The sequence below is a fragment of the Lapidilactobacillus mulanensis genome (genome assembly GCF_003946215.1).
Taxonomy (GTDB): domain Bacteria; phylum Bacillota; class Bacilli; order Lactobacillales; family Lactobacillaceae; genus Lapidilactobacillus; species Lapidilactobacillus mulanensis.
On record NZ_RHOW01000014.1, the window covers coordinates 1 to 56,895 of the forward strand.

Sequence of the window (56,895 nt, forward strand, 5' to 3'; positions counted from 1 at the left end):
TTTTCGTCTTGGTGTCTTTTTTTTACCATTTTGGCTGGGTGGCTAACTTAATTATAAAACGCGCGAAAAAAAGCCATTGATGAATTTCTTGATCAATATTCAAATATTCCAAAAAGCACTTACAGTTCCATTGTGGTGACTGTGTTGAATTATATTGAAAACAATCTAGATGAACAGGTCACACTCACAGAGATCAGTGCTTTACTGTCGCGCGATCCTAAATATGTCGGTAAATTATTTCGCGCTGAGGTTGGCATGTCTTTCAAGGAATATTGTTTGCAAAAGAAGATTGATAACGCTAAACATCTACTACTGTTCTCCGACAAAACAATTAATGAAATTTCAGTTGAGCTAGCCTATAGCTCACAGAGTCATTTTTCAATGGTTTTTAAAAAGTCAACTGGAATTACACCCTATGATTATCGGTGCAAGAGAGTATACTACACCTACTAAGTGTTGTCATACCACAAAAAAATCACAAGAACGAAGACTCTATCGTCTTTATTCTTGCGATTTTTTATGCCTACATTAAAGCGACGAACTAGCTGTCCTGCTGTAGTCCGCGTCTGTCGCCCGTCAATTTAGCGATGTCATCGGCTGAATCGTCACCCATGTTTGCATCTTGCTCTTTCGCGTGACGTTCTTCTTGGCTCAGTTCACTATTCAGGCTATCTGCTTGCGTTGATTCCTCTGATCCTGCGGCAGCCTGATGCGCATCGTCCTTTGCTCGCTGCGCGATTTTTGCGTTGTCGCGATCTGGTTTGTCGGTGTCACCGAAGCGGCCGGAATCGTGTAGATTAGAATTTTGATCGCCGGTTTGTTTCAGATCATTGCCGGGATTATTTTCGGTGTGGGACAAGTTCTGTTCGTGTTCTCGTTGTCCTAATGTTTGATCTTGGTCGTCGTGATGATTCGTCATATGCATGTCCTCCTCTGAATAGTCGCTTTCTGCTACAATTCCATCGTAGCAAGCTCACTCAAGCGAAAACAATGAATATGCCTAACGCACACACTTGAAAATTGTCCGGATTTTTAATTCATCATGCTGATTCCAGTGCATGTTGGCCGGTTTTTTCGGTGCCAAACGCGTGGCAAACATGTTATGCTAGGTTTATGAACACAACTCTTACCCAAAAAAGGATAACCGTTATGGAAATAATTATTGCCAACGCTGCTAAGCGAGATCTGCGGCCGGATATCAGTCGTATTTTTGTCGAGGGCTTTTATGATTGGCTGAAATTTTTCTCAAAAGACAAAACTAAATTAGCGCGAACTTTCGCTCACATTTTCAATCCTGATGTTTTTTACGTTGCCATAGAAAATGACACGGCCTTGGGTTTTGCCGCCTGCACAAACGGCCGTGTGCCTTCTATTCAATTAAAGCAGCGTGAATTTCGGCGCCACTTAGGTTTTATCATGGGTACAATTGCTTATTACGTTTTGAAGCGCGAGTTCGAAGACAAGCCCTATCCTTTCGAGATTCAGCCGACAATGGGCACCATCGAATTCGTCGCCACGGATCGTCATTCCCGTGGGCGAGGTGTGGCGACGCAGATCATCCAGCACATTCACGAACACACGCCCTACCACAGCTATGCCCTCGAAGTCGCCGATACGAATACGAAGGCCGTTCATCTCTATGAAAAATTAGGTTACCAAACTTTTAAAAAAGTTCCCGAAAAACACGCGAAGCGCAGCGGTTTTGATTTTTACTTGTACATGAAGTACACGAAGCCTCGCTGATAGCGGACACAAATAAGCATCTTCCAGTTAACGGAAGATGCTTATTTTATTTCCAAACGATTTTAGTTAAACCTTGGCAAAAACGGCACGGCTAAGGCCGCCACAAATCCTAAAATCAATAAGAAACTAGTCCAGCTTAATTTTCCGGTTGCGAAGTCAGTTTGAATTTGTGCTGCCACGCGCGCAAGTTGCAATTTAAATTGATCTAACCAATTTTTGTGGTTGATTGGTGTGGCGGTAATTCCTAGCGACTTGTGTGTTTTGATCGTTTTGCGATTTAACAGTTGCGTCTTCACTAATTTTCCCTGAACAACGCGGCGATTCACCGTTCCTAATCTGCCCTCGCAGCGAAGCAACGTGATGATCGGCCGTTCTGATTTAGGATCAATATATTGAACTTCTTTTTTATTGACCACGCGATTGAGCGCGACTTTATACGTGTAAATATGAGTGGCATCACTGACATAAATAAGCTCGCCCAAAGTTAGCCGCGCGATTCCTTTCAACAACACATTGGCACCGATAAAGTTGTGCGCGGCCAAGATATAATTATCCTTGCCTGCCTGCTCATCAGCCCAATAAGTTGCCGCGCCCGTTGAAAGTGTCTGATCGTTTCTGCCGACTAAAATAGGCAAACTGATGTCAACGGCAGGAATGCTCAACCGCCCGACGCCAGTTTTGGCGATCACCTGGTCATTATTCTGTTTGCCACTCAATAATTCGCGCGCATCCACGTTAGTCAGCTCATCCGTGTAATAAGCCTTTTTCTCCTTATCAGCCGCAACAACTTGTTTGGCATAAGATAATGAGGTGGTCGTTTTTGTTTGTGTCCGCAAATAATTATCGCCAATTTTGACCAGCGATAACACAAGCACCGCATACATAATCGGCACGAGAAATAAAAGCGCGCGATGAAGCAGTCGTTTATTTTTGATCATGTGATTCTCCTTTTTGCTTGCGTTTCTTCGCATGATGACGACGCACGATCAAGAAAATGATGATCAACAAAATCAGTAACGCTGTGATCGCCAACGCAATATTCTGATAAGTGAAGACATCGCGTTTCTCGACAACTTTCTTCTCGGCGCGTTTCAGCGGAATTCGTTTACCGGTAACCAACATCCGGTGCGTATTGAAATAAACCGGCGTACACGTCAGCAACGTGACCGAATCTTCCCCAGATTTAATATCGGTTTTGTGGATCTGATCAGGCAACACAACTTCTTTTTTATAAACTTGATAAGCGTATTTCTTGCCAAAAGTGGTGAGGTAAAAAACATCGCCTAACTTCAAATGACCAATATTATCAAAATAGATTTGATTCTCAATGCCGCTGTGTCCGGTAATTACGGCGTGCGTATTTTTCCCGCCAACAGGTAAACTGCCTTGCGCAAATACGCCCAGTCCTTTATTCAGGGTCTGATCAGACGTGCCAAAATAAAAGGGCATCTTCTTAATACTGATCGCGGGCACATCAATCGATCCCATCGCTACCTGCTCATTATCGGGAAAAATTTGGTCGATGGTCACTTTGGGTGCATAGCGACTATTTTGGTGAGCATAAATATATTTATTGTAATCCGCCATCAAGGTTTTCTTTTTCTTATATTCAGCGCGGCGTTTGGCGAAATAGTCTTTCGTTTCGTCGACCACTTGATAGCGATGCGCCGACGCTAACTGATTGGCGACAACGGGATACAACAGCACGCCAATACCCACAAGGATCAGCAATAAGCTCAGTATTAATGGTAGCCGCTGCTTAAATTTCTTCATTGACACTCACCCTTTATTGATTTGAATAGCAAACAATTTTTTCACTCAACCTTTGGCAAAAAAGGACTATCCGCAGATAGTCCAAAAAATTATCAAGTTAATTTTTATTTCGCACTATTTTTTGAAACGGTTCAGATCACGCACGATGTTTGCGCATATTCTTGAAGAAATGGACCGCAAAACTAATTATTCCCATCATCAAAATGGCGATTGCACTTGCCAATAGTTTCAGTTGACCTGAACCACCGGCGTTCGGATAAGTGGCCGTCATTTGCTTGGTGCTAATAAAAGTTAGCGTCTTTTCCTTAGCAGTCAGCGTTAGCGTTGTGCTTTGTAAATGACCGGTAACATCCCAGCCACTAGGTACAGACATTTCCGTCACAGTATATGCTTGATCAAGAAGCATGTTGGGCAATACGATCTGTCCATTTGCATCCGTCGTCAAAGCTGGCAGGGGGTTGCCAGAAGCATCCGTCGTGACTGCATTGCCTTTGGCGTCCACAATTTTGAAAGTGGCATTCTCAAACAGTGAACCATCGTCACCTTTAGCAATTAATGTCAGTTTCCCAACTTGTTGAACCATCGGAACATAGACAATACCATTATTGATCTGGGGGATGGTCCCTATAAAGCCATCCTTGATTAAATAGTTCGGGTACTGAACTCTGTTAATATCTGTCTGGGAAATCACCGTTCCGGGTTTACCAGATAGGCCAGTAATCGGCTGACCTAACTGATTAGCCACATTGGTCGGATCAGTCCCGTCCTTATATCCTTGCAGCTTGTACTGAACGTTATTAAGGGAGTATTTCAAATAAACAATGTTCTGGCCATCGCCAGCCTTGTTGATCGTATAATCAAATGGTGTCACCGTTTGCTGTGTATATCCAGAAATTGCATCTCCGGTAATCGACACGATATGATCCATCAATCCACTAACAGTGCGATCTAGAACGGGTTTAAGACTAATATCCGTTGTGATCGGTGTTAGTTTAGAATCATCCGGTTGGTTAGGGTCTGCAATCACATGCTTAACCGTGACGTTCTGCATTGTTGGAATATACGGCACGTATACAACTCCACCGGCGTCCTGTGGGACAACGAGCTTCTGATAAGGATTCTTACCATTAAAATCTGCAACAGTTGGCCGGGTGTAACCCGGCGGCGCTGCAGGTAACTGTTCGCCTGCAGTAACCGTCGAACTCAACAAATAGTCTAAATCATAGAAATAATTTAAGAGATCTCCTGAACCACCTAATATATTGGTTCCATTGTATTTCGTAACCGCAGTTCCAATGTATTTATCTGTGGTAACAGTAGGGCTAGGAGGATCCGTTGGTGTCGTTGTGGGGCTCTTGTAGGCTTGGATCGAATAAGGAACCGCGGCATTGTAATGCATCCCTACGTTAGCTGCCCACTCTGCAGCCCAATCTGTGTTCTGAGTTGTGTTCCCATTGTTAGTGGTCCCAACACCAACATCCATTTTAGACGTTGGTTTAATCATGGTAATCATTTGTTTTGGATTTGTGGTCGATCCACTCGCACCGCTCATCGCCAACGAAATGGTATCTAGATGGAATGTCTTGGCATAGTAATTACGGACATTCTGAATCTTGATGACTGAAGGATCAGCAGTTTTCCACGTCTTGAAATACGTGACTGTGATCTGTCCGTTCGACTTCGTTGTATTAGTTGCAACATCAGTATAAGTTGGATCATACTGGATCTGAATAGGATGCCAGCGGGCGTTGTTAAGATCAATAACATCGCTATCGCCCATCGTCCCTGTGAAAAACGGAATGATATTGGGATCCTGATTAGCTCCAACGACCTGATTCACATAGTTAATGAATTTAACGGACGCATTAGTAACCGAACCAGGTGCAGAATTACTACCACTGGCCTTGAAGGCAACAAGTGCATCGTTCGGTACCGCACTGTTGTCAGTAATACCAACTTTTTTATCACGATATACCGGTTGTCCGGAAGAATTTGTCAGCATGAATGACTGAAACCCATACTTGGTATCCACGTTGTCACCGGCACCATCTTCTTTTTCATTAATGGTATCCACAAACTGTGACCCAGTTGTATTGGTTTTCGTATCCAATTTCCAAGTAATCGCATTTGGCAATCCTATTGTGCCAATTTGCTGAAGGAAACCCGGTGTCGACGTTTGCAGTAAGCTGGCAGGATTGGTGTCACCAGTATGGAGTGAGACAGCGATCCCATTCTCATCGTTAAGATTACCCACATTAACAAAGAACTTCATAAAGAATGGATGTGCCAAACTAAACTTCTCATTCAAGAAATAGTAGCCAGCTTTGTTAATCGTATTTTGTGTTAAGTCTACAACCCCGTTAGCCTGAGGCACATCAGTCTCTGTTTTATACGTTGATAAATAGGTTGAAAATTTTGCCGCTACGCTTGGTGCAAACTCATTGGGTTGAATGACTGTTGCTGTATTGGCGCTTACTTTCTCTGGGGGAGTCGTTAATAAGCCAAGTACACCAGACCCAATCGTGCCAATTACAACTAGTACTAACATCAATGACGCTTTTAGTCTCTTCATCATTTGTCGCCGCCCCCTTTTCTATCCGTCATGAGTCCACGACGATAGTAAAGTGCGCCGCTAGCAATGATTAAAAAAACCGACATGATCATAATACTCGCATAGTTAATTTGTTTTATTTCCCCACTCATCTGAGCAATCTGCGCTGGTGGCTGAGTTGCAGGTGTTGTCGGCTTAGGGCTTGGTGTTGTCACCACACCCGATTTAGGATCGATCGTCACCGACGAATAAACTTTTCCCTCAACCGTATATGGCAGCGTGACTACCAGTGGCTTCATCGGTTTTGGTACATTCAATTCTTTGATCAAATAACTGCCTGCTACTAACCCAATCGATGCATCCGCCACAGCGTCACCATCTGCATTCGTGGTGATTATCTGTTGAAAATAATCAGCCCCCGATGCCGGCGTGTACGTTGAAGGATCAAGGGGATCGATAGACTGTGATTCAGTTGCAACCACACGCGTTAAGTCATATTGAACGCCTGCGACTGGATGAACTGATTGACTATCACCCACATGATTAGGATCGCTAGCAACTTTGTGGATCGTAATTTTAACCGCATCATTGCTAGCCGCTTGAACCGAATTTGGAGCGCTCAATGAACCGATAAAGAGGAAAATAGCACTAGCTAATAGACGTAAAAGAAGCTGACGTTTGTGCATTTTTTATCCTCCTTTTAATCTAGTGTTCGCTGATTAAGCCTCTTTTTTCTTGTTCTTTGAGTAGTAGACACCGGCACCACCGATGATGATCAATGCAGAAGCTGTAATCATGATCGTAATTAAGCCTTTACCACCAGTCAATGGATAGTCTGATGAGGTTGACTTAGGATCGACAACAGTCAAATCAAACTTGTTATCAGTTGTTGCTTTAACCAAATGGATAACGCCATCAACTTCATAGCCTTCTGGTGCTTTCGTTTCAACAACGTAATATTCTGCGGGGCCAGCTGCTTGTTCGGTCTCGCTGATCTTACCATCGTTATTTGTGTCAGTGAAAGCCACTAAGTTATCGAATACAACACGACCATCGGTGTCAGATGTTGCGGTACCAATTGCTGCGTCGCCTGCTTGAGCTGCTTCTTTCGTTGTGTAAATTGCGAATTCTGCACCAGCAAGTGGCTTGTTGTCATCATTGTTTTTCTCGTCGCCAGTAGTTGATTTCTCTTCTTCAGAAACCTTCAGTAAGTCCACACGACCGATATAATCAGTTGGTGTGTTCCCACCAGGATTTTCTGGATTAGTAGGAACTGTTGGCGTGTTAGGATCCTTTGGTGAACCTGGAACTTCTGTACCTGGTGGTGTTGTTGTTTCGTGTCCAGGATTACCATCAGAAGGCGTGTAATAGACATCAAAGGTATTTCCGATCAATTGACCATCGTAATCCTTGTTAACGGTTGTATTCATCATGAATTCAACCTTATCTGCACCAGCTTCTACTAATTTCTTCTTACCTGCATCAGTGATATCGATTTGAACGATTTGGTATCCTTCAACACTAGTACCAGTTGCGCCTGCGTTGGCAGTGACGTTATAGTCTGTTCCTTCAACCAAGTCAGTAACCTTCTGACCAGCTTCATCAACGCCAATAGCGCCATCAACACTATCAAATGTCAGTGCCTTTGAATACAAAGGATCGACTAACATGAATTCGGTTGCGTAAACAGTTTCGCCTTCATCATCGAAATCGCTATCGTTGTTGAGATCCTGTTGGCTATATGCACTTGTTGGGACGTTTGCTGATAATTTCCAGCTTAAATCGTCACCTTTAACTGCGCTTTCAACTTTGTCATCATCAGAAAAGGTTTTATTCAGATCTAGCTCAATGTCTGAAAGATCATTCTTAGGGTAAAGATTAACATCATATAAAAAACCCGATGCACCTACGCCAACTTTTGCCTGTGGTACTTTAACGATAACATCCTTCATTGGTGTTTCAATCGCTGAAGATGGATGTTCTTGCAATAAGTAGTAACCATCAGCGGCTGTGCCTGTGCCAAGTACGAACTGATGAACACCAGCTGCGTCAGTTTTACCTGTTTGCGTTACAGCACCATCAACGACAACATAATTATCCACGCTGATTGGTTTAGTTTTATCTTTAGCTGTCACTTTAACAACACTAAATGGCACGTTTGCTAACGGTGGATGAGCTTTTGTGTCAACTTCCATCTCTTCCCCAGTTGCCTGTTCACCAGCTGGAGTTGTGTTCTCATATTTGTGAACCGTAATTGAACGTACAGATGTATTATCGATCTCCACATTTGCAGCTTGGACAACATGAGTTGCAAAGCCGTTTTGAATTGCTGGTGTGGCAAATGCTCCCAAAGCACTTAATGCCAATCCGCTGACTGTCACAATAGACAGTACCTTCTTTTTATTTATCATTTTAGTTCCCCCATAATAATTTTGAAGTACAATTCAAGTTCACCGTTAATCAAGTATGATTGATTTATGCAGGTGAAACTCCCTCCCCATTTCTACCGTATTTCTCTACGCTTTACTATTGTATAGAGTTAAACATATTAAAAGAGTAAAAACTTCAAATATGTTTTGGTCAATTATATTTTACCAGATATTGTTTGCTTTGCAACAATTTATTCTTGTTTTTTTGATTCAATTGCGTTTAAACCAATGATTAATTCACAATAATACGATTTATTAGTAAAAATAGTCAAATAATCGGCTATTTTCTATACGCTATTTATCAATTATACTTTACTAATTTTAGGATAAATAAAAAGCATTTCCGCAATTATTGCAGGAAATGCTTTCGAAAAATACTATTCTACTATAAATTGTTGGTACTGTTGAAATAATTTATTTGCCATTTCGCGATTGCCAAAATCATAAATCATGTTGATCACACTTTTAGCTGCTTCTTTACCTTTAGGATCACCTTGCAGATAATCTATGATCCCCTTGAAATATTTCATCTTCATGAGAATGTTTATATCATCTTGGTTCAAATAAATGGCCGCTTTGTCCAGGAACTCACGGCATTTATCAACCTCGCCTAAAGTCAACAGACGATCAATAATTGCAAATAATAATTCTTCAGCACAGTTACCAGTCAGATGACTGACTCTATCCTCCACATGCCTGGCGTCAAACGCCTCATTGCTCAATAGCAGGATTTGCGAAGCACTGAATAGATCAATTGTGTCACGAAACAAATCATACTCATAATTTCCCCAAAGCTCAACCCGAATGAGATAGTCATGGATCGTTTCAACTTCCTCATCCGTCACAGCTTCAGCGTATGGATCGATCTGCACCGCAAATATTTTAGTCAAAATTCTTAAGTGCTGATAGAAATATTGGTCCTCGTTTTCATCAGCCAGCTCACATGCACGCTCATAAATCCGCTTGATCTGTAGAAGATCTTGTTTCCGTTGAGCATGATGGATTTCGGCCAAAATCCACTCGCGATTATCTTCGCCTTGAACCAAAGTAATGAATTCTTCAAACGAAGCATTGATATTGCCAAGAATATCGACAAAATGGTCAAGTGAAATCATCGAGCGATCATTTTCGAACAGTGACAGTGCTTGCTTGGTGATCGATGACCCAGTTGCTTCTTCTTGTGTAAATCCCTTGCTACTTCTCAAGAGGCGATAGGCTTTTCCATAAGTATTTCCCAAAGATTTCACCACTTTCACTTGTACTTCAATTAACATAAATATAACAGAAAAAAAGCCTTTTCAAATAAACGTCAATGATAATTGACCCGTGATATGTAAAACGACGCACATAAATATCAATCCATTCATCAAACTTCAAATTGATTTATTTTAGATTGCAACCGATTATGAATTCAGAAAATCCGTTATATTAGAACATCACCTATTAATTATATGTAATAAAATTGTACTTTTTTGTTATAATTTGTGACTTTTATCAAGTTGTTTGAACTAAATTTAACGATTGAAATATCTGACACTCGTTTTCGCAATTAAAGTTTGCTTGACTTCATCATAAAATCATTAAAAAAACATATTTTGCTGTTCGCTAGAAGTCAAAAAATAAAACAGCAAAATCCAAGACGGATTCTGCTGCTTTATTTTTAATCATTATTTTAATCGTCGGTAAACTTTAACACCAAACGGTTCGATGTTTGACTTCCCTTCTTGCTCTTGATTCGACAACAATTCAATCATTGGGTCATTAACCAAGATTTCATGTTGCTTCGAGTCAAAATTCAAAACAAATAAATACTCATTTGTCTTATCTTCACGAATTTGAATCGAAACGCTCGAGCTATCTTTAATTATTGATTGCTGCTTGTTCAAACCAATATCCGCAACAATCTTCTGATAAAAATCAGCCAGAAAATCCGTATCTGTTCGGCAAGCAATAAAGTATGCACTTCCTTGTCCAACTGGATGATTAGTTGCAGCAGCTGTGCCTGCATAAAAATCCTGTGTATAGCTCGCTAGAACCTCCGCCGTATCAACTTCAAGTATTTCGCAATAATCTGTTGCTCGATAACCATGATCACCAGCCTTGATTTCATTGGCCTGCTGAGGATAAAGTGTATCAGTTTCTTTAACCGTCAAACCATATAATTGTTGTAATTGCGTTGGCCAGCCACCAATGTAAGCAAGATCACGTTCGTCGACAACGCCAGAAATATATGTTCCTACAACAGTTCCACCATTGCTGGCAAACTTAGCCAATTTATCCATGAACTTCTCTGCCATTAAGAAATGCATCGGATCAATCACCAAACGATATTTTGCTAGATCCGTTTCTGGAGAAATAATATCAACAGGAATATCGTGTTGCCAGAAATATTGATAATGTTGTTGCAACGTTTGCCAATATTTCTTAGTCGCCATCGAATAATTCTGACTATCGTTTAGCGCCCACATATTGCTCTGATCAAATACAATTGCAACTTCTGCACATTGATATGGGACATCCTTAATTTCCGATAATTTAGTCAGATCCATACCCACTTGTTTGACATCTTTAAACACGCGAGTTTGATTACTTCCATTTTGTGTAATCACTGCGCCATGAAACATTTCCGAGGCACCGCGAGACTGCCGCCACTGAAAATATAAATTACTATCTGAGCCATGAGCAATATGTTGTAGACTTGCAAGTTGGTGTACTCCCGGTCGTTTAGCGTGATTAACCGGATGCCAATTCACTTGTGATGGCGTTGATTCCATAATCAGGAAATCTTGTTGTTTAAGGCTACGAAAATAATCATCGATCATTGCAACTTTCATACCTGTTTGCGCAGGCGTTTCGAAATCGTTGTTCCAAGCAGGATAACAATCCCAACTGACCACATCAAGATGCTTAGCAAATTTATAGTAGTCTAACCCGTGAAAGGGAACCATGTCAAAAGTGTCTGACATAAAGTTGGTTGTAATCGGCACGTCTGGTGTAATCAACCGTAATGGTTTGATTTCATTCTCATAAAAATTAATCGTTTGATCGCTAACAAATCGTCGCCAGTCTAAATTTAACCCCTGTAGGCTAGTATCACCTAAAGGCGAGGGCAAATGAATTTGTGACCAATCTGTATAACAGTGACTCCAAAACGTTGTCCACCAAGCATCATTCAAAGCCTCAAGTGTGCCATATTTGTTTTTTAACCAATTTCTAAAAGCGGCTTGGCAAAGATCACAGTGACATTCACCACCATACTCATTAGAAATATGCCACATCAGCAGACCTTTGCGCTGACCATATCTTTTAGCTAATAACGTATTAAATTCACGCACTTTTTCACGGTAGATCGGCGCAGTGAAACAATGATTATGACGTTCACCAAAAAGTAACTTCTCACCTTTTTCATTCGTACGTAAAACCTCAGGATATTTCTGTGCCAACCAGGCCGGTCGTGCACCACTAGGAGTAGCAAGAATAACCTTGCCACCAATTTTTTCCATCCGGTCAAACACATCATCTAACCACTCGAAATGATAAACACCTTCTTCTGGTTCAATGGCTGACCAAGAAAACATTCCAACTGTTACTGTGTTAGCATGAGCTTCTTGCATCATTTTAAAATCTTGGTCTAGAATGGCTGGATATTTCTGCCATTGCTCAGGATTGTAATCTCCACCATGAAGGAGAAAAGTTGAATTAAGACGATTCATTATCCTTTAGTTCCCCCTTCAGTTAATCCACTTACAAAGTTCTTCTGCAACAAGATAAAGACAATTGCAACCGGAATACTAATTAGAATTGCGCCGGCTGCAAACAGGGTATAACTGGCACCCATCTTATCATTGATTAAATTATAAAGACCGATCGGTAACGTATAAGACTTAGGATCACGTAAGATAACTGACGACAATGCGAAGTCTCCTAATGGCCCGGTGAAACCGTTCATGGCGACAACAGCAATCATTGGCTTGGCGAGCGGAACAATAATCTGTAAGAAGATTCTCGTATAACCCGCACCATCCAGCAACGCACTCTCATCCAGTGAGACCGGAATGGAATCAATATAACCCTTCATTAAATACGTATTCATCGGAATTTGACCACCGACATAAATCAAAATCAACAGAAAGTGACTATTAACCAAGTGGAGCATCTGAGCCATGACAAATAACGCGATCAAGGCTGAAAACTGCGGAATCATCTGTAATAGCAAGAATAAAACTAGCCCATTTTTACGGCCTTTAAATCTGAAACGTGAAAATGCATAAGCGGTAACTGAAACCAAGGCGACAGATAATACCATCGTCACAACACTAATTTTCAACGAGTTTAAGAACCATTGGAAGTAATAGAAACTACCGCTTGTTTTCGTCAGCTCCACATAGTGTGCTAGAGTTGGGCTTTTAGGAATTAAAGTAGTACTAACTAAACTATTACCTTTATTGAAACTAGCCCCGATAGTCCAAGCAAGCGGATAAAAAATGAGAATCGACATCACGACTAACAGAACATAAGAAGATCCTAGTCGAATATTTTTATTTTTCTTAATACTGTGCATCTTTATCCCTCCTTGAACGAATTCGTTCTCTTAAATTGCCATAATGCAATTCCAATAACGAAGACTGATAGCAAAATCGTCAACGCTGCCGCTAATGCATATTGATTGGATTGCATCGTTAATTTGTAGATCCAAGAGACTAGAATGTCAGTTCCACCCGCTGTCGAGTTTGGAACCGCCGGACCACCATTATTGAATAGGTAAATAATATTGAAATTATTAAAATTGAAAGTATATTGCGTAATAATAATAGGTGCCATTTGTGCCAAAATGAACGGTAGGGTAATTTTACTGAATTTCTGCCATGCTGTGGCACCATCCATGATTGCAGCTTCATACAGATCTTCTGGAATAGATTGCAACACACCGGTAGTCACAACAAAAATGTATGGAAATCCTAACCAACTCTGAACAAATAGTAACGCAACTTTCGTCCAGGCCGCATTGGTCATCCACGAAACTGGGTGAATACCTAACGCATGCAAGATAACCGTGTTAACCGCACCAAAGCTGTCATTAAACATACCCGCAAAAATCAAAATTGTTACAAATCCGGGCACTGCCCAAGGAAGTACTAGCACTGTTCGCCAAAGTTTTTTGAGTCTCAAATCTTTTTGATGAACAACAATTGCCATGAAAATTCCAATAGTTACAGAAAGTGTTGAGGCAACCAACGTCCAAATAACTGTCCAGCCTAGAACATCAAAAAAAGTTGAACGCCAGATATCCACTGTAAATATTTGTTTGAAGGTATTAAATCCAACCCAGTCGGCTAAATGCGCAGGTGCCGTATGATACAGATCATAATTGGTAAACGCCAGCGCGAAACTGAATAAAATTGGAAAAATAACTGTAAAAATCAATAATAGTAAACCTGGGCTGATCAACAAATAAGGATAATTTGTATTGAACAGTGATTTTATACTGCCAACAAACTTCTCCGGGTGCTGTCCCATATCTATTTTTTCACCGTTCTGATATGCATCCCGAAAATTCATGTAATAGAATAATAAACCAATACCCAAAATCAGAACTGCAATTAGACCTTCAGCAAGCAAGAAAATCGAATTATCACGTGGTACCTCAGTTCCCAAGGTAAAGAGCCCCCAGAATCCCATGTTGAACAGACTCCAGAATCCAGTCACGTACAAAATGGCAATGATCAAAAAGCCAATGCCCTTAATCAGCTGTTTATTGTATAGTTGTCCCAATCCCGGAATGATTGAAAGCAACGCAGCTGTTTTGGCGTGCGATTTAGATTGTTTTGCAGCTTTATCCATTGATAAAACTTCCTTTCTCATTTATAAAAGGGCCCAAAAGCGAGCCCTTTAAGTCAATCAATATGATAATCAATTAATTATTTTTTCCCATTTGCTTTAATTGCACTATTGATTTGACTAACAGCACTATCCAAAGCACTCTTAGGAGTTGCTTTATCCGTCGCAATTACTTGTAATGCATTGTTGATCGGTGTCCAAACTTGATCCATTTCAGTAATATTCGGTGTCAATTCGGCACTCTGTGATTGTTTAGCCACTGCTTCTGCATTTGCGTCGTTCTTAACTGCGCTACTATCTACTAGCGACTTGATAGCTGGTACTTCACCAGTAATTTCATAGCGTTTCTTGGAATTCTTCTTATCTGCAAGAAACTTAACAAATTTTTCAGCAACGGTAGCGTTCTTAGAATATGTGCTGACGTTATAACTCTTAACCCCAATGAATGAACTCATTTGTTTCCCATTAGCCAACTTAGGGAGTTGCGTAACTCCATAATCAATACCGGCTTTCTTGTATGGCTCAAAATTCCATGGACCAGAAATAACTGCGGCCGCCTTACCTTCAGTAAACAGAGAATCCAAAACATTAATTCCCTTGTCACCTAAAATACCTTTAGGAAATAGACCATCTTTGTAAAACTTACTAATATAAGTTGCAGCCTCAACAGCGCCCTTATTATTCAAACCAATATCTGTTGCGTCATAGGCGCCATTAGATTTCTGACCAAAGATATAGCCGCCATAACCGCTAAAGACACCCTGTGCATAATAGATTTGATCCCAAAGTGCTAACAAACCATACTTACCCTTGGCACGTTGTTCTTTAGAGAAGGTATACCATTCTTCAGTTGTCTGTGGTAAATCTTTCTCAGAAACAATTTTTTTGTTATAGAACAGAACTGTCGATTCCACTGCTTTAGGTAAACCATATACTTTACCATCTACAGTTTGCGATTCCATTGCTGAATCCGTATAAATCGATTGAGTTGCTTTAGAAACTTTTAATTCCTTTAACAATCCTTCAGTAACGGCGGTTCCAATTTGATCGCCAGGGATTGTAATAACATCAGGACCTGTTCCTGCTGGGCCATCCAAACGCAATTGTTTCAGTTGATCCGCGTATGTTTTCTCAACGATTTTAATTTTAACGTTATTTTCTTTTTCAAACTCTTTAACCGCCGCTTTAATCCCATCAGACTTATCTTTATCTTCCCAAACAAGTAAAGAGCCACCCGACTTACTATCGCTCTTCGAACTTGAACTAGATCCGGAGCTAGATGGTCCACATCCAGCCAAACCAACTAACATCAATGCAGATGCTGCAATTAATTTTACCCAACCCTTTTTCATTAGAACTCCACCTTCCAAGATATGTAATCGGTTACAGTTACATAATAACGTATTTATTTAAAAAAGTAAATACGTTATTATAATTATGTCCTAAACATTAGTAAACAAACGTTATTTTTGTTTACTGTTTATTTATAAAGTGATATATTATTTGAGTAGCTATTTTTATTCAAGGGGGAACAATATTGGTAACTATTAGAGAGATTGCAAAAAAATCCGGTTATTCAGCCGCAACTGTTTCTCGATTATTAAATAATGATCCAACTTTCTCAATTGCTGATGAGACGAAAAATAAAATTTTGAAAGTTGCCACTGACTTGGGTTATGTTGGTCGTGAAAATCAATTACCCGTACGTAATATCGCCATTTTCTTTGCGATCACTCCGAAAGAAGAATTAGAGGATGTTTATTTTAATGGCATACGCAAGAGTTTAAAAATTGCGGCTGATAAAATGAATATGAACGCCATCTTTTATAATAATGTTTCCGATGTGGCCCCAACAACCTCACAAATTGATGGCTACATTGCAGTGGGTAGTTTCAAAGACAAAATATTGGTTGAGTTAAAAAAAATTTCTGATAATGGCATTTTCATTGATACCAATCCTGATCCGACTTCATTCAGTTCCGTACAACCTGACATTGAGAATATCACCACGCGAGCGATCAAGCAGTTCCGTGCAAATGGATTCAAAAATATTGGCTTTATCGGTGGCTGCAACTTCAATCCAGACACGGGTAAAGTTTCACTCGATGAACGAGAGCGGATATTTCGTAATTACCTGCGAGAACTTGGACTGTTACAAGATAAATATATTTTTTCTGCCGGGCATTTTTCCGTTAATACTGGTTATGAACTCGGGCTTAAAGTTGTTTCAACTCTCAAGGACGATTTACCGGATGGTTTCTTTATCGCCTCTGACCCGATTGCAATCGGTGTTTTACAAGCATTTAATGAACATGGAATTACCGTTCCAAAAGATACTTCGATCATCAGTGTGAATGACATTGATGTTGCAAAATACGTCTCGCCACCCTTAACAACATTTAATATTGATCTTAACGAAATGAGTCGAATCGCAATTAATATTCTAAACGACAATATTATTTCTAAAAATAGTATCCGACGACGTATTTTAATCAACTCGGAATTAGTTGTTCGCAAGAGCTTCATTCCAAGTAACACAAGTCAATTTTGAGTTTATTAGACCGTAGATATTTTTAATTAACAAATTAAATTTCAACACAAAAATAAACACGCTGGAGGTAATTTCACCCTTAACGTGTTTTTTTGTATTGAAGATGATTCAATTGCTGCTGTAGCTCAATCATCACCAAATATCCGACATGTTATCAATAATCAGCATCTGTTCAACACCTAATTCGGTTCCCATTTTTATAGCTGCCTTAGCGCGTTTACCGTCAGATTGGCTGAGTTCACCTGCAACTTCCATGAACTTGGCAAATTTTTTGATCGAAGTCGCGTTGGACTTGATCTCATTTGGCGAATAGGCAACCTTCCGAGGAAACCAATCTGACAAGTAATCCGCCACATCATCGGCCATTTTCAAAGGTGTTTTGATTGTGTAATAAAGCATGAATTGGTTGATAAACAAATCAACATTATTGGCATGTTTGTTGACAACTTTCTTCGACAACCCCGCCGAATTGGCTAAGTAATTCTTAAACTCGGTCAGTATCTGCGCATTATTTGCCTGCACTTCTTTCATGATACGTTCATAACGCTGACCATCATCCGCAAACAATGAACGATCCCCTTCATATTTATCCCATTGATGATAATCTGTCCAAGTTTTATTAACGTGATACACCGGTGTCTGCGTTTCGGCCACATGACTCTCAACAATTGATAATCCACTAGCAAATGCTTTTAACACAGCTTTAGTGGCGAAAGTATATTCTTTCTGACGAAATGGAATCCGCATCAAATATTTCATTAAGTCACTTTGAATCATTTTTCTCGGATCGATAAGTCTGCCTCCACTGCTCAGCGTGATCATGTTAGTCACGGCTCCGGTCACATGTCGATCAAAGCCAGCACCGATTTCAATTGTTCCTGCCAACTCCAAATAAGCGTCAATGCGCTCATTTTTAACCCCGACGCTTAGAAACGCTTCGCGCATACCGGCAATGATATACTGATCGAGATTTGATTTATTTTTAGCACTAATATCATACAGCACAACGGCTGCATAGGTTAAGTCGTTGACCAATAGAACAACCTTTTTGCGGTTCACTAAAAAGTAATTTGCATGCCAAGAAAACAACGGATTAGCTATCGAAAATTGTTTTGCCTTAGTAACATCTGCTGTCTTTATGAGCTTATTAAAAATCGGTAGCGATTTTTTCGTTGGATTAATAATCATGTTGTCGCTCCTTTATAATTCGCAAACATCAGCCGCTTCTTTATTTATGATAGGGGCTGCCCTCATTGATCATAAATGCCCGGTAAATTTGTTCGCTAAGCACCACACGCATGAGTTGGTGGGGCAATGTTAATTTGCCAAAGCTCAAAGTATCGTCACCGCGTTTCATTACCGCCGGGCTCAGTCCCAACGAGCCACCAATGACGAAGGTGATGTCGCTGTGGCCATATGTCGTCAAGTCTGATAACTCCTTAGCGAAATCTTCAGAAGCTCTCTGGCGGCCATTGATAGCCAATACGATGACATACTCTTTATCTTTTATTTTACCGAGGATCCGTTCGCCTTCAACTGCCATCACTTGATCCATTTGTGCCTGGCTCAATTTTTCTGGTGCTTTTTCATCCGCGACTTCGACTAATGCGAATTTCGTGAAGCGACTCAATCTTTTTGCGTATTCTGCAATCGCCGCCTTGAAATATTTCTCTTTTAATTTACCAACTGCAATTATTTTAATCGTCAACTTGATCCACTTCCATTCTGAATGCTAGTTTCATTTTACTATGAAAAGAGGCTTATTACTCACTTTTATTGAAACAGACTTGCATATCGTGTCATATTTGGTCTATATTAGTAAACGGATCTAAGAATCCACTGCAGCACTTTTGATTCCGCAAGGTTTCTCCTTTGGCTGCAGTTAATGAGTGAGAAGTTCTGATCACCCGACAATTTAACGCCGGTAAAATCCGTTCGCTCTCATAAAGGAGTGTTTTAATATGACAAAAGAACAGAATCACCTGCGCGATATTGTTGTCGCCGCAATTATTGCCGCATTATATGTAGCTCTAACTTATTTAAGCCAGATGTTTGGCCTGGGCTATGGTGCCGTTCAGTTACGGCTTTCGGAAATGTTGAACTGCCTGGTTATTTTCAATAAACGCTATATTTGGGGCGTTACTCTAGGCTGTATTCTCGCTAATCTTTCGAGCACACTGGGTGTTGTCGACATTCTCTGGGGCTCGGCGGAAACATTGATCGCCTTGACCGTAATTTATTTCGTAGCCAAGAAGTTGCCGAACCTGAAGGCAAAATTAGTGGCTAGCGTCGTGATCGGAACCTTCTTCATGTTTCTGATTGCCTTAGAATTGACTGTTTTGCTCCAACTTCCATTCTGGATGACCTATTTAACCACTGCTCTTGGTGAATTCGTATCTATGGCCATTGGGGCGATCCTGATTTACTTCATCAGTCAACGCGTCGATTTAGCGTCCTAGTCTCCTTATTTCATTTTGAATCCATAACCAGTCGGGCTTAGCCTGCTGGTTTTTTTGTAGCTTGTTATCGTTTACTGTGGAGAATTTAGTTTAACGTCGCAATCGTTTTGTATAATTAGTGCTGTGAGCTGAAAGACCCGGGGATTTCTAGTGAGTGGCGGATGTATCAGCGACCACTTTTGTGCTGTCATGCATATTTCTTGTTTGTCCTGACAACAGTTCGTTAAGATTGAGTTAGAGGACTTTAATTCAATCAAAGGAGTGATCAGTATGAAGCAGGATAATTTCAAGCACACACCACGTCAAGACGAAAATGAACTCGTCGATCAACAAATGCATGAGCACGAAGCAACTGCGGATGATCTTAACGAAATGGATCAAGTTGATGGTGGATTGGATTCAACTGACAATAGTTTGGATGAAACTGGGCGGAGGTTAGCGGAACAGCAAGAACAGCATGATGACCATTTGCTTCAACCGGAAACCGATCCAGAAGCTGACCCGAATTCAAATTCAGATCATGATCCGGATGCCGTAGATCCCAAACCGGTTAAGCCTGATCAACAACCAGATGAGCCTCAACAACGGCCGTTGAAACATCCAGATGAACAACCCGACGTCCAACCACCCGTGCAACCAGATATTAATCCACAGCATCGCCCACCTGTTGTTCCGCCAATTTCACCACTAGAGCATCCTGGCGAGCAACCAACTCCTGAACCACCCACAACTTTTCCATAAAATTATCTCGCAACAACACCTAACCCCTGGTGTTGTTTTTTTGTGGCTTGTGCGTTTTTGTAGACTAGAACTGGAGTTTACGGCTCATTCGTTTTGTGGCGTTAGGGCTGGGTGCTGAAAGATTCTGGGGTTGTGGTTAAAAGGATAGTGGATCCTGGATTCGAATCGACGACGCTTCTTCTAGTTTTGTGGACTCATAAAATCTTTCGTCATGAAAAAGTTACTCGATATTTTAAAAAAAGTGGGTTGTGGAAAAATTTTCGGGCTGTTTTGGTGTATTTACTAACAGGAGGACTTTATAACTGTGAATATCCCCAAGTTATCCACAAAGTTATCCACTTGTACACATGTTCGCCCCGAAGTCTTGTGTCAAAAAAATCGCTTGATACAAAATATTCCATTATTGGATGTCAAGGATATTATTTTATTTTTTAGTTATCCCCTACTTTTCCCCAGGATCAGTTGGGAATTATTTGCGTGAAACACCTATTGTTACCGTGTTTTACGCAACTGGTTTTTATTTTAAGAAACTTATCCACAGTTGTTAACAATTGTGTGGATAAGTTTTAAAGCCGCTTCAAATCCTCTTATAACTAGATATGCACAGTTCTATCAACAGCCTGTGGATAATTTTATAACACCCTATTTTCTCTTGACAAATATTCAAACTCTGCTTGGCAATTGTTAAGAAAACATTAAGCAGTTGTTTGCGCTAATTTACGAATATTGCTGTGAAACACTTTCTACCGTATTTTAATGAAAAATACAAACCAAAATAAATCAGTTTGAGCTTTAACCGGTAATTATCCGGAAAATATTGAGTATTTATATTCTCATAATCCATTATCGACTTTTTCGGCATGTTTTGACAACCGATTAAAAACGAACAATTAGAAAAATATCGATCTTTTTGTTATTAAACTGGAAAATGTTCCATTGTTCCTTTATCTATCTCAGAATTTTCCACACCCCGAACTAATTCTATAATTAAATGAGCTGGCCACCTTACCAACTACAAAAAAATCTCTCTGATCCGATGAGGGATTCAGAGAGATCTCCGTAAACTTATCTATTAATTGGAACTGCTGCTCGAGCTAGATGTGCTGCTTGACGCTTCCTTATTCAGGGTCACACTAGCCTCTTTAAGCTTGCCGTCACGATAATACTTCACTTTGACGGTATCACCAATTGCATGGCTATAAAGAACTGTGTGGATCGTTGCAATGCTGTCGATCTTCTTGCCGTCAATTTCAACAATGGTATCATATTTCTTCAAGCCGGCTGTTTTAGCAGGTGAATCTGAGTCGACTGAAGCCAGGACAACACCACTAGTGACTGTTGTTGGTAATTTCAGGGTTGATTTTTGTTGATCAGCAGAAATATTCGTTAAGTCAACCACCGAAACACCTAATGCTGGCCGTGAAACTTTACCATTCGTTACTAACTGGTTGGCGATTTGGACAACTTCGTCACTCGGAATGGCAAAGCCCATACCTTCGACAGAAGTGCCATCAGAACTCGATGCTAACTTGCTTGAGTTGATCCCAATAACTTGACCAGAACTATTGACCAGAGGACCGCCAGAGTTACCTGGATTGATCGCAGCATCCGTTTGAATAACGGTTGCTTGTCCGGTTACTTGATTCGTATCCTCATCGGTTACATCGATCGTCCGCGACTTAGCGGAAATGATCCCTTGCGTTACTGAAGTGGCATAATCACTGCCCAATGGTGAACCAATGGCAATGACAGGTTCGCCAGCAGTAACCGTCGAAGAATTACCAAACGTGGCAACTGCAGTTACTTTTGCACTATCGATCGATAAAACGGCTAAGTCGGTCGTTTCATCAGTACCCACAGTTTTAGCCGTTAGCTTAGTTCCGTCGGCTAAAATAACTTCAATCTTGTCGGATCCAGAAACAACGTGATTATTAGTGACAATATAAGCTTTACCGTCCGCCTTCTTGTAGATCAAGCCAGATCCTTCACTAACCGTTTCTAGATCTGATGAACTTGACGAAGAACTGCTCGAACTATCATCACTACTATCGCCAAACATGCCTGAGAAAATATCATCATCGCTGCTGCTTTGACGTTGCTGGTTAATGACTGAAACAACCGCACCTTCAACTTTGCTAAACGCTTTGGTCATTGAGCTACTTGTTTTCACCGAAACATTACTTACCTTAGTTGTTCCTGAAGAGCTTGAAGTATCCGCTGAGCTCGCACTGTTAGTCGTGTTATTGTTCAACATCGTAAAACCGGCGTAGGCAATTCCCCCACCGATCAGAGCCGAAATAACCGCAACAATGGCGATTTGCCACAATGAAATACCCTTTGTACTTTTACGCTTATCCAATATCCACATCTCCTAAATCACAGTATATTTGCTGATCATTCACCAATAATACTACTGTCTAAATATGAAAAAACTATGAAGTAACCTCTGATAAATCGTAAACTAATCATGCTTTTTTTGGTACTTAAATGCTCAAAGACGTCATAATTACATCACATTTGAATGATCAGCCTATCCACTGAATGAATCTGGTCAAATAATTGTCAACGGATCGGCGATTGCTGGATCCGTATCCATAATTTTAAAATCATGGCCGACGCCTAAATCGTGATCCTTTAAAAAACCGGTCACGGTTGCGTGGGCCAGGTCTTTAAAATTATTCTCTTGACTCAGATGACCTAGAAAAATCTGCTTCGTGTGATTGCCCAAAACATCCATCAATGTTTCAGCACCATCTTCGTTCGATAAATGTCCACGATCACTTAGGATCCGTTGCTTCAACGACCATGGATAAGCACCATTGCGCAACAGATTCAGATCATGATTACACTCCATCAAATAACCGTCGGCATTTTTGATCGTCCCGGCAACACGATCAGAAACGTAACCCGTGTCTGTCAGTATTGCAAAAGCCTTGTCGTCATGATGGATCTGATAAAATTGTGGTTCAGCAGCATCATGAGACACACCAAAACTTTCAATATCCATATCGCCTAAGGTGACGATACCGCCGGTTTTGAGAATATGTTGTTGATCGACACTAACTTTGCCGATCTTTGGTGCCATCGCTTGCCAAGTCCCTTCGTTGGCGTAAACGTCGAGATGATATTTGCGTGCCAAAACACCGACACCACGAATATGGTCGGAATGTTCGTGGGTCACAAATAATGCGTTCACATCATCTAGACTGCGACCAATACTTGCCATTAATGCGGCAATTTTTTTACCTGAAAGCCCGGCGTCGATCAAAATCTTCTGATGTGGCGTTTCGATATAAGTCACGTTACCCGAACTACTGCTCGCGAGTACGCTGACTGCCATTCCCTGACTTTGATCCAAAGTCATGCTCTAAAGCTCCCCTTCAACAAATGAATTTACTTCTATTCTACCTTAATTCTCATTGAACACTACTATTTGAACTGTCGGCGCTACTCGTCACAACTGAGCTGGAACTGCTCGTGGTACTTGAAGAAGTTGTGCTCGTAGACGTGGTTTGATTCTTGATCACCGTACTTGAAAAGGCGTTAACCTTTTTAAGCGACTCATTTTTCGTATCTTTATGTTCAATCATAATATTCCACACCGGAACATAAATAACACTACCACGCACGTCGATCAATTCAGAATAACCGAGTTTATACCAAACAATTTTCGAATTCTGCGGAATTTCGCTAGAAATATATAATAATTGCACCGCTTCGAAAGCACTGATCGCCGTTTGTTTCTCACGCAACACGGTCAAGTCAGAAATATAAGTTTGCGTATAGCCCGTCACATTATTACCTGAAATTTTGAAAATCAATTCGGCTTGCGTATCCAGAATCACGCCGTGCGTCGATTTTTGCACGAATACAATATCTTTCTTAGGATCCGACAGTGCGGCTTCATAAGTGTATTCCTTGCCAAAAATCACATTGTTTTCATCTTTGACGAACGACTTTAATTCAGCGACCATTTTTTCCTGATCGTAACTCAACACCGTGGTAAATTTACTAGTCAACGTGTGCGTCATGGCATTATATGAATAGGTCTGACCAACTAAACGATCAAGATGCGTTCGCAATTCATCCTCGTTCTGTGTTGACAGGTAATAACCTTCGCCTTGTTTAGTTGAAAGACTACCTACCGTAATATTGTCATCACGCATATCTTGCAGAATTGTATCACTGGTCGAAGTCCCAGGATCTTCGGTGATCACGATATTATTATTGTTTTGTGAATAAGACACTGCCAGAAAAATATCCAGCGCGATGAAAACAACGAGAAAAATCCATTCGATTCGACGAAAATCCACTTATTTCACCTCCGACTTATCCGCAAGCCAATCTTGATAATCCCGCCACTTACCACCAATTTGAACGTAATAAGTTGGTTTGAGATCGATAATATCTGTTGACTCTGTATCTGGGACCCACCGATAACCAACAATGATATCTTGAATCTTATCCGTGGCGTAACCGGCGTTTTTCAGAGTGTCGAGCACCGACTGTGTTGATGGCAAAGCTACACGACTAGTCGTCGCTGGAATTGGGACTTGCAGAATTCGACTAGAAAAATCAACTTGACTGCCTGTATTCGTGTAACTGACCTTGAACGCACCGAAGTCACTCTGTTGAAAAATTGGAAATCCTTCGACATAACTTCGGAATGACACGGTGTTATTATCAGTATCTGCGTCAAAAAAACGCACATCAGTTAAGGGGTTATCAACTTCACTGATCGCTTTGAAACTTTGCTCCAACAAAGCTTGCAAACTTGCAGGCACATCACTCTGCGTGTTATCCGTATATTTCAACTGATCGGTTGAGTGGTCGACGAGCAATTGGTAATCGTTATAATTACCCGCATAATACGTTGTCTCGTTGCCGGACTCACGCGTATCGACCGTCGAGTTGGCGCTATCGCTTAACAACGCCGAAATATAAGTATTCTCATTGCGGCGCGTGATCAAGTAACTATATGGCCGCAACGACAGACCCTCAGGATAAAAAGTGCGCACCTGACCTTGGACGCTCCGCAAAGCGACCTTGGCCGAATAATCAGCCGCTCTTAACAGACTTAATATCTTGCTGACTTTAGCATCGGTCACTCGGCTTTGCCATATTTTTTTGGTCTGATCATTTACGAAAAAGACTTTATCAATATCGCCCTCAGTTGAGAAAATAACTCGCGTGAATGAACGATCACGAATTGCATTCTTCAGCGCCTTCTGCGCTTCGACTTTACCAAATAATTGAAGTGAAATTTGATCTGGATTAACAAGCTGAACCGTGTTTGATTGAGAGATCAGCTCATCATACTTGCTCGTGCTGGCATGCGCGGTCCAAATTTTCCACGTTTTCATGGTATCGCGTAATTCTGAAACGAGACTTTCTTTATGGTTGTAGATCAAATGATGTTGCGACTTGCTATCAACCGAAATAATCTCTGTGGGCAGATAAACCTGTGCCAAATTTTGCTCATTGGTATCACTACTCGTGACGTCGCGCTTAGTCGTTGTCTGTGTGTCCGTACGTTTCTCATAACGCTGATTATTCGTCCAAATCAAATAACTTAACACCAAACTGATGAGGACCACAATAATCAAACTAATCCGCACCAATATATTAGTTTTCCTCATTCCATTCGCCTCCGTCTTCATAAGGTTGATATGGCAGAGAAATATAAAATGTAGAACCGCGACCCTCGGCACTGTCGACCCAAATTCGGCCATGATGAGCTGCAACGACTTCTTTCGAAATCGCCAAGCCTAATCCAGTACCGCCTTGCTTGCGAGAACGCGCCTTATCCACACGATAAAAACGATCGAAGACTTTGGAGATATCTTTACGCGGAATACCCAAACCTTGATCACTGATACTAACGACTAAATTATTATGACTTTCCATTAATCTCGTCGTTATAACGCCACCATCTGGTGAATACTTGATCGCATTATTCATTATGTTATCGATAACCTGCATCATTTTATCCGTATCGATTTCAACCCAGAGATCACGTTTGGTAAATTCGCGTTTAATTCGATATTTTTTCTTCTTAGGATCTGACTGTTCCGTTTTGATCATCATATCAAATCGATTTAAGATGTAGCTGAAGAATTCATTGAAGTTGACATACTCCAATTCCATCTTGGCCGTTCCTTGATCCAACCGCGATAATGACAGTAGCTCATTGATCATCCGGATCATCCGATCGGTTTCTTCTTGAGTCACGTTTAGAAATTGTGGTGCCAACTTTTCATCTTTCCAAGCCCCATCGGTCAGCGCTTCAATGTAGCTACGAACACTCGTCAATGGCGTTCTCAATTCATGCGAAACATTCGAAACAAACTCACGCCGTTCACGTTCATTCTTCTCTTGTTCAGTCACATCGTGTAAGACGCAAACGATCCCGCTAATAAATCCAGTTTCACGTTGGATAAGAGAAAAATCGACGTGCAAAATCAGATGACGTGCGTGTTCTGAACTGACCGGATCGTCATCTTCATTTTGTGCATCCGGCTCGATCACCATGTCATGTTTATTTTCCAATAGATCACGCAATGAGTATTCTTTTTCAATGCCTAAAACGGTCAAAATTGATTCGCCGATCGTCTCGTCGCTGGTTGCATCCAAGAAAGTCTGCGCCGCTTCATTGACAATTGTGACATTGCCTCGCCGATCTGTCGCTATAACGCCGTCGGTCATGTGACTCAAAACCGAATCCAAGCGCCGACGTTCGGCATCAGAAACTTCTTGAGCCTCTTCAACACGGATCGATAAGTTATTAACGGCAAAAGCAAGCTGGCCTAATTCATCGTGTCCATAAATTCGAACCTGCCCAGAATAATCACCATCAGCAATCCGGATCGCTTGCTTTTTCATTTCGTCGATCGGTTGGGTGATCGCACGCGCAATAAAAATAGCGATAATCATTCCTAATAACCCGGCCACCAAAGAGGCAGTCAAGAAAATCACCGTGACTTGATTAATGTTTCGATAAACCGAATCCATGCTCGCGCGGACGTAAATAGCACCGACTACTTGATTAGCATCGGTGCTCTGATTAGTTAAAGGCGTGATTGAGGTATAAAAACTACCATCACTCGTTGAAGTGATCTCCGTTTTTTTGCGATTAGCATAAATCACGTTTTTAATATCTGATTTAGGTGTACGCTGGCCGATACTAGCCTGATCGTTAGCATTACTCGTGCCACGAACAACGCCCTTGTTGTCGACAACCAGCACTTCGGAAATCGATGAATTGTCGATATCGGCAACAATATTTTTAACATTCCGATTAGCAGTTTCGGTATCTTCATCCGAAAGTTCAGTCGACAACTGCGTCGAAATATACGGCTGGATCGTCACCAAATTTTCGAAATTAGTAATATTCTGTTGCTCCAACTGCTTCACAAAATAAGCCCCAATAATTTCAATGGTGACTAATAAAAGCAGCACGAAAACAATCGCAATTTTAAAATGTATGGATTGAAATGGTTTGATTTTACCGTTCATTCAGGATGCCACGCCAAAAACAGCGCACATTCACTTCCTTCGGATAAGTTGTGAGAAGGGACGGTTGAAATCAGTGGCTAAGTCGCGAATAACTAAAATCTTGGTCTTAAGATTTAAGTTATTTGCACTTAGACACTGATTTCAGTCCCTTCGAACACGATTATGTTGTGAGTAAGCCATGGGTTTAAACTTGTGAGCCCCCATAATTAAAAAAAGAGACTAAAACGGTCACGAGACAATTGGCAAAATAAACGCATTCTCCAAATACGCCACCTGTCCAGATTACCCTCAGCTTGCCCGTTTTAGCCCCATTATTATGAGCTAATCATTTTTAATTACACGATACTTATTGATCACTTTAGTCATTATCGGGGTTCTTCAAAAAGTAACCAACACCACGACGTGTGACGATCCATTTAGGATAGCTTGGATCGTCCTCGATTTTTTCACGTAAACGTCTGACGGTCACGTCAACCGTACGCACATCGCCAAAATAATCATAGCCCCAAACTGTCTGCAATAAATGTTCGCGGGTCATAACTTGACCGAGATGTTTCGCCAAATAATGCAGCAATTCAAATTCACGATGAGTCAGATCAATTTTTTCGCCACGCTTAGCAACATCGTAAGCCTCAGGATAAATTGTCAAATCACCCACGTCAATTTCATGATGTGAGCTTTCATCTGCATCCGCAACCGCCGTCGCTTGTCGACGCAAGTTTGCCTTGACCCGCGCAACTAATTCACGGTTCGAAAATGGCTTGGTAACATAATCATCTGCGCCTAATTCCAAACCGATCACTTTATCGATCTCGGAATCCTTCGCAGTTACCATAATAATTGGCATATCGTGGGTCTTACGTACTTCGCGTGCAACTTCTAAACCATCGATTTTAGGCAACATTAAATCTAAAATAATTAAATCAGGTTCGACTTCTTCAACTTTTTTGAGAGCCTCTTCGCCATCAAACGCTACAGAAACATCATAGCCTTCTTTTTCCAGCGAAAATTTTACAATGTCGGAAATAGGTTTCTCGTCATCAACAACTAAGATCTTCTTCGCCATCTACATGGTTCCTCCTTAGAAACGCTACCTCTATTATACTAACTTTCTGACCAAAGCACAAAGTTTCACCGTAACTCCCGAAATTCCCGCCCGTTTTAACCAACATTTAATACGAAATAATACTGTAATTACTGTCCTCTGCGTAAATACTAAACGTCTGATCCGTCGTTGGGTTATCGAAAACAAAGCCCTGATTAGTCACGTTCAATTCATTTTGACGCGTCTCTTCATTGTCCAAGGTTTCCTGATCGAGACTTAATTCTGAACGTAGCTTATCCGAAACACGTTGCAGTTCACTTGTAGATGCGATTTGATATGATGAGTTGTCGATCGTCGCAGAAACGCCTTGGATATAGTCGCTCTTGATCGATTTACCAGCCGCACGATAATTTTGGAAAATGGTGATCATATCGTTGAACGTCAAATTCGTCTTCATGTTGCTAGAAACAGAATCCAAAACTTCTTTGAAATTGGTCAACGTTCCTGTCGACATCGCCGATTTGATCACCGCCGTAATAATTTGGCGCTGACGCATTTGGCGACCATAATCATTATTCGGATCATCATGCCGCATCCGCGCGTAGGACAAGGCCTCAGTGCCGTTCAAATGCTGCTGCCCTTTCGTGAAATTCGAACCACTATAACTAAAATCAAATGGCACATCGACATCGACGCCACCAATAGCATCAACAACTTTTTGCAAACCACCCATATTGATCGTCAAATAATAATCGATCGGTACGTTCAATAAACTACCGACAGTATCCAAAGCCATTTTAGAACCGCCATGCATATAAGCGGCGTTGATTTTTTCAACGGTAAATTCTTTCATGCCTTTGATTTGAGCCATCGTATCCCGCGGCACACTGGTCAGAACGACTTTTTTCGTCGTCGGATTGACCGTGACCACGATCATCGTATCAGAATTCCCCTGGTAAGTCCGGCCAAGTGCACCGGTATCAACGCCCAATAGCAGAATAGAAAATGGTTCCTTGTTTTTGAAAACCGCCGCTGACTGAATCGAACCCGCCGATTGATAAGTCGAATCCAACGCTGACTTAGTTTGTCCATAAAGACGTAGCGCATAAGCACCCACAACAAAGAGCACCGCAAATAACCCAATCAAAAAAATCCGGCCGGCTGAATGGCGCGGTTCCTTTTCGATGGTGACTGCCATTAATTCATTACGTCTGAGCTTACGTTGTTTTTGCCGTTCCATTATATCGACTCCATTCGGTTCTAACTATAATTACACAATCGACCGCTTATTTCTTTAATTTAATGAAAATAGTAATCGGCTCTAGTAACTTTCAGCCTAATACACTTTTAGCGTGTCGTCATATTTCTCGCCTCAACTTATAAATCTTTTAAGCAAATTTGCGCGCGTAAGTTCCCGTCTACTACTGGTGTTATTCAAGATAAAGCGATAATATTAAAGCATATCATATAGAATAAGGAGCCCAATAATGACTGACGTTAAAACATTACCAACTCGCACTGAGGTCCCTGAAAAACTCACGTGGAATCTGGAACTGATCTATCCCACAGAGCAAGATTGGGAGACCGACTTCCAACAAGTTAAGCAACTCGCAACCCAAATCCAAACTTTCAAAAATAAAATTGGCGACTCAGCTGCACAACTGCTGCAAGCCTTAGATCAAGCTCACGCGATTTTTCGTAAATTAGAGAAAACCTATGTTTACGCCTCGATGAAGAGCGACCAAGATACTAATAATAATCATTTCCAAGGCTTGAATTCACGCGTTAGTTCTTTAGTGGCGAATGTTTCGGCTGACCTTGCTTTCGTCGAACCAGAAGTAATTGCCATCAGCGATGAAAAACTAGCTCAATTCACTGCCGCTGAGCCTAAACTTCAGGACTATTCCCATTATTTAGAAAGTCTGCGTTTAACTAAAGATCACGTTTTAAGCGCTGAATCCGAAGCATTGCTCAATGGTGCCGAAGAAGTTTTCGAATCATCTAGCTTAACCTTCGGCGTTTTGACTAACTCCGATTTAGAATTCCCTTACGTTGAAGATGAAAATGGCCAAACCGTACAATTATCAAATGGTCTTTACGGCGCTCTGATCGAATCAACTGACCGCGACGTTCGTGAAGATGCTTTTAAGGCATTATATAGTGTTTACGATCAATTCCAAAACACTTTGGCTCAAACTTTATCCGGTGAAACCAAACGCCACAACTTTTTAGCTAAGGTTCATCATTATCCTAGTGCCCGCGCCGCTGCAATGGCCAAAGATAATATTCCCGAACAAGTTTATGATACCTTGACGAAGCAAGTCGACCAGCATCTACCGTTATTACACCGTTATGTCAATTTGCGTAAGAAGATCTTAGGTGTTGACGAGTTACACATGTACGACATGTATGTGCCACTAACCGGCGAACCACCTTTGAATTTCACCTTTGATGAAGCCAAAGCCGAGGCTAAAAAAGCACTGGCAATTCTGGGCGACGATTATTTAAGCCACGTCGAAGAAATTTTTGACAACCGTTATATCGACGTTGTAGAGAACAAAGGCAAACGTAGCGGCGCTTATTCTGGTGGTGCCTACGACACGGCTCCTTACGAATTACTCAACTGGCAAGATAGCGTCAATAGTTTATACACCTTGGTTCACGAAACCGGCCACAGCGTTCACAGTTGGTATACGCGCCACAACCAACCTTACCAATATGGTGAATATCCAATTTTCTTAGCCGAGATTGCTTCAACAACTAATGAGAACTTATTAACAGAATATTTGTTAAAAACACAGACTGATCCGAAAGTCCGCGCTTATATCTTGAACTATTATTTAGACGGCTTCAAAGGCACCGTTTATCGTCAGACTCAGTTTTCCGAATTCGAACACTTTATTCATACTGCAGATGCTGAAGGGCAACCTTTAACCGCCGAATCTTTAAGTGATCACTATGGTCGCCTGAACGCACGTTATTACGGCCCAGCCGTTGCGGAAGATCCAGAAATTGCGCTAGAATGGTCACGAATTCCCCACTTCTATTACAATTACTATGTTTATCAGTACGCAACTGGTTTTGCGGCAGCTTCATCCTTATCACAATTGATTACCACAGATCAACCTAACGCGATCGAACATTATTTAGACTACTTGAAATCAGGAAGCTCCGATTACGCCATTGAGATCATGAAGAAGGCCGGTGTCGACATGACCCAGCCTAATTACCTAGAGGCAGCTTTCAACGTCTTTGAGACACGTTTAAATGAGCTAGAGAGCCTGCTAAAATAAAAGCTGCGAAGAAAGATGCTTTGAAATCAGTGGCTAAATCGACAATAGCTCAAATCTTGGTTTTAAGATTTAAGTTATTGTCATTTAGACATTGATTTTAATCTTTTGTAGCGCGATTAAGCTGCGAGTCAACATGGTTTGATATCAGCAGCCAAGACATTATAGCAAAAGAGGTCCGTTCATAATGAACGGACCTCTTTGTGTGCTCATGCTTTTTTTCTGAATAATAAGGCGCCTAGATAAAAGACAACTTCAATCAACGCAATGAAAAATGTTGCCGGCCAATTGGTGATATATGCCAACCAGAGCCCCAGCCAGACACCGATCAAGGCGGTACCCACTGAAATCGTTAGGAGTTGGCGAATATTATGTCCCAGCGTCTTTGCTGTTGCCGCGGGAATTGTCATTAAGATAAAGACTAACATTGACCCCACGATTTGGGCACCGACGCTCACACTGACTGCCAATAAAATCAAAAAAACTAAACTCACGATGTTGGCGGAAACCCCATTTGCACGAGCACCGACCGGATCAAACGAATCGAATAACAGTGGCCGAAAAATCAACCAGACTGTCACTAAAACAACGAGTGAGAGAATCACTAACTGCCACACACCATTTAAACTGATCCCAACAATGCTACCAAATAAAATTTGAGTGGCATAACTCGAGCTTTGATTCGCCAAAGCTAGAAATAAAATCCCCGAACCGATAAATAACGAAGACACCGCACTGATCGTTGATTCACGACGTGCTTTTTCAACTGAGAGTCCACTGATCAGTCCGCTACTCGCTAACGTAAACAATAGCATCCCGATCAGCGGCGAAATCCCCATGAAGGCACCAAAAGCAGCACCAGCAAAGCCAATTTCAGATAACATATGAGTCAGAAAGGAAAGTTGCCGAGCAACGACAAATACCCCAATAATTCCACAAGTTAAAGCAATAAACGTACTCGCGATAAACGCGTGACGCATGAAGTCAAAGGCAAACATTTACTCAGCTCCTTTCAAACTATCTGGATTAATTTGATCACTTGTACCCGTAGAAACTTTTTTATCCTGCAATAATAAATAACGATCGGTATATTTAATCGTCAATTCCAGATCATGACTGACAAAAAGCAATGCCATTTTCTTCTCGGTGACAATTCGATCGACCAATGCCATGATCACCTGTTTAGCATCAACGTCCATACTAGCCGTGGATTCATCCATGATCAATAAATCTGGATCACCTAGTAAAGCTTGCGCTAAATACGCGCGTTGACGTTCACCACCGGATGCTAATGCCAAAGGCCGATGTTTGATCGCCATTAAATTTGTCTGCTCTAAAACATCATTCACGCGTTTTTTCTCAGCATTATTCAGCCAGGGATGCCAATTTTTACCAATATTTAACGCGACAAAACTATTGATCGACAGCGGTGCGTCGGCGTCGATATTCCGAAACTGCGGTACATAACCGACTTTGAGCGGGTGACCGTCAACATCTTGTAATGTGATCTGACCGGAAGTCGGCGAAAGTAAGCCAATGATCAACTTCACTAACGTCGACTTGCCGACCCCGTTATGACCGATCAGACTTACTTTCTCCCCCGCCTGAATTTCAAAATTTAAACGATCAAAAACATCTTTATTCCCAAAATGCATCGATAAATCTTTTACTGTAACAATTGTGGCCATGATCATCACTCCTTTGTGGCAATATTTGCCAGCTGCTCTAGCTGTGACTTCATCCATTTGATATAGGTTTGATTTTCAGGCATAGTTTCTGTAACGGTCACGATCGGAACGCCAGATTTTTTTGCAGCCGCCGTTAATTCCGTGATCAGTGAACTCTCTACTTGCTTATTCACCACTAGGAAAGCCACCTGCCTATTTTTTAATTGGTCCTTCATTTTTTGAAGGTCCGCGGGTTTTGGATCCGCACCTTCTTCAATGTCCTGTGCAAAATCCGGATTGACAATTTTCATATCCAGTTTTACCAACACATCGTTGAAAACAGGCTCGGTCACCATCACCTTATCGCCGGCAAACTGCTCCTTCAATTGTGTTTCTTGCTGCTGTAATTGTTTTAATTGTGCTAAAAATTTTTCGCCATTTTTTTGGAAGGTGGTGCGTTCTTGCGGGCGTAATTCGCTAAACTGTTTCACCAAATAGCGATTCACTTTGATCATCGTGGCAAAATCATACCACAAATGTTCGTTTTCGCCATCAGGTAAATGCCGAACATCTGCAGCAACATCGATCAATTTTGTTGAGTGATCACTACTATCAACTAGTTTTTCAAGCCAAGCATCGTATCCAGCACCGTTCATCACCGCAACATCGGATTTTGCAACTGCCTTGGCATCATTAGTTGTGGGCGTATAATCGTGAGGATCTACGCCACTAGAATTAATGATGCTGGTAACCTGACCTTGATCACCCAGAATATGCTCCGCAATTTCCGCATAAAAATCCAGCGAGCTGACCACTTTGATTTTACCCGTCGGTGATTGCGTTTGTGCTGGCTTGGCATTCGTTCCACATGCAGTTAATATCGTTATTCCAAACACTAATAATAAACCGGCAATAATTTTTCTGTGCATGATGGCAACCTCCTCGAAATAGTAACATTGACTAGTCTACCCAATTAAAAAAATATCGTCAAATGCGCATAGGTACATGTATAACTATCTTCCTTCGCTGAAAATCCTAACGTCAAAAAAAGTTGCGACATTATTTCAACATGTCACAACTCTATTTGTTTTCTTGAGCCTAATTAATTTGTTCGTCTTTTAATTTTTCTGCCACATTGCGAGCAACGACCATATCCGTCGGCCACGGCGTATCGACACCGCGAACTTTCTGATAAGGATCCGTTCCCTTACCCACGAGGACAACCACATCGTCAGGTTTGCTTTCACGAATCGCAGCTTCAATTGCCTTGGAGCGATCAAGCTCAACCGTAACTTCAACTTGGTCCCGATTGATCCCTTCGATAATTTGATCCGCAATTTCTTGTGGGTCTTCAAATCCAGGATCGTCGTTGGTAATATAAACGCGCGGAACTAATTGATTAATTGCCTTGGCAAAACCTTCACGCCGAGAAATTCCCTTATCACCTGGGCTACCAACAACAACGATCAAGCGCGGATCTTCATATTCTTTTTTCAAGAATGATAGAAGTGCCATCATACTCGTATAATTGTGGGCATAGTCAACATAAACACGACCATGTCCAGGAATATCTAATTTTTCCATACGCCCAGGAATCTTCACGTGTGCGATGCCCAAGGCTGTATCTGGATATACTGCTCCAGCAAGTCCAGCACCAATAATCGCCGCAGTCGCGTTGCTCAAATTATAATCGCCAATCAAATCCAGCGCATATTCACCGGAAATCTTTAACTGCTCCGCTTTCAAAGTATGCGTCGTTAACTTGAAGCGACTCTTAGAAAGGTCGGCTTCTTCTTGATGATAACGGAAGTCAATTTCGATTCCCTCTGGCGCTTCAAATTGATCATCCGCAAATAAAAAGATACTGTCTGGATCTGTTGTAATTGTAGCAGCCGCATAAACGTCCGCAAAATAATCAGTCTGTGCGTTAATAACTGTCTTGCGCGAATTAACGAGTAATTGTAGCTTACAGTGTAAATAATCGGCAAAATTAGGATGTTCATTGGGTCCAATATGATCTGGTGAAATGTTCAAAAAGAAGCCAACATCATAAGTTAATCCAAATACTCGGAACTGCTTATAGGCTTGCGAAGAAACCTCCATCACCAAGTCGGTATTGCCATTATCCACGGCTAATCGCATATTACGGAAAAGATCCAGCGATTCAGCAGTCGTCAACTCGGATTTGAAATGATCTTCTGGCTTAGAACCTAGCACCGTATCCACGGTTGAAAACATCGCCGTTTTACCAGCTGTGACGCGGTCTAAAATACCATGCGTAAAATAAGTCGAAGTTGTTTTACCCTTGGTACCCGTGTATGCGATCACAAATAATTCATCTTGTGGATAACCATAAAAAGCCTGTGCTAATAATGCCATCGCCTTGCGAATATTCCGAACGATCAGCGCATGCATGCCATTTCCTTCAGCATACGGCTGCTCAGCAACATAGGCAATTGCGCCATTATCCTTAGCATCTTGTAAATAAATCGGTCTAAATTCATCACTCTTGCAAAAAAACAAAGTCTTAGGTAAAACCTCTTGTACATTATATGCTGCATTTTCAAATCGTTGGGTTAAATTATCCTGAATTGCGCTACTTTTTAAAATATGATGTTCTTTTAAAATTAAAATACATGCTTCTAAAGTTATTGCCATCTTTAAGCCCCTTTTTAAAGTTCAGATCACAATAATCCGTAATGACCATCTGAACTACACCACAAAGCGCAGTTACGTTACCGATCAGCGCTCAACTTGATCTTTTTGATCTACCCTATCTAAAACAAGCCGGTAATTTTACGCCAAGCTTTCTGCCACCAAGATAATTCCTGGACGGCTGTCTTGGCTAAGATCGGTATTGAATCATTTTGTTCTTCGGTTAAGTAACCAGTCCCAATATTTGGTAACTGAATGCTACCTAAATTCGCACCCTTCTTGATTGGGGCGTTTCGCTTAACATCCTCATTATTTAGCTTAAAGGCCAATTGCGACTTCTTAACTGACTTAGGCAATAACATCGTGACCGTTCGTCCGGACACAACGGAAACTTTAGTCTGTTTGCTATTCGAAACTTTAACCGTTGGCAATTGTTTGTTGGCTTGGTTGCGTTGCAAAATTGTAACCTGATGCCAATTCTGATAGATGCCCTCCATCAATGTCTTCGCTGCAGTAAAGCGTTTCTGCTGATCGGCAGCTTGACCATCTGCATTCAAAATCACGGTGATGATCCGGAACCCATTTTTCTTAACGGTGCCGACGAAACAATCACCGGCTAAATCTGAAGTCCCAGTTTTTAAACCATCAACTGCAAAATCGGTACTAGCTGCAGATTCGCCTTTAAGCATCAAATTCCAAGTTGGATACGCCGTTCCGTGAAAATCAATCTTAGTCTGACTTGTAACGTCTAAAATCTCTGGATAATCTTTCAACAAATGTTGCGCAACGGTCGCAATATCACGCGCGCTCATTTCATTTTCATCCGTGGCAGTTGTCCCTGGATAACGTGCATCTCCGAGGAAAGAATTGCTCATTCCACTCGCATTAACGATCTTAGCGTCTTTGATACCCCACTTCAGCAATTGTGCCTTCATGGCGTCGACAAATTTATCTTGGCTACCACTAACTGTATCGGCTAAAGCCATAACGGCTGCATTAGCAGAATAGATCAGACTAGCCTCGTATAATTCTTTAACTGTGTATGATTTAGCTGTTTCAAAAGGAATATTAGATAGTTCCATATTGCGGCTTAATGTCACCACATCAGCAGTTGGCGTAACTTGTTGATTCCACGTTAATTTTCCCTGCTTAACAGCTTGCAAAACTAAATAAATCGATAATAATTTCGTGAGTGAGGCAATTGGCATCGCAGTCTCGCTATTTTTATTAGCTAAAACTTGTCCTGTTTCTACATCCACAGCCATCCCAGCCTTAGCAGCAATAGTTGCTTGTGGCACTTCGATCTTCGTTGCGGCCTGCACCTGTTCAGTTGCGGCAAAACTTGAATAATTCAAAACACTGACTACTAGGATAATAGCTAGAAATAAACGTTGTAACTTTGTTTTCACGATCGTTCCTCCATTAATTCTCTTCTTGATCTGTATTCAGTGGCAAAATAATATTAAAGGCTGTTTCATTTTCCTCGGAAGTGGCATAAATTTCACCATTGTGTAATTTAACAATGCTTCGCGCAATGGCTAGTCCCAAGCCGGAACCGCCTGTTTCAGCGGAACGCGAACCTTCCACCCGATAAAAACGTTCGAAAATATTTTCAAGATCTTTTTGAGGAATTCGGCGACCATCATTGGCGACACTGATCACGACGTCTGTTTTCTCTTGATGGGCACTCAATGTGATCTTAGTTGCCTCGTTACCATACTTAAAAGCATTCACGATCAAATTACTAAACACCCGCACTAACTTGCCAGAATCCGCAGTCATCATAATCGGCCGCTGTACAACATCGACTTCGATCAAGATCTGGTGTTTTTGAGCCTCCAATTCGAAATCGGCAGTCAATTGTTCCAACATTGAAACTAAATCGAAGGTTGTGACCTGTAACTTGGCGTGGGTCTGCTGAACTTTAGTGAATTCGAATAAATCTTCAACGAGCGATTTCATCTGCTTAGTTTTTTCAAAGGCAATATGATTGTATCGTAGAATTTCATCTTGATTCTCATACTGACCATTCTCGATCAGCCCTAAATAACCCATGATCGACGTTAACGGGGTGCGAATATCATGGCTGACATTGGTGATCAGTTCATCTTTACTGGCTTCGATCTTACGTTCTTCAACCATTGAATTAACGGTACTGTCAACCAATGCATTAATACTATCGATCACTTGATTAAGATAACCACTGACTTTCAAGTTCACGCGATGGTCTAAGTGACCACTAGCAATGAAATGAAGTTCATCAATAATATGGCGCATCTGCATTTGGTGGTAACGGCGAATCAAACGCCAATAAACGACAATAATATCAAATATAGCCAAGGCAATGAAAAATATTCTTTGCCAACTCCACAAATGCCAGGGACCGATCGTAACCGCCTGTTTGATCTGATAAATACCATCGATCAAACCTTGATTAGAATTAATGGCCTGATCGATCAGAATAATCACTGCAAAATTGAGCAGCAATAATAGACCGATCGTCACGAGGCCCTCTAAGATCAGTTCCCACTTCTCTCGAGTCTTTAAAACGACGGACTGTGGTTCATTTTTCATTACGCTTCCACCTTATAACCAACGCCCCAAACCGTTTCGATCACTTTTTCGCCGCCAGTTGCTTCTTCGATCTTATCGCGCAAATGGCTGACGTGGACCATAACTGTTTTCGCAGAAACAATGCTCTCTTGTTGCCATACCCGTTCGAAAATCTCGTCGGCGGAAAAGACGCGGTTAGGATGACTCGCCAATAAATAAAGGATCCCAAATTCTAGCGCCGTCAGCTGAATACTAATGTTCGTCAAAGTTGTGACTTCGTGTGAATCCTTATCGATGATCAAAGGACCAACTTCTAAGCGATCTGGTTCATTAGAGGTCATTTGTGCGCTCGCACGCCGCAATAATGATTTCACCCGCGCCATGACTTCAAGCGGATTGAATGGTTTAGACACATAATCGTCGGCACCTGTGATCAGGCCTTGGATCTTGTCCATATCCGTCGTCTTCGCAGAGACCACAATAATCGGAATGTCCGACTCTTTACGAACTTCCTTGATCACGTCAATACCAGACATATTCGGCATCATAATATCCAAGATCATTAAAGCAATCTCAGGACTCGTTGCTAATTTCGTCAACGCCTCTCGCCCAGTCAACGCCGTGATTGGTTCGTAGCCTTCATTTTTAGCATAGATACTCAGTAATTCAACAATTTCTTTATCATCATCAACAATAAGTATTTTCATATCAATCACCTTCTGATAGTTTGCTGCACAAATCGATCAACAATATCGATTGGATATTCATGAATTATCAACTCAGTTTCCAACAGCACGATAAATGCATCTAGTCCAAAAATACCACTCAATCATAAAACTGTCTATACTGGTTAATTGTAACAAATACAAACTTAAATTTCTTTAATAATTCCACATTGATGTGCCGTAATTGACGAAATTTTATAATTTTTAAATTAATAAGACCTCATTTCGACCGAAATTACGTACAAGTCACGAGAAAAATGGCGAACTGCGCTGGTCGCTTGACCTTATTAGGACATAAAAAAACGAACGTTGATCAATCGCGTTCGTTTTCCCAGAATGAAATGATTTAGTTTTTGATGTTGATCCTGAATTAAAGAAATCCTTTGAATGAAGTCCACACGATTTGTAGGTTTAAGATCGTCAGAATAATAGTGATCGCCCACGCGAGAACCGTGATCCAAAGCTTGTTCACAAATCGTTCACCCATAATTTTCTTCGAGCCTGTGAAGATCGTTAAGGGAATGATCGAGAACGGTAGCGCAACTGACAAGAAGACTTGCGAATTGACCAGCAGTAAATCCAGTGCTGATTCCTTGCCGTGGAAAATAATAGCCGCAATTAAAACTGGGATCACAGAAATCAACCGGGTCACCAAACGCCGTGCCCATAAAGGCATCTTCATGTTGATGAAACCTTCCATGACAATTTGCCCAGTCAATGTTCCGGTGATCGTCGAATTCTGACCAGAGGCTAACAAGGCAACTGCAAATAATGTCGATAAAATTGGAGATGCAACCGCACCAGCCATCGTTGGATCTTTCAAAGCGTCATATAAATTGCCGAAAGTTCCTAATCGAGTTGTATCTTTACCGAAGAATAACGCAGCACCAACTAAGAGTAACAAACAATTTACAACAAAAGCTGCCGTTAATTGAAGATTAGAATCCCAAGTCGTATACTTAACTGCTTTTGCCACTTGGTCTTCATCTGCGCGATCGTATTTACGCGTCTGTGAAATCGACGAGTGCAAGAATAAATTATGAGGCATAACTGTCGCACCAACGATCCCTAAAGCCATGTGCAATTCACCTGGTTTTAAAACTTGCTTCGTTGGGATAAAGCCCTTCATCGCTTCCGCCATGTTGGGTTGCGCAATAATGACTTGATAAATAAAGACGGCTAAGATCACTAAGATCAAAGTCACGACAATGGCTTCAATTTTGCGAAAGCCTAACTTGGTTAATAATAATAAAACGAAAACGTCTAAGACAGTCAACGCAACGCCGACTGTCAAAGGAATTCCAAATAATAATTCCAGTGCGATCGCACCACCGATAACTTCGGCGATGTCTGTCGCCATGATTGCCAATTCCGTAATGATCCAAAGCGCAAACCCTAATTTTTTACCTGAATAGATTCGGATCGATTGTGCTAAATCTTTGTGCGTCACAATGCCAAGTTTAGCAGCCATGTATTGTAATAACATCGCAATTAAACTTGAAATTAAGATCACAGACATTAGCAAGTAGCCGTATTGCGCACCACCACCAATGGAGGTTACCCAGTTACCAGGATCCATATAACCGACTGCGACTAATGCGCCGGGTCCAGAAAAAGCGATTAAATTTTTCCAGAAACTACCTCCCTTTGGAATCTCTACTGTGTCATTGATTTCTTGCAAACTAGGTCCATTCGCGTACTCTACTAGTTTGTGATGTTCTTTCTCCGCCATTCAATTCCCGCCCTTTCATCATTTCATCCACGTCTTATTTTACACTTTTGTTAGCAGATGTGAAGAAGATGTTTAGGCATACCAAAATACGTTTAAAAATTATCGATCCTTCTGAATTCGATCAGCGGATATAAAAAGACCGCAGAATTAAGGGCACCATTCTACGGTCCAGTCATTATTTCAATTTAATTTAACAATAGCACGCTAATTACCAATACTGTAATTAGGCGCTTCTTTGGTGATTTGAATATCATGTGGATGTGATTCTTTCAATCCGGCGCCGGTAATTTTAACAAATTGGGCATTGTCTTGTAATGCAGCAATATTGGCTGCCCCTACATAACCCATACCTGAGCGCAAGCCACCTTCCATCTGGTAGAGCACGTCGGCCAAAGCACCGCGATAAGCAACGCGGCCTTCGATACCTTCGGGAACTAACTTATCGGCTTCATTAACACCGGATTGGAAATAACGATCGGATGAACCGTGTGACATTGCAGCCAACGAGCCCATGCCACGATACGTCTTGAAACGACGGCCTTGGAAAATTTCGAATTCGCCGGGAGCTTCATCGGTTCCGGCCAACATACCGCCTAACATGACCGCAGTCCCGCCAGCCGCCAACGCCTTAACAATATCGCCAGAGAATTTGATCCCGCCATCGGCAATAATTGCCTTGCCACGACGACGAGCTTCACCAGCAGCATCATACACGGCAGTAATTTGGGGAACCCCAACACCGGCAACGATCCGCGTTGTACAAATGGAACCAGGTCCAATTCCGACCTTCACAATATCAACACCGGCATCAAAAAGTGCGGCAGTTCCAGAAGCAGTTGCCACGTTACCGGCAATCAGAGTTTTGCCTGGGAAGGCATCACGGATTTCAGCGACCTTGCGCAAAACACCCGCAGAATGTCCGTGAGCGGTGTCAATAATGATTGCATCCGCACCAGCATCGAACAGAGCTTGAGCGCGTTCAAATGTGTCTGAGGTAACGCCAACGGCTGCGGCAGTCAATAGGCGACCGCGAGAATCCTTGGCAGAATTCGGGTACTGCTTAACATTTTCAATATCTTTGATGGTGATCAATCCGCTGAGGCGACCATTATCATCGACGAGTGGTAATTTTTCGATTCGATAACGTTGGAGAATTTTTTCTGCGTCTTGTAAAGATGTCCCTGCCTTTGCAGTCACTAAATCTTTACTCGTCATTGCGCTGCTTACAGGTGCTTGCCAATCCGTGACAAAACGCAAGTCCCGATTAGTGACGATGCCGACTAACTTTAAGCTTTCATCATCCGTTACAACTGGAACGCCGCTGATCCGATAACGCTGCATTAGTTGCTCTGCTTCTTTGATCGGACGTTCTGGCGTGATATAAAACGGATCCGTTATAACGCCGCTTTCGGAACGTTTAACCTTGCGCACTTCATCGGCTTGCTGGGCAATGCTCATGTTTTTATGAATCACGCCTAAACCGCCTTGGCGAGCAATAGCAATGGCCATATTTGCCTCTGTAACTGTGTCCATACTTGCGCTTAAAATGGGAACATTCAAATGTAAATTAGCAGCTAGATCTACCGATAAATCAACATCATGTGGCAACACATGACTTTCGGCAGGAATTAACAACACGTCATCAAAAGTAAGTCCTTCTTTTACAAATTTATGGTCCCAATTACTCATTGATCATAGCCTCCAATTTTTTATTCAGACAGTTCATAATTGTGCTCAATTATATCAGTTAATTCATCAATTAACAGTTATTCGTCTTTGATTTCAAAAAAAGAATGACCATTTTTGATCATTCCATAATTGATTACATTGAACGGCCGGTAATGTGATACTGGCGACGGAATAAATAACGTGCGCCATAAGATGCTGCCGCTAAAACGAGATACCCCCACGCGGGAAGGATCGGATTAATTGTAGGATTGACGAAAGCCGTCAAAGAAATCAGTAGCAAAACACCAACCGTTGCCACGGCGCCTCTACCGATCGTTCCCCAGTTAAACTTATGCTTCGTGTCTTTTTTACGATTGCGAGAAGTCTCCATCGTGTCCGTAAACCAAGTGAGCAGGAACCCAAAGGCCAGCGCCATCACGATCAGACTTAAAATACCAGAAGATTGGGTCGTGGCATTCTTATTGTTAGGAATCAGACCCATCACGCCGAACAAAACGGCCAAAATTACTAAGTACAGGAAACTCATATCGATTGCGCGCATCCAATATTTAACTTTCTTTGGCTTTTCTTTGGCATGGATCATTTGATCAAACTTGAAACTTGGTGAACCGTAAATTTGCGTTGCCGGTTTACCAACACGCTGATTAGAAATAACTTCTGGCAACAATGCATCGATCTTCGCATTTGCGTCAGCGTCGGTGTAACCACCCTCGACGAGTAACTTATGCAGCTTGAAAATATAGTCATCGTTCTTATTACTCAGTTCAGCGTGTAATTGTGCTGCAGACATCGATTCGATCTCTGCCTGGTTTTGTTCCTGCGCAGTGAGCTTTTCTGCCTGTTGTTCCTTCGCTTGCTGATTTCTTTCTTCTGTTGATGCCAATAGTCATTCGCTCCCTCTCAATTGAAAATTAGACGTTAAATCTAAATTCGATAATGTCGCCGTCTTGTACTTGATATTCCTTACCTTCAGAACGCAACCGCCCAGCTTCGCGAGCAGCTTGCATGCTACCGTATTTGTCGAGATCAGCAAAAGAAACCGTCTCGGCACGAATGAAGCCCCGTTCGAAATCAGAATGGATAATTCCGGCAACTTGTGGTGCTTTCATGCCTTTTTTAAACGTCCAAGCACGCGTTTCTGGACCGCCTGCTGTGAAGAAGGTTGCCAAACCTAATAATGAATACGAAGCTCTGATCAAGCGATCCAAACCAGACTCACTGGCACCCTCAGCAGCTAAGAAATCAGCCTTGTCGTTATCGTCCAACTCTGCGATTTCTTCTTCTGTCTTCGCGGAGATCCCGATCGCTTCAGCATTTTCTTTCTCAGCATAATCACGAACGATTTGATAATATGGATCCGCATCTGGATCACCCATAGAATCTTCGGCAATATTAGCCACATACAGAACGGGTTTAGCCGTTAATAGGAAGAACCCTTTAACAATTTTTTGTTCGTCCTCATCGAATTCGATCGAGCGAACGGATTCGCCACTTTCCAAAACTGGCTTGATTTTTTTCAAAACGGCAAACTCAGCTAGCGCTTCTTTATCCTTCGTGCGCGCGATCTTCTCGACACGATCATAACGCTTATTAACACTGTCTAAATCGGCCAAGATCAATTCTAAATTGATCGTTTCAATATCATCGAGTGGATCAACTTTGCCGGTAACTGTGGTGATATTATCATCATCAAAAGCACGAACAACATGAACGATGGCATCCACTTGGCGAATATTCTCCAAGAATTTATTGCCTAAACCTTCACCTTTGCTCGCACCCTTGACGATGCCGGCAATATCAGTAAATTCGAAAGTGGTATGCACAATTTTTTTCGCAGGAATGACTTCATCGATTCGCGCCAAACGTGCATCTGGAACTTCAACCATCCCCACATTTGGGTCGATCGTTGCAAAGGGATAATTCGCCATTTCGGCGCCTGCTTTAGTGATTGCGTTAAATAAAGTGGACTTACCAACATTAGGTAAACCAACAATACCAGCTGTTAATGACATGATAAACTTCCTTTTTATTTATTTTCAAGCATGGACAAAATGTGAGACTACATTAGCGCGGTTTTTTAATTTGATCCACTGTTAAGTATTCTTTTTCTAAAGCCGGATCAACTTCGGCGGCTTTCTGTAATTCCTTCTTCATTTTCTTCGTAAAGTCACGTCTTGTCAACATCACTAGGTGGCCGCAACCCATGCACTTAATTTTAATATCAGCGCCAAGCCGGACGACTTCCCAGCGATTCTCCCCACAAGCATGAGGCTTCTTCATCTGTACTAAATCACCAAGTTCAAACATTGCTTGCTGGCCTCCTCTTGTATGTTGTGAGCACAATTATTCTAGTCGATTTTAATATCTAGGACATCCAATAACCGGTTCAAATCTTTCACTGACGTGTATTTAATTTCAATTTTACCGGCGCCTCGTTTATTCGCGCTGATTTTAACTTTCGTCGCTAATTTATCGACCAATGCGTTTTCTGTCGCCTTGATATAAGGTGATTTCGCTGGTTGTTTAGCTTTCACCGTAGCTTTATCGGCATTCATTTGTAAAACAAACTGTTCGAGCTGTCGCACCGTTAAGCCATCTTTAATCGCTTTTTCAGCAACGGTGTCGATCTCTGCTTTATTTTTCAAACTAAGCAATGTCCTGGCCTGCGCCATTGAAAGCTTACCTGTTTGTAAATATTCTTTGGTAACATCGGGTAATGTCAGTAAGCGTAAGTAATTAGCAATATACGGGCGACTTTTACCAATTCGCTCCGAAACTTCTTCTTGCGTCAGACTCAACTTTTGAATCAACGTTTGGTACGCCTCTGCCTCTTCTAACGGCGTTAAATCCTCACGTTGCAAATTTTCAAGAACGGCGATTTCCATCATTTGTTGTTCATCGATTTGACGAACGATCGCTGGAATTGTTTCTTTACCAGCAATCTTACTGGCACGGAAACGACGCTCGCCAGCAATGATTTCATAGCCATTCAAACTTTTACGCACCATGATCGGTTGGAAAACACCGCTTTGACGAATCGAATCCGCTAATTCTTGCAATGCAGCATCATCGAAAGTTTTTCGAGGCTGATAAGGGTTAGGGCGAATGTCAGCTAATGATAATTCTTCAACAACTTCCTTGTCTGTATTAACAGATTCAAAGTCGGAAAAAATTGCATCGATTCCTCTGCCTAGTCCTTTTGAATTCTTATTTGTCGCCATTAGCAGCCATAACCTCCTTTGCTAAAGCTTGGTAAACTTCCGCGCCACGAGATTTACGATCATAATCGATGATCGATAATCCGTAACTTGGCGCCTCTGCCAAACGTGTGATGCGTGGAATAACCGTCTGGTAAACGCGATCGCGAAATGTCTTGCGCACTTCTTCGATGACTTCTGCACCAAGGTTAGTGCGCGCATCATACATGGTCAAAAGCACACCCTCAATACTCAACTCCGGGTTGAAATGCTTCTGAACGAGACGGACGGTGTTCAGCAACTGGCTCAAACCTTCCAATGCATAGTATTCACTCTGAACCGGAATGATAATCGAATCGCTAGCCGTAAAAGCATTGATCGACAGCTGTCCTAAGGATGGTGGGCAATCGATCAAGACATAATCATACTGAGCTTTAACGCCAGCCAATCCTTTGAGTAGCCGTTGTTCGCGAGCCGTCTGCGTGGTCAATTCGATTTCAGCACCGGCCAATTGAATCGTCGCGGGTACAACATCAAGGTGCACACGCTTCGTGTGATAAATGGCCGACTTCATTGGCAACTGATTGATCAAGACATCGTAGACATCTTTTGAAACATCGGATTTTTTTATGCCCAATCCACTAGTTGCGTTGCCTTGGGGGTCGCTGTCAACAATTAAGACGCGTTTACCGGCTTCATTCAAGCACGCAGCGAGATTGATCGTCGTGGTCGTTTTGCCAACGCCACCTTTTTGATTTGCAATTGAAATTACCTTGACCATTAGTTTTCCTCTTCATTCTCTGCGGAGTTAGCAACAGAAACTTCAATTGTGATCGTGTAGTGATCAGCCGTTGCTTTTTCGGTGAACTGTACCTGATTACCTGCAGACTGGATTTGTTTTAATGACTGTTTAATTTTTTTTGCAGCGTTGGTTAATCGGTGTGCGCCTGTCCCGTTTTGTGGATCGTCCTTTGCAGCAGGCTGCGCGGAATTAGCCGTCCCAGTTTTCTCCTGCGTTGTTGGCTTTGCAGTCTGAGTCGCATCCGGGGCACTTAATTGGGCAATCAATTGGTCGGTTTGGCCAACCGTGAGATGGTCTGCTAAAATCTGTTTCAAGACAATGGCTTGCGTGATCGCGTCGAGTTTCAAAAGTGCGCGCCCATGTCTGGGTGTGATCTGACCATTCACGATGGCTTGTTGCGCTTCTGCGGGTAACTTGAGTAGACGTAATTGATTAGCTAAATAAGATTGGCTTTTCCCTAAACGTTGCGCCAACTGGGCTTGGGTGCCATGGGTCGTGTCCAATAAGCTTTGATAAGCAGCGGCTTCGTCGATCGGGTTTAAATCTTCACGCTGTAAATTCTCGATCACTGCCATTTCCGCAGATTCCTGATCGGTCATTTGTTTCACAATAGCCGAAATTTCTGCCCAGCCTAGCGACTGCACTGCGCGATAGCGACGTTCACCGGCAATGATTTCATAATGATCCGGTGCGTATTCACGCAAAATAATCGGTTGCAAGAGGCCATGTGCCGCGATCGTCTGTGCTAACTCGTTAATAGATCCGGCTGTGAATTGTTTACGCGGCTGAAATCGATTGGGAACAATCTGTAAAATCGAAATTTGCCGAATATTTTTTTTCGACTGATCTGCATTTTCCAATTCATCAGGATCAGATTGATTCGTTTCTTTTTTTTGATTGAAGAAAGCCATCTTGTTCCTCCTTTACTTCAATTCATCACCAAGCAATGGTGCCTTGGTGATCGTACCTGGTTTACGCGGATAAGTTTTAGGTGTTTCTTTCGTTTTTTGAACAATGATGATGACGCGTTTATCCTTTGTTTCTGGCAAGGTCAATTCAATCGACTTAACTAATTTGCCACCGAGAACGTGAAAAGCATGCTCAGACTGTTGTAATTCCTCAACGCCCTTGCTACCCTTCATCGCCACGAAATAGCCGCCTTTTTGAACGAGTGGCAAACATAACTCTGCTAGAACCGGCAAGCTGGCAACCGCACGGGCTGTAACGACGTTATAACTCTGACGATGTGGCGAGCGTTTACTGCCAAAGTCTTCGGCGCGCTCGTGATAAAAAGCGACCCCTTGTAAATCGAGTTGTGTTGCCAACTCTTGCAAGAAATTGATGCGCTTATTTAATGAATCAACAATGCTGACTTCGAGTTGCGGAAACACAATTTTATTCGGGATCGATGGGAAGCCGGCGCCCGCACCAACATCCAATAACGACAAAGACGCCGTTTGTAACTCTGGCAAAGCAAACGCCAGGGTCAACGAATCGTAGAAGTGCTTTAAATAAACGTCACCTTCAGTGGTGATCGCCGTCAAATTAACCACTTTATTGGTCTCGACTAATAAATGATAATAGTTATCAAATTGTTGTTTTTGTGTTGCCGTTAAGATGATCCCTTGAGTTTCTAACTGTTGAAAAAATTGATCTGGTGACATTTTACCCCTCACGTTCTTCGTGAAACAACCTTTTGTTTCACACACTGCTTTTACTTTAACTAAAAATCGACCTATTTGCAACCTCATAACGCGTTATATCACGGTAAATTTTCCGTAAACTGAATTATTTGCAGGATTAAAAAATGCAGCCACCAAAAACGTAGCTGCATAACAGATCAACTTGATTATTTTCGATACTTTTGTAGTTCCTCTTGGCGATATTTTTTCATTGAACTGAGGAAGAGAAACCCAACGACAATGTTCAAAATACCTGTGCCTAGAAAAATCCATTTAATATTGATCAAGTCGGCTAAAGGACCGAATAATAGTGTTCCGATCGGCGTTGTCGCACCGACAAAAATTCCGAACACGGAGAAAACACGTCCCATATAATCGGGCTCAACGTTTTCCTGGATCAATGTGGTATCTGCAGTTGGCAGAAGTGGGAAAACCAGACCACCAACGGCCATGATCACACAGTACCACCAAATCGACGGTGCAAATCCGATCACGCCGAAAACCACCCCGCAGACAACCATGACTAAAGCAATCGCACCCACTTTATCCTTGATTACTTTTCTAGTGGCAACCAAAACACCACCGACTACCGAACCGATCGACCATGCCACTTCAGACCAGGTCAGGAAGGCCACATTGTTCCCGTACGCGCGTTCAACGAAGACTGGTGACAGAACACTGGCTGGTGCTAACAAGATGAAGAAGGCCCCATAGGCGATCATTAAACCGATGATCAATGGACGAGCGCGTACATAACGCAAACCCGCAGCCATTTCTTGAAAAACACCCGTTTGCTCGACTCGATGTTCGCGTGGCGCCAATTTAATCAAGCCCGTCATTGAAATCCCAATGATCGCCGTGACCACATCTAATGCGAAAGCAAAACGTAAATCAAAGTTTGCTAGAATGACACCACCCATTGCTGGTGCCATTAATTGAGAAAACGAACTAAGCGTATTATAGATTCCGTTGATCCGGCTTAAATTATTTTGCGGAACGATATCGGCGATCATGGCGTTGACCGATGGCGATTGAATACCGTTACCCGCGGAACGCACCGCTAACAGAATTAATAACAACCATAACTGATCAAATCCCAGCGAAAATAAAATGGCCATTGTCAAGGTTGCGATGGCAATACCAGAATCGGCGATCATCGCTAGATATTTTCGACTATAACGATCCGCCCAAACGCCAGCCCACAGTGAAATAATAACTGAAGGAACGGTGGTTGCTAAGGTCGCATAAGTGACCCACATGCCGGAACCCGTTTGCAAAGTAATGTACCAGACAACTGCAAAGCCACTAACCAACGACCCGAAGATTGAAATCGTTTGGCTAGACAATAGCAGCGTGATCCAACGCTGCCAATTTTCATATTTTTTTAAATTTTCCATTTAATATTCCTAACTATTTTTAATTGATCATCACTATTCGTGACAGTTTCTACCACCCTTAGCATCTGTAGCCTAAGCTGAACTAATGCCACAAAAATATAAGGTATCGTTAAAGTTCACCGGCAATAAAGCTATTAAGCTACAAAAAAAGACTAGACCTGTTTAAGGTATAGCCTACATTATCTAGTATTTAGCTAAAAACTAGTAAAGTACCCACTCGATGGGAAAGCCATGCCTTAAGTTAATATCGCTCTGATTCATTGGTTGCTTTAAAAATTCAGTAGCTGACATGGCTTTCCCTTCTTTCAACGTATTTAATCTTGTTATAAAATAACATGTCTAGGTCAATATGACAAGCTTTATCTGAATTATTCGCAAATTGAACAAGCGCGATGCTTAAAGCGTTCTGCTAAATTGAAAAAAGATTACAAAAACATCGAATTTTTAGGGAACGTACGTTCTAATTGCGGTGACTTTGTGTTATGGTTAAGCTAAGAGTGATAAATATTTCGGAGGTCATTAAATGGATACGCCTTCAAAGCAAGAAGCTCGAATTGGACAATTATTAAATGAGCTGAGCATTTATTTCGAACGGGAAAAAGTTTTCCCAGAATTAAAAAGCCAACAAGGCGCACATCTGCCCGTTGACTTTGCACTATGTATCGATGACTTTCTAGCGATTATTGAGTATAACGGCGCGCAACATTATCAGCCCATCAATAAAACCCCAGAAGCCGTCGACGCTTGGAAACGCCTGAACACAAATGGGAACAGTCGTCTGAATTTTACCAAGAAATATGATATTCCTTATTTAGTGATTCATTATTTAGACCACACTAAACTTCCAGAGATCATTAAGAAATTTGTTAATGACATTCAGCAGCATTCCCAACAACAAAAAATAAAATACACCAAGAATACGAAAGGCTATTTCGGTAGCTATCCGTATCGAAAATTTGAAGCGACTGAAGTCCTGTCCCAGAAGCCGTCGACCAATCCACTTGAACTGACCAAGAATTCACAGCTTGGTTTTGTTAAACTCGGTCAAGATACGATTCTGTGGACACAGAGCGGTCTTGATAAGTTACGGGCACAGATCGATCAGTCCCAACAAACCATCAAAAAATACGAAGCTGTAACGGCGAAACTGATCATGAATATTTCCGATTTAGAGCAACAACTTGAACAATATCAATGGCCAGCGACGGCTGAGAGCATCCCTGATTTTACGGCTAAATTCCGTAAAAGTGATGCGCCCAAGAGTCCACTGACCACTGAAGCAAAAATATATATTCATTTGCTCGCTTCCAGTTATCATTTGACCGGTCACGAAATCAAACGCAAGTTAGCTAATGAATATCAACAGACGATTAGTCTAACCACAATCGAAAAATATATCCATTAGTTATTTTAACGAAAACTCGATACGATCGTTGGAATAAACCAGCTCAACCAGCCACCAATCGCAAGAAGTAGCCACCAATATTTAGCTACGAATTCCCAGCCATTCATCGGCCGTTTAGTTGACGACGTTTGTTGCTCAGCTCCTTCAGCAGGATGACTTTCTTTTGCAAGCACCAGATAATCTAAATCAACATCCAACAAGTCACTTAATTGAACCAAGTTGTTCACATCGGGTGTCGCTTCGCCACTTTCCCAGCGCGAAACGGCCTGTCGTGAAATAAATAATTCTGTGGCAATGTTTTCCTGAGATAATCCTTTTTCTGATCTGATTTTCTTGAGTTGTTGTGCAAATACAATGTTAGCCATTTAAATCACTCCTTCTCGATAGCCCCCTGAGAACCTACCTTTATTATGCTGAGTTCTCCGCGGGATAGCTAGCATAAAATCCGAACATCGCGCAATTAGCAACTGCTATTTGCGCAACTTATAATTGCAACATTGATAAATCAACGCTTAAATTTCACGATCATGAAAATAACCTTCAGATTTGAGGCCGTCAAATCTGAAGGTTATTTAACTAATCTGCCGAAAATCCGTGCTCAAAAATCTCTAAATAACGGGTCAACGTGCCGATCAAATCATCCATATCCTCAATATTGTTCATATCGGGATGTGCCGCTAAATATTGTTGGATCTTAACCGAGTAGCTGCCTTGAATCAGGTTTAACATTTCATAGACATCTTCACGACGGACACCAGGCTTCAACTTGATCCGCGCCAAGACTGGCCCAGTAATTTCATTTTGCAGCGCGGCATTATCAATTAAATTATCTTTGACGTAATGGCGTGCTTCTTCTGGCAATTGATTGCTACGAACGTAAGCGTCCAATAAGACTTTAAATTCTTTTTGAAATTTCAATTGCAGTTTAATTTTATATTGGGTGGCATTGATGATCATGGCGACAAGATCCTCTGAATTCTGCCAAACATGCAGGTCAGCAACGCTCATCACGCGTTCCGTCGCTTCTTTAAGCACGGTCAAATACAACTGTGATTTGCTCTCGTAATATTTAAAAACCAAGCCTTTAGAAACATCGGCATTGTCTGCAATGTCTTCAACTCGCGTTTTGTGATAGCCATTGGCCGCAAATTCGGTCATAGCTTCGTCAATGATCCGCATTTCTTTTTGGGGATCGCGTGCCAATCTCGTTACTTTTCTCATGTGCTCATCCTAATTCATGATTTGATCACGGCGTTGAAATCCGCTTGCCGCAACAACCAATAATACAACAGCTACGACCAACAAGCCAAGTAAAACAGTGCCGTCGATTTCTTTCACCGGAATATCCCGCATCCAGCCATAAGGTACCAACTCCACCATCCAGTCCTTAAGTTTGAAGATGCTGCGGAAATACATCACCACAAACGCCACGCCCGTATAAATCATGGCTATACTTTTCAGCTTGGGTGCAAAAGCAATCACAACAGCTGCTAGTGCAATCATAACGGCGATCGTAACGCTGTAACCCGCAAATAACCGAGTGAAATATTTAAGGGCTAGTGGATGATTACCCATCACCGCAATATTACCTGCATATAAACCACCGATCCCAGCCGCAAACGCCATCAGCGCATTGACCAATGCATAGCCAACATATGTCCAAAAAATACGTACGCGACTCACAGGTTTTGCTAGGAACTGTTCTAAATAGCCTTTCTTCGCATCGCCATCCAACTTGTTGACTAGCACAATTCCCCGAACGGTCCCGATCAGCACAAACACAACAGAAAGTGTTGATAGGAATTGAAGCAGCAATGCATCACTGGCCTTATTTTTCATCGCGTCGCTAAACATTTGTTCCATAAATTTATTGGACTTCAGAACGTCAGTGATACTGTTAAAAATCGACCCATACATCAGTCCCATGATAATGGCGCCGAAGAACCAAGACCAAAATCCCTTGGCATCCACTTTGATCAGCGTTGTCAGTGGTCCTCTTAAGAAACGGCTCGTCGCTTTTCCAGCACGGGTTGCAATCAGACCAGCGCCGACGTCCCGCCGAGCACTTAGAAATATCGCAGCGCCCAAAATCACAATGATTGCCAAGATGATATAAACCACTGGCAGCCAATTATTGTCGTAATATACCGCACCGCGTTCGATCCAACCCAGTGGTGACCACCAGTTATAGTCAGGATTTTGTACGTCGATCATCATGCGAACTAAATACGAAAGGCCTAATAATCCGATGGTATAAGTTGACGCCGTACGCGCTTCGGCAGTCACTTGCGCGGTCAGAATTCCGCTAGTGCCAAATAATAATCCCACGCCAGATAAAAGTGCAGCAGTCAGCCAGTTACCATTCGTGTTGCTGCCGGTCATATTAGCTAGTTGTAATCCAACACCCAATAAGACAAACATGACGAGATTAAACACCACAGATTCTAGAAACGCAGCCATCAAAGTGGCCTGACGACCAACACCTTTTGCTTGAACCAGTTCAGTCAGTCCTTGCTCCTCATCACCACGCGTGACGTTAACCGACAACAGTAAACTGGCCAAGGCATAAAACAAACCCATAAACACAAGCATTTCACTTGAAAACAAAATAGCCTCAGTCATCTTCACATTTGCTGGCACATAACCTAGAACGGCGATCATTGCAGGCGAACGCAAAGTAACCATTAAGGCGTTAACCGAGCTTTGACTCGAATAGATCACGCCAATCTTTGAAGCATAACCGATCATTAAGCCAATGATAACGACGATCCACGTCAGCATCTTAAACCGATCACGTTTCAAATTGATTCTCAACAAACGTCCAGATTGAGCAAACAAATTATTGAACATGTTTATTCACCTCTGGTTCGACGTCCGTATCGCCGTAATAACGCATGAATAAATCTTCTAGTGTTGGTGGCGCGACCTGAATATTGGTGATCCCCTTATCCGTTAGCACTTGCATAACAGCCTGCAATGCATCAGAATCAACCGAAAACTCAGCTTTGTTTTTAGAATCATCAATTAATTTAAATTGATGCACACCAGATAAATCCTTGAGAGTTGAAAGCTCGCCAGTCGAACTCACATTGACATTGGTGCGCGTCAGATGACGCATTTCGTCTAACGAACCCGATTCAATAATGGTGCCTTGGCGAATGATTGCGATCGTGTCGCCCATTTTTTCAACTTCTGACAAAATATGGCTGGATAATAAAATCGCTTTGCCTTCATCCTTCAAACGCACCACTTCCGCTTGAAAAATGATTTCGTTCAATGGATCCAACCCAGAAGTTGGCTCATCAAAAATATAAAAATCCACATCGCAAGATAACGCGGCGATCAACGCGATTTTTTGACGGTTACCTTTTGAATAGGTCTGATTTTTCTTCGTCGGGTCCAATTCAAATTTCTTGATCAACTCATCCGTTTTAGCGCTGTGTTGCTGCTTACTCATCTTCAGTAATAGGTCGATCGTTTGGCCACCGGTAAAATTCGGCCACAAATAAACGTCACCAGGTACATATGCCAGTCGTTGATGAATTTGAACGGCCTGTGACCAAGCATCCTCGCCGAAAACTTTAACGACACCACCGTCTGCTTTTAGCATGCCCAATATAGTTCGGATCGTTGTTGATTTACCCGCGCCATTGGGTCCGATAAATCCAACGACCTCACCTTGACGTACTTGTAAATTAATATCTTTTAACGCTTGGAACTTGCCAAATTTCTTTTGTAAATGTTGAACGTCTAATACGATTTGATCAGCCATAGTTAGCCTCTCCCCTTCAAAATAAAAGCCCATCACTTTTAATGACAAGGGCGATTATATTCTTTGGTGACTGAAAGGTCAATGACTTTTCAGTCATTTATTTTTCGCAAACCTTTTTATTTTCAAAAATAAGTCTCAAGCTCGATTACATTCGTCGGATTCCCTGTTAAACTAGTATTATCAAATAAGGAAAGTGAAGCCCATGATTTTATCAATTGTTATCGTTATTTTGCTCCTTGCCGCAATTCATCGCGGTTATCGTCGCGGACTGATCAAGGAATTGCTTTACACCGTCGGAACACTATTTGTTTTCCTGCTTGGTTTATTTTATGATTCCAAATTAGGTGACGCTTTATTAACGCTGACCAAACAAGGTGATCCTTCTGATCCATTCGCGCATTTTGTGGCGCAAACAATTGCCTTCTGGCTAATTATGTTTGTGGGTCATCTGATCATACGCTGGCTTGGTCGGCTTTCTCGTGCGGTCACTTGGATACCCGTGATCAAACAAGCAAACGGTCTGGCTGGTGCGATCATCGCGGTTGTGATCATGTACTTAGGCATCTTCCTGGCGTTGTCGATCTTAAATGTGATCGAGCCCAGCTGGTTTGTTAGCCAATATACATCTTCACCAGTCGCAGAATTTATGATCGAAAAGACCCCGATCGTCAGCCAAAATGTCATCAATTGGCTTTTCCAGACTAAGACCCAAAGTTTCACCGCACTACTATAAATTTAGCATGAGGTAAAAATGTATAAACTAATTGTCAGTGATCTCGACGAAAGCCTGCTTAATGATCACGGTGAAATTTCGGAAGCAGACGTTCAAACGATTCGCCAATTAACGGCGATGGGCGTCAAATTCGTTCCGAACAGTGGGCGCGGATTTGCGTCTATGCGAAGTTTGCTTGAAAAAATCGGAACCTATGGGCAACCGAATCAATATGTTGTTTCTTACAATGGCGGTGTGATCGTTGATAATGAACACTACAATGTTTTAGTCAACCATTATTTAGATCATCAAGTGGCAGATCAACTTTACCAGTTGGCACGGCTTGAACCACAATTGGGAATTCATGTGTACACTTTAAATGCGGTCTACGTCACCAACATTAATGCAGACGAACGCGCTTATATTCAGTCGCGCAAAGTTATTCCTCGCGAACTCAACGATCCAACACTCGCAAGATTTAAAAACATCCCGATCGTCAAGATCATTATGGAAAATCTTGATCAACAAGTATTGACCGACTTTCGTCAAAAAGCGATTGAAAAAGTATCGGCACCCATGACGATCGCCTACTCATCATCTCGCTACGTTGAATTCAATCCACCAACAGTTGATAAAGGTCGCGCAACGATTGAGTTAGGCGCGCGATTAGGCATCGAAACGGACGAAATTATCGCACTTGGTGACAATTTTAACGACTTGCCGATGATTAAGGCAGCCGGAATGGGCGTCAGCGTTGAAAATGGCATTGCTGAAGTAAAACAGGCGGCCAATTTAGTCTTGGATGCGAACAACAATCAAAGTCCCATCACCGAACTTTATCAACGTTTATTTGCACACTGATCACTGATTTTTCTTCTAAAATCTAGTCCTTCATTATTGAAGCGATGCGATAATCCCTTTATGGTTGTCAGATGAAATACAATAATTCATCTAACAACTATGGAGGGATTT

50 protein-coding genes are annotated in these 56,895 nt (G+C 41.8%); 9 read left to right on the forward strand and 41 right to left on the reverse strand.

Going from position 1 to position 56,895, the window contains the following annotated elements; all coding sequences use genetic code 11:
- The first annotated feature begins 141 nt into the window (after window positions 1-141).
- Window positions 142-453 carry a helix-turn-helix domain-containing protein gene (locus EKM67_RS04990; RefSeq protein WP_164506569.1) on the forward strand — a complete coding sequence of 104 codons (312 nt, stop codon included), beginning with the start codon at window positions 142-144 and terminating at the stop codon, window positions 451-453.
- Window positions 454-541: 88 nt separating this feature from the next.
- Here the strand turns inward: EKM67_RS04990 and EKM67_RS04995 are convergent, their stop codons facing one another.
- A complete protein-coding gene (locus EKM67_RS04995; RefSeq protein WP_125577878.1) occupies window positions 542-919 on the reverse strand; it encodes a hypothetical protein in 378 nt (125 codons plus the stop codon).
- Window positions 920-1,149: 230 nt separating this feature from the next.
- On the opposite strand from EKM67_RS04995, the gene EKM67_RS05000 reads away from it, so the two are divergent.
- Window positions 1,150-1,743: a GNAT family N-acetyltransferase gene (locus tag EKM67_RS05000; protein WP_125577879.1), complete on the forward strand. Its 594-nt coding sequence runs from the start codon at window positions 1,150-1,152 to the stop codon at window positions 1,741-1,743.
- Between the two features lie 62 nt (window positions 1,744-1,805).
- On the opposite strand, the gene EKM67_RS05005 is transcribed toward EKM67_RS05000, so the two are convergent.
- From EKM67_RS05005 to EKM67_RS05050, 10 genes are all read right to left on the reverse strand, one after another.
- Window positions 1,806-2,681: a class A sortase gene (locus EKM67_RS05005; protein ID WP_164506570.1), complete on the reverse strand. Its 876-nt coding sequence runs from the start codon at window positions 2,679-2,681 to the stop codon at window positions 1,806-1,808.
- Entirely contained in the window at window positions 2,668-3,516 is an 849-nt protein-coding gene (locus EKM67_RS05010; protein WP_125577883.1) for a class C sortase, read from the reverse strand. Before EKM67_RS05010 ends, EKM67_RS05005 begins: the two co-directional genes overlap by 14 nt.
- A 136-nt stretch (window positions 3,517-3,652) precedes the next feature.
- Window positions 3,653-6,091, reverse strand: coding sequence for a SpaA isopeptide-forming pilin-related protein (locus EKM67_RS05015; RefSeq protein WP_125577885.1), 2,439 nt, complete (start codon window positions 6,089-6,091; stop codon window positions 3,653-3,655).
- Window positions 6,088-6,753 carry an isopeptide-forming domain-containing protein gene (locus EKM67_RS05020; protein ID WP_125577887.1) on the reverse strand — a complete coding sequence of 222 codons (666 nt, stop codon included), beginning with the start codon at window positions 6,751-6,753 and terminating at the stop codon, window positions 6,088-6,090. Before EKM67_RS05020 ends, EKM67_RS05015 begins: the two co-directional genes overlap by 4 nt.
- Before the next feature lie 33 nt (window positions 6,754-6,786).
- The gene (locus EKM67_RS05025) at window positions 6,787-8,478 is read right to left on the reverse strand and encodes a SpaH/EbpB family LPXTG-anchored major pilin (protein ID WP_125577889.1); all 1,692 of its coding nucleotides are present in this window, start codon (window positions 8,476-8,478) and stop codon (window positions 6,787-6,789) included.
- Window positions 8,479-8,873: 395 nt separating this feature from the next.
- Window positions 8,874-9,734: a helix-turn-helix domain-containing protein gene (locus EKM67_RS05030; RefSeq protein WP_164506571.1), complete on the reverse strand. Its 861-nt coding sequence runs from the start codon at window positions 9,732-9,734 to the stop codon at window positions 8,874-8,876.
- Window positions 9,735-10,163: 429 nt separating this feature from the next.
- Window positions 10,164-12,209 (reverse strand): beta-galactosidase, encoded by a 2,046-nt coding sequence (locus EKM67_RS05035; RefSeq protein ID WP_125577892.1) that lies wholly within the window; start codon window positions 12,207-12,209, stop codon window positions 10,164-10,166.
- On the reverse strand, window positions 12,209-13,057 hold the full coding sequence (locus EKM67_RS05040; protein WP_125577894.1) for a sugar ABC transporter permease: 849 nt from the start codon (window positions 13,055-13,057) through the stop codon (window positions 12,209-12,211). The genes EKM67_RS05035 and EKM67_RS05040 overlap by 1 nt, the downstream gene beginning before the upstream one ends.
- A gap of 2 nt (window positions 13,058-13,059) precedes the next feature.
- Window positions 13,060-14,337 (reverse strand): ABC transporter permease subunit, encoded by a 1,278-nt coding sequence (locus tag EKM67_RS05045; RefSeq protein ID WP_125577896.1) that lies wholly within the window; start codon window positions 14,335-14,337, stop codon window positions 13,060-13,062.
- 77 nt (window positions 14,338-14,414) lie between these two features.
- Window positions 14,415-15,686 carry an extracellular solute-binding protein gene (locus EKM67_RS05050; protein WP_125577898.1) on the reverse strand — a complete coding sequence of 424 codons (1,272 nt, stop codon included), beginning with the start codon at window positions 15,684-15,686 and terminating at the stop codon, window positions 14,415-14,417.
- A 185-nt stretch (window positions 15,687-15,871) separates the two neighbouring features.
- On the opposite strand from EKM67_RS05050, the gene EKM67_RS05055 reads away from it, so the two are divergent.
- A complete protein-coding gene (locus EKM67_RS05055; RefSeq protein ID WP_125577900.1) occupies window positions 15,872-16,885 on the forward strand; it encodes a LacI family DNA-binding transcriptional regulator in 1,014 nt (337 codons plus the stop codon).
- A 132-nt stretch (window positions 16,886-17,017) separates the two neighbouring features.
- Here the strand turns inward: EKM67_RS05055 and EKM67_RS05060 are convergent, their stop codons facing one another.
- Entirely contained in the window at window positions 17,018-18,073 is a 1,056-nt protein-coding gene (locus EKM67_RS05060; protein WP_125577902.1) for a DUF6933 domain-containing protein, read from the reverse strand.
- A 40-nt stretch (window positions 18,074-18,113) separates the two neighbouring features.
- Entirely contained in the window at window positions 18,114-18,593 is a 480-nt protein-coding gene (gene rlmH, locus EKM67_RS05065) for a 23S rRNA (pseudouridine(1915)-N(3))-methyltransferase RlmH (RefSeq protein ID WP_125577904.1), read from the reverse strand.
- Between the two features lie 253 nt (window positions 18,594-18,846).
- Here rlmH and EKM67_RS05070 point away from each other — a divergent pair, with 253 nt between their 5' ends.
- Together EKM67_RS05070 and EKM67_RS05075 are read left to right on the forward strand one after the other, a co-directional pair.
- The gene (locus EKM67_RS05070) at window positions 18,847-19,344 is read left to right on the forward strand and encodes a QueT transporter family protein (RefSeq protein ID WP_125577906.1); all 498 of its coding nucleotides are present in this window, start codon (window positions 18,847-18,849) and stop codon (window positions 19,342-19,344) included.
- Window positions 19,345-19,614: 270 nt separating this feature from the next.
- Window positions 19,615-20,085 carry a hypothetical protein gene (locus EKM67_RS05075; RefSeq protein ID WP_125577908.1) on the forward strand — a complete coding sequence of 157 codons (471 nt, stop codon included), beginning with the start codon at window positions 19,615-19,617 and terminating at the stop codon, window positions 20,083-20,085.
- Between the two features lie 1,072 nt (window positions 20,086-21,157).
- Here EKM67_RS05075 and EKM67_RS05080 read toward each other — a convergent pair.
- The 7 genes from EKM67_RS05080 to EKM67_RS05110 all read right to left on the reverse strand — a co-directional run bounded on the left by EKM67_RS05080 (window position 21,158) and on the right by EKM67_RS05110 (window position 29,885).
- Entirely contained in the window at window positions 21,158-22,444 is a 1,287-nt protein-coding gene (locus EKM67_RS05080; protein ID WP_379894702.1) for a S1C family serine protease, read from the reverse strand.
- A 192-nt stretch (window positions 22,445-22,636) separates the two neighbouring features.
- Complete coding sequence (locus EKM67_RS05085; protein WP_125577910.1) at window positions 22,637-23,449, reverse strand: MBL fold metallo-hydrolase; 813 nt, start codon at window positions 23,447-23,449, stop codon at window positions 22,637-22,639.
- Window positions 23,450-23,501: 52 nt separating this feature from the next.
- Window positions 23,502-24,398 carry a two-component system regulatory protein YycI gene (locus tag EKM67_RS05090; protein WP_125577912.1) on the reverse strand — a complete coding sequence of 299 codons (897 nt, stop codon included), beginning with the start codon at window positions 24,396-24,398 and terminating at the stop codon, window positions 23,502-23,504.
- Window positions 24,399-25,724 (reverse strand): YycH family regulatory protein, encoded by a 1,326-nt coding sequence (locus tag EKM67_RS05095; RefSeq protein WP_164506573.1) that lies wholly within the window; start codon window positions 25,722-25,724, stop codon window positions 24,399-24,401. It lies immediately after the preceding gene.
- Complete coding sequence (walK, locus tag EKM67_RS05100; RefSeq protein WP_125577916.1) at window positions 25,711-27,600, reverse strand: cell wall metabolism sensor histidine kinase WalK; 1,890 nt, start codon at window positions 27,598-27,600, stop codon at window positions 25,711-25,713. Before walK ends, EKM67_RS05095 begins: the two co-directional genes overlap by 14 nt.
- A 358-nt stretch (window positions 27,601-27,958) precedes the next feature.
- Window positions 27,959-28,666 carry a response regulator YycF gene (gene yycF, locus EKM67_RS05105; protein ID WP_125577918.1) on the reverse strand — a complete coding sequence of 236 codons (708 nt, stop codon included), beginning with the start codon at window positions 28,664-28,666 and terminating at the stop codon, window positions 27,959-27,961.
- A gap of 106 nt (window positions 28,667-28,772) precedes the next feature.
- Entirely contained in the window at window positions 28,773-29,885 is a 1,113-nt protein-coding gene (locus EKM67_RS05110; protein ID WP_125577920.1) for an LCP family glycopolymer transferase, read from the reverse strand.
- Window positions 29,886-30,132: 247 nt separating this feature from the next.
- Here EKM67_RS05110 and pepF point away from each other — a divergent pair, with 247 nt between their 5' ends.
- Window positions 30,133-31,938, forward strand: coding sequence for an oligoendopeptidase F (gene pepF, locus EKM67_RS05115; RefSeq protein ID WP_125577922.1), 1,806 nt, complete (start codon window positions 30,133-30,135; stop codon window positions 31,936-31,938).
- A 206-nt stretch (window positions 31,939-32,144) separates the two neighbouring features.
- Here the strand turns inward: pepF and EKM67_RS05120 are convergent, their stop codons facing one another.
- From EKM67_RS05120 to EKM67_RS05200, 17 genes are all read right to left on the reverse strand, one after another.
- Window positions 32,145-32,933, reverse strand: coding sequence for a metal ABC transporter permease (locus EKM67_RS05120; RefSeq protein ID WP_125577924.1), 789 nt, complete (start codon window positions 32,931-32,933; stop codon window positions 32,145-32,147).
- Window positions 32,934-33,623 (reverse strand): metal ABC transporter ATP-binding protein, encoded by a 690-nt coding sequence (locus EKM67_RS05125; protein ID WP_164506574.1) that lies wholly within the window; start codon window positions 33,621-33,623, stop codon window positions 32,934-32,936.
- A 5-nt stretch (window positions 33,624-33,628) separates the two neighbouring features.
- Window positions 33,629-34,531, reverse strand: a complete 903-nt coding sequence (locus EKM67_RS05130) for a metal ABC transporter solute-binding protein, Zn/Mn family (protein ID WP_125577928.1) — start codon at window positions 34,529-34,531, stop codon at window positions 33,629-33,631.
- Window positions 34,532-34,700: 169 nt separating this feature from the next.
- Window positions 34,701-36,260, reverse strand: coding sequence for a UDP-N-acetylmuramoyl-L-alanyl-D-glutamate--2,6-diaminopimelate ligase (locus tag EKM67_RS05135; RefSeq protein WP_125577930.1), 1,560 nt, complete (start codon window positions 36,258-36,260; stop codon window positions 34,701-34,703).
- Window positions 36,261-36,379: 119 nt separating this feature from the next.
- A complete protein-coding gene (locus EKM67_RS05140) occupies window positions 36,380-37,666 on the reverse strand; it encodes a serine hydrolase (RefSeq protein WP_125577932.1) in 1,287 nt (428 codons plus the stop codon).
- Window positions 37,667-37,679: 13 nt separating this feature from the next.
- Window positions 37,680-38,831: a sensor histidine kinase gene (locus EKM67_RS05145; protein ID WP_125577934.1), complete on the reverse strand. Its 1,152-nt coding sequence runs from the start codon at window positions 38,829-38,831 to the stop codon at window positions 37,680-37,682.
- Complete coding sequence (locus EKM67_RS05150) at window positions 38,831-39,517, reverse strand: response regulator transcription factor (RefSeq protein ID WP_125577936.1); 687 nt, start codon at window positions 39,515-39,517, stop codon at window positions 38,831-38,833. The genes EKM67_RS05145 and EKM67_RS05150 overlap by 1 nt, the downstream gene beginning before the upstream one ends.
- Window positions 39,518-39,905: 388 nt before the next feature.
- Window positions 39,906-41,267 (reverse strand): Nramp family divalent metal transporter, encoded by a 1,362-nt coding sequence (locus tag EKM67_RS05155; RefSeq protein WP_125577938.1) that lies wholly within the window; start codon window positions 41,265-41,267, stop codon window positions 39,906-39,908.
- 204 nt (window positions 41,268-41,471) lie between these two features.
- Window positions 41,472-42,956 carry an IMP dehydrogenase gene (gene guaB / locus EKM67_RS05160; RefSeq protein WP_125577940.1) on the reverse strand — a complete coding sequence of 495 codons (1,485 nt, stop codon included), beginning with the start codon at window positions 42,954-42,956 and terminating at the stop codon, window positions 41,472-41,474.
- A 133-nt stretch (window positions 42,957-43,089) separates the two neighbouring features.
- Window positions 43,090-43,839, reverse strand: coding sequence for a DUF1129 family protein (locus EKM67_RS05165; protein ID WP_125577942.1), 750 nt, complete (start codon window positions 43,837-43,839; stop codon window positions 43,090-43,092).
- A 28-nt stretch (window positions 43,840-43,867) separates the two neighbouring features.
- Window positions 43,868-44,968: a redox-regulated ATPase YchF gene (gene ychF, locus EKM67_RS05170; protein WP_125577944.1), complete on the reverse strand. Its 1,101-nt coding sequence runs from the start codon at window positions 44,966-44,968 to the stop codon at window positions 43,868-43,870.
- Window positions 44,969-45,020: 52 nt separating this feature from the next.
- Window positions 45,021-45,263, reverse strand: a complete 243-nt coding sequence (locus tag EKM67_RS05175; RefSeq protein ID WP_125577946.1) for a DUF951 domain-containing protein — start codon at window positions 45,261-45,263, stop codon at window positions 45,021-45,023.
- 41 nt (window positions 45,264-45,304) lie between these two features.
- Window positions 45,305-46,177: a ParB/RepB/Spo0J family partition protein gene (locus EKM67_RS05180; RefSeq protein ID WP_125577948.1), complete on the reverse strand. Its 873-nt coding sequence runs from the start codon at window positions 46,175-46,177 to the stop codon at window positions 45,305-45,307.
- On the reverse strand, window positions 46,164-46,934 hold the full coding sequence (locus EKM67_RS05185; RefSeq protein ID WP_125577950.1) for a ParA family protein: 771 nt from the start codon (window positions 46,932-46,934) through the stop codon (window positions 46,164-46,166). The genes EKM67_RS05180 and EKM67_RS05185 overlap by 14 nt, the downstream gene beginning before the upstream one ends.
- On the reverse strand, window positions 46,934-47,866 hold the full coding sequence (locus EKM67_RS05190; protein WP_125577952.1) for a ParB/RepB/Spo0J family partition protein: 933 nt from the start codon (window positions 47,864-47,866) through the stop codon (window positions 46,934-46,936). Before EKM67_RS05190 ends, EKM67_RS05185 begins: the two co-directional genes overlap by 1 nt.
- 12 nt (window positions 47,867-47,878) lie before the next feature.
- On the reverse strand, window positions 47,879-48,619 hold the full coding sequence (gene rsmG / locus EKM67_RS05195) for a 16S rRNA (guanine(527)-N(7))-methyltransferase RsmG (RefSeq protein WP_125577954.1): 741 nt from the start codon (window positions 48,617-48,619) through the stop codon (window positions 47,879-47,881).
- Window positions 48,620-48,804: 185 nt separating this feature from the next.
- A complete protein-coding gene (locus EKM67_RS05200) occupies window positions 48,805-50,034 on the reverse strand; it encodes an MFS transporter (protein WP_125577956.1) in 1,230 nt (409 codons plus the stop codon).
- 523 nt (window positions 50,035-50,557) lie between these two features.
- Here EKM67_RS05200 and EKM67_RS05205 point away from each other — a divergent pair.
- Entirely contained in the window at window positions 50,558-51,439 is an 882-nt protein-coding gene (locus EKM67_RS05205; RefSeq protein WP_125577958.1) for a hypothetical protein, read from the forward strand.
- A 5-nt stretch (window positions 51,440-51,444) separates the two neighbouring features.
- On the opposite strand, the gene EKM67_RS05210 is transcribed toward EKM67_RS05205, so the two are convergent.
- From EKM67_RS05210 to EKM67_RS05225, 4 genes are all read right to left on the reverse strand, one after another.
- Complete coding sequence (locus EKM67_RS05210; protein ID WP_125577960.1) at window positions 51,445-51,804, reverse strand: helix-turn-helix domain-containing protein; 360 nt, start codon at window positions 51,802-51,804, stop codon at window positions 51,445-51,447.
- Between the two features lie 211 nt (window positions 51,805-52,015).
- Complete coding sequence (locus EKM67_RS05215; protein WP_125577962.1) at window positions 52,016-52,660, reverse strand: TetR/AcrR family transcriptional regulator; 645 nt, start codon at window positions 52,658-52,660, stop codon at window positions 52,016-52,018.
- Between the two features lie 9 nt (window positions 52,661-52,669).
- Window positions 52,670-54,289 (reverse strand): ABC transporter permease, encoded by a 1,620-nt coding sequence (locus tag EKM67_RS05220; RefSeq protein WP_125577963.1) that lies wholly within the window; start codon window positions 54,287-54,289, stop codon window positions 52,670-52,672.
- Window positions 54,279-55,211, reverse strand: a complete 933-nt coding sequence (locus EKM67_RS05225; RefSeq protein WP_125577965.1) for an ABC transporter ATP-binding protein — start codon at window positions 55,209-55,211, stop codon at window positions 54,279-54,281. Before EKM67_RS05225 ends, EKM67_RS05220 begins: the two co-directional genes overlap by 11 nt.
- Window positions 55,212-55,413: 202 nt before the next feature.
- On the opposite strand from EKM67_RS05225, the gene EKM67_RS05230 reads away from it, so the two are divergent.
- Both EKM67_RS05230 and EKM67_RS05235 read left to right on the forward strand, forming a co-directional pair.
- Entirely contained in the window at window positions 55,414-55,944 is a 531-nt protein-coding gene (locus EKM67_RS05230; RefSeq protein ID WP_125577967.1) for a CvpA family protein, read from the forward strand.
- A gap of 18 nt (window positions 55,945-55,962) precedes the next feature.
- Complete coding sequence (locus EKM67_RS05235; RefSeq protein WP_125577970.1) at window positions 55,963-56,784, forward strand: Cof-type HAD-IIB family hydrolase; 822 nt, start codon at window positions 55,963-55,965, stop codon at window positions 56,782-56,784.
- Window positions 56,785-56,895 lie beyond the last annotated feature (111 nt).

What these genes read in the sequence shown, in the direction of transcription:
- EKM67_RS04995 (WP_125577878.1), bottom strand. Translation starts at nt 919, where the DNA reads ATGACGAATCATCACGACGACCAAGATCAAACATTAGGACAACGAGAA.
- EKM67_RS05000 (WP_125577879.1), top strand. Translation starts at nt 1,150, where the DNA reads ATGGAAATAATTATTGCCAACGCTGCTAAGCGAGATCTGCGGCCGGAT.
- EKM67_RS05005 (WP_164506570.1), bottom strand. Translation starts at nt 2,681, where the DNA reads ATGATCAAAAATAAACGACTGCTTCATCGCGCGCTTTTATTTCTCGTG.
- EKM67_RS05010 (WP_125577883.1), bottom strand. Translation starts at nt 3,516, where the DNA reads ATGAAGAAATTTAAGCAGCGGCTACCATTAATACTGAGCTTATTGCTG.
- EKM67_RS05015 (WP_125577885.1), bottom strand. Translation starts at nt 6,091, where the DNA reads ATGATGAAGAGACTAAAAGCGTCATTGATGTTAGTACTAGTTGTAATT.
- EKM67_RS05020 (WP_125577887.1), bottom strand. Translation starts at nt 6,753, where the DNA reads ATGCACAAACGTCAGCTTCTTTTACGTCTATTAGCTAGTGCTATTTTC.
- EKM67_RS05025 (WP_125577889.1), bottom strand. Translation starts at nt 8,478, where the DNA reads ATGATAAATAAAAAGAAGGTACTGTCTATTGTGACAGTCAGCGGATTG.
- EKM67_RS05035 (WP_125577892.1), bottom strand. Translation starts at nt 12,209, where the DNA reads ATGAATCGTCTTAATTCAACTTTTCTCCTTCATGGTGGAGATTACAAT.
- EKM67_RS05040 (WP_125577894.1), bottom strand. Translation starts at nt 13,057, where the DNA reads ATGCACAGTATTAAGAAAAATAAAAATATTCGACTAGGATCTTCTTAT.
- EKM67_RS05045 (WP_125577896.1), bottom strand. Translation starts at nt 14,337, where the DNA reads ATGGATAAAGCTGCAAAACAATCTAAATCGCACGCCAAAACAGCTGCG.
- EKM67_RS05050 (WP_125577898.1), bottom strand. Translation starts at nt 15,686, where the DNA reads ATGAAAAAGGGTTGGGTAAAATTAATTGCAGCATCTGCATTGATGTTA.
- EKM67_RS05060 (WP_125577902.1), bottom strand. Translation starts at nt 18,073, where the DNA reads ATGATTATTAATCCAACGAAAAAATCGCTACCGATTTTTAATAAGCTC.
- EKM67_RS05070 (WP_125577906.1), top strand. Translation starts at nt 18,847, where the DNA reads ATGACAAAAGAACAGAATCACCTGCGCGATATTGTTGTCGCCGCAATT.
- EKM67_RS05075 (WP_125577908.1), top strand. Translation starts at nt 19,615, where the DNA reads ATGAAGCAGGATAATTTCAAGCACACACCACGTCAAGACGAAAATGAA.
- EKM67_RS05085 (WP_125577910.1), bottom strand. Translation starts at nt 23,449, where the DNA reads ATGACTTTGGATCAAAGTCAGGGAATGGCAGTCAGCGTACTCGCGAGC.
- EKM67_RS05095 (WP_164506573.1), bottom strand. Translation starts at nt 25,724, where the DNA reads ATGAGGAAAACTAATATATTGGTGCGGATTAGTTTGATTATTGTGGTC.
- walK (WP_125577916.1), bottom strand. Translation starts at nt 27,600, where the DNA reads ATGAACGGTAAAATCAAACCATTTCAATCCATACATTTTAAAATTGCG.
- yycF (WP_125577918.1), bottom strand. Translation starts at nt 28,666, where the DNA reads ATGGCGAAGAAGATCTTAGTTGTTGATGACGAGAAACCTATTTCCGAC.
- EKM67_RS05110 (WP_125577920.1), bottom strand. Translation starts at nt 29,885, where the DNA reads ATGGAACGGCAAAAACAACGTAAGCTCAGACGTAATGAATTAATGGCA.
- pepF (WP_125577922.1), top strand. Translation starts at nt 30,133, where the DNA reads ATGACTGACGTTAAAACATTACCAACTCGCACTGAGGTCCCTGAAAAA.
- EKM67_RS05120 (WP_125577924.1), bottom strand. Translation starts at nt 32,933, where the DNA reads ATGTTTGCCTTTGACTTCATGCGTCACGCGTTTATCGCGAGTACGTTT.
- EKM67_RS05125 (WP_164506574.1), bottom strand. Translation starts at nt 33,623, where the DNA reads ATGGCCACAATTGTTACAGTAAAAGATTTATCGATGCATTTTGGGAAT.
- EKM67_RS05130 (WP_125577928.1), bottom strand. Translation starts at nt 34,531, where the DNA reads ATGCACAGAAAAATTATTGCCGGTTTATTATTAGTGTTTGGAATAACG.
- EKM67_RS05135 (WP_125577930.1), bottom strand. Translation starts at nt 36,260, where the DNA reads ATGGCAATAACTTTAGAAGCATGTATTTTAATTTTAAAAGAACATCAT.
- EKM67_RS05145 (WP_125577934.1), bottom strand. Translation starts at nt 38,831, where the DNA reads ATGAAAAATGAACCACAGTCCGTCGTTTTAAAGACTCGAGAGAAGTGG.
- EKM67_RS05150 (WP_125577936.1), bottom strand. Translation starts at nt 39,517, where the DNA reads ATGAAAATACTTATTGTTGATGATGATAAAGAAATTGTTGAATTACTG.
- EKM67_RS05155 (WP_125577938.1), bottom strand. Translation starts at nt 41,267, where the DNA reads ATGGCGGAGAAAGAACATCACAAACTAGTAGAGTACGCGAATGGACCT.
- guaB (WP_125577940.1), bottom strand. Translation starts at nt 42,956, where the DNA reads ATGAGTAATTGGGACCATAAATTTGTAAAAGAAGGACTTACTTTTGAT.
- ychF (WP_125577944.1), bottom strand. Translation starts at nt 44,968, where the DNA reads ATGTCATTAACAGCTGGTATTGTTGGTTTACCTAATGTTGGTAAGTCC.
- EKM67_RS05175 (WP_125577946.1), bottom strand. Translation starts at nt 45,263, where the DNA reads ATGTTTGAACTTGGTGATTTAGTACAGATGAAGAAGCCTCATGCTTGT.
- EKM67_RS05180 (WP_125577948.1), bottom strand. Translation starts at nt 46,177, where the DNA reads ATGGCGACAAATAAGAATTCAAAAGGACTAGGCAGAGGAATCGATGCA.
- EKM67_RS05185 (WP_125577950.1), bottom strand. Translation starts at nt 46,934, where the DNA reads ATGGTCAAGGTAATTTCAATTGCAAATCAAAAAGGTGGCGTTGGCAAA.
- EKM67_RS05190 (WP_125577952.1), bottom strand. Translation starts at nt 47,866, where the DNA reads ATGGCTTTCTTCAATCAAAAAAAAGAAACGAATCAATCTGATCCTGAT.
- rsmG (WP_125577954.1), bottom strand. Translation starts at nt 48,619, where the DNA reads ATGTCACCAGATCAATTTTTTCAACAGTTAGAAACTCAAGGGATCATC.
- EKM67_RS05200 (WP_125577956.1), bottom strand. Translation starts at nt 50,034, where the DNA reads ATGGAAAATTTAAAAAAATATGAAAATTGGCAGCGTTGGATCACGCTG.
- EKM67_RS05205 (WP_125577958.1), top strand. Translation starts at nt 50,558, where the DNA reads ATGGATACGCCTTCAAAGCAAGAAGCTCGAATTGGACAATTATTAAAT.
- EKM67_RS05210 (WP_125577960.1), bottom strand. Translation starts at nt 51,804, where the DNA reads ATGGCTAACATTGTATTTGCACAACAACTCAAGAAAATCAGATCAGAA.
- EKM67_RS05215 (WP_125577962.1), bottom strand. Translation starts at nt 52,660, where the DNA reads ATGAGAAAAGTAACGAGATTGGCACGCGATCCCCAAAAAGAAATGCGG.
- EKM67_RS05220 (WP_125577963.1), bottom strand. Translation starts at nt 54,289, where the DNA reads ATGTTCAATAATTTGTTTGCTCAATCTGGACGTTTGTTGAGAATCAAT.
- EKM67_RS05225 (WP_125577965.1), bottom strand. Translation starts at nt 55,211, where the DNA reads ATGGCTGATCAAATCGTATTAGACGTTCAACATTTACAAAAGAAATTT.
- EKM67_RS05230 (WP_125577967.1), top strand. Translation starts at nt 55,414, where the DNA reads ATGATTTTATCAATTGTTATCGTTATTTTGCTCCTTGCCGCAATTCAT.
- EKM67_RS05235 (WP_125577970.1), top strand. Translation starts at nt 55,963, where the DNA reads ATGTATAAACTAATTGTCAGTGATCTCGACGAAAGCCTGCTTAATGAT.